General features: G+C 60.0%; 50 protein-coding genes and 2 pseudogenes (1 of these 52 running past the window's edge). 51 read left to right on the top strand and 1 reads right to left on the bottom strand.

Annotated elements, in window-relative coordinates; all coding sequences use genetic code 11:
* The 3 genes from ACSQ3I_RS24925 to ACSQ3I_RS24915 form a co-directional block, all read left to right on the top strand.
* On the top strand, positions 1-3,540 hold the 3' portion of the coding sequence (locus ACSQ3I_RS24925; RefSeq protein WP_062425014.1) for a strawberry notch family protein. 813 nt of this gene lie to the left of the window's left edge; only the last 3,540 of its 4,353 coding nucleotides appear in the window; the start codon falls outside the window, past its left edge; it ends in the stop codon at positions 3,538-3,540.
* Positions 3,541-4,578 (top strand): DUF7146 domain-containing protein, encoded by a 1,038-nt coding sequence (locus tag ACSQ3I_RS24920; protein ID WP_062425015.1) that lies wholly within the window; start codon positions 3,541-3,543, stop codon positions 4,576-4,578.
* Positions 4,579-4,902: 324 nt separating this feature from the next.
* On the top strand, positions 4,903-5,838 hold the full coding sequence (locus ACSQ3I_RS24915; RefSeq protein ID WP_062425060.1) for a DUF2493 domain-containing protein: 936 nt from the start codon (positions 4,903-4,905) through the stop codon (positions 5,836-5,838).
* A 60-nt stretch (positions 5,839-5,898) separates the two neighbouring features.
* Here ACSQ3I_RS24915 and ACSQ3I_RS24910 read toward each other — a convergent pair whose 3' ends face one another.
* Positions 5,899-6,510, bottom strand: a complete 612-nt coding sequence (locus tag ACSQ3I_RS24910) for a GNAT family N-acetyltransferase (RefSeq protein ID WP_062425061.1) — start codon at positions 6,508-6,510, stop codon at positions 5,899-5,901.
* Positions 6,511-6,884: 374 nt separating this feature from the next.
* Between ACSQ3I_RS24910 and ACSQ3I_RS24905 the strand changes: the two genes are divergently transcribed.
* From ACSQ3I_RS24905 to ACSQ3I_RS24670, 48 genes and pseudogenes are all read left to right on the top strand, one after another.
* Positions 6,885-7,301 carry a hypothetical protein gene (locus ACSQ3I_RS24905; protein WP_062425016.1) on the top strand — a complete coding sequence of 139 codons (417 nt, stop codon included), beginning with the start codon at positions 6,885-6,887 and terminating at the stop codon, positions 7,299-7,301.
* 690 nt (positions 7,302-7,991) lie between these two features.
* Positions 7,992-8,393, top strand: coding sequence for a single-stranded DNA-binding protein (locus tag ACSQ3I_RS24900; RefSeq protein ID WP_062425017.1), 402 nt, complete (start codon positions 7,992-7,994; stop codon positions 8,391-8,393).
* 204 nt (positions 8,394-8,597) lie between these two features.
* Positions 8,598-8,849, top strand: a complete 252-nt coding sequence (locus ACSQ3I_RS24895; RefSeq protein ID WP_062425018.1) for a helix-turn-helix domain-containing protein — start codon at positions 8,598-8,600, stop codon at positions 8,847-8,849.
* Between the two features lie 113 nt (positions 8,850-8,962).
* Positions 8,963-9,226, top strand: a complete 264-nt coding sequence (locus ACSQ3I_RS24890; protein ID WP_062425019.1) for a DNA -binding domain-containing protein — start codon at positions 8,963-8,965, stop codon at positions 9,224-9,226.
* Positions 9,227-9,341: 115 nt separating this feature from the next.
* On the top strand, positions 9,342-9,587 hold the full coding sequence (locus ACSQ3I_RS24885; RefSeq protein WP_225244829.1) for a transcriptional regulator domain-containing protein: 246 nt from the start codon (positions 9,342-9,344) through the stop codon (positions 9,585-9,587).
* Positions 9,588-9,627: 40 nt separating this feature from the next.
* The gene (locus ACSQ3I_RS24880; protein ID WP_225244830.1) at positions 9,628-10,110 is read left to right on the top strand and encodes a DUF2285 domain-containing protein; all 483 of its coding nucleotides are present in this window, start codon (positions 9,628-9,630) and stop codon (positions 10,108-10,110) included.
* 134 nt (positions 10,111-10,244) lie between these two features.
* On the top strand, positions 10,245-10,526 hold the full coding sequence (locus tag ACSQ3I_RS24875) for a helix-turn-helix transcriptional regulator (protein WP_062425021.1): 282 nt from the start codon (positions 10,245-10,247) through the stop codon (positions 10,524-10,526).
* A gap of 20 nt (positions 10,527-10,546) precedes the next feature.
* Positions 10,547-11,707 carry a replication initiator protein A gene (locus ACSQ3I_RS24870; protein WP_082546386.1) on the top strand — a complete coding sequence of 387 codons (1,161 nt, stop codon included), beginning with the start codon at positions 10,547-10,549 and terminating at the stop codon, positions 11,705-11,707.
* Complete coding sequence (gene parA, locus ACSQ3I_RS24865; protein ID WP_062425023.1) at positions 11,704-12,342, top strand: ParA family partition ATPase; 639 nt, start codon at positions 11,704-11,706, stop codon at positions 12,340-12,342. Before ACSQ3I_RS24870 ends, parA begins: the two co-directional genes overlap by 4 nt.
* Positions 12,339-12,593, top strand: coding sequence for a hypothetical protein (locus ACSQ3I_RS24860; protein WP_062425024.1), 255 nt, complete (start codon positions 12,339-12,341; stop codon positions 12,591-12,593). Before parA ends, ACSQ3I_RS24860 begins: the two co-directional genes overlap by 4 nt.
* A complete protein-coding gene (locus tag ACSQ3I_RS24855; RefSeq protein ID WP_062425025.1) occupies positions 12,590-13,111 on the top strand; it encodes a DUF2840 domain-containing protein in 522 nt (173 codons plus the stop codon). The genes ACSQ3I_RS24860 and ACSQ3I_RS24855 overlap by 4 nt, the downstream gene beginning before the upstream one ends.
* On the top strand, positions 13,108-13,653 hold the full coding sequence (locus tag ACSQ3I_RS24850; protein WP_062425026.1) for a S26 family signal peptidase: 546 nt from the start codon (positions 13,108-13,110) through the stop codon (positions 13,651-13,653). Before ACSQ3I_RS24855 ends, ACSQ3I_RS24850 begins: the two co-directional genes overlap by 4 nt.
* 68 nt (positions 13,654-13,721) lie before the next feature.
* On the top strand, positions 13,722-14,060 hold the full coding sequence (locus tag ACSQ3I_RS24845; RefSeq protein WP_062425027.1) for a DUF736 domain-containing protein: 339 nt from the start codon (positions 13,722-13,724) through the stop codon (positions 14,058-14,060).
* A gap of 3 nt (positions 14,061-14,063) precedes the next feature.
* Positions 14,064-14,849 carry a lytic transglycosylase domain-containing protein gene (locus ACSQ3I_RS24840; RefSeq protein ID WP_062425028.1) on the top strand — a complete coding sequence of 262 codons (786 nt, stop codon included), beginning with the start codon at positions 14,064-14,066 and terminating at the stop codon, positions 14,847-14,849.
* A gap of 247 nt (positions 14,850-15,096) precedes the next feature.
* Entirely contained in the window at positions 15,097-16,857 is a 1,761-nt protein-coding gene (locus ACSQ3I_RS24835; RefSeq protein WP_062425029.1) for a relaxase/mobilization nuclease domain-containing protein, read from the top strand.
* A 31-nt stretch (positions 16,858-16,888) separates the two neighbouring features.
* Positions 16,889-18,880: a conjugal transfer protein TraG gene (locus ACSQ3I_RS24830; protein WP_062425030.1), complete on the top strand. Its 1,992-nt coding sequence runs from the start codon at positions 16,889-16,891 to the stop codon at positions 18,878-18,880.
* A gap of 2 nt (positions 18,881-18,882) precedes the next feature.
* Entirely contained in the window at positions 18,883-19,299 is a 417-nt protein-coding gene (locus ACSQ3I_RS24825) for a ribbon-helix-helix protein, CopG family (RefSeq protein WP_062425031.1), read from the top strand.
* An 86-nt stretch (positions 19,300-19,385) separates the two neighbouring features.
* Positions 19,386-19,520 (top strand): annotated as a pseudogene (locus ACSQ3I_RS24820) (DUF930 domain-containing protein); the annotation flags it as partial.
* 367 nt (positions 19,521-19,887) lie between these two features.
* Positions 19,888-20,301 carry a MarR family winged helix-turn-helix transcriptional regulator gene (locus tag ACSQ3I_RS24815; protein WP_062425062.1) on the top strand — a complete coding sequence of 138 codons (414 nt, stop codon included), beginning with the start codon at positions 19,888-19,890 and terminating at the stop codon, positions 20,299-20,301.
* 76 nt (positions 20,302-20,377) lie between these two features.
* Positions 20,378-21,646 carry a beta-ketoacyl-ACP synthase II gene (fabF, locus tag ACSQ3I_RS24810; protein ID WP_062425032.1) on the top strand — a complete coding sequence of 423 codons (1,269 nt, stop codon included), beginning with the start codon at positions 20,378-20,380 and terminating at the stop codon, positions 21,644-21,646.
* A 154-nt stretch (positions 21,647-21,800) separates the two neighbouring features.
* Positions 21,801-22,493, top strand: a pseudogene (locus ACSQ3I_RS24805) (DMT family transporter); the annotation flags it as partial.
* 303 nt (positions 22,494-22,796) lie between these two features.
* Positions 22,797-23,783 carry a P-type conjugative transfer ATPase TrbB gene (gene trbB, locus ACSQ3I_RS24800; RefSeq protein ID WP_062425033.1) on the top strand — a complete coding sequence of 329 codons (987 nt, stop codon included), beginning with the start codon at positions 22,797-22,799 and terminating at the stop codon, positions 23,781-23,783.
* Positions 23,783-24,115 carry a TrbC/VirB2 family protein gene (locus tag ACSQ3I_RS24795; protein WP_062425034.1) on the top strand — a complete coding sequence of 111 codons (333 nt, stop codon included), beginning with the start codon at positions 23,783-23,785 and terminating at the stop codon, positions 24,113-24,115. Before trbB ends, ACSQ3I_RS24795 begins: the two co-directional genes overlap by 1 nt.
* Positions 24,115-24,396 (top strand): VirB3 family type IV secretion system protein, encoded by a 282-nt coding sequence (locus ACSQ3I_RS24790; protein WP_062425035.1) that lies wholly within the window; start codon positions 24,115-24,117, stop codon positions 24,394-24,396. The genes ACSQ3I_RS24795 and ACSQ3I_RS24790 overlap by 1 nt, the downstream gene beginning before the upstream one ends.
* A 14-nt stretch (positions 24,397-24,410) precedes the next feature.
* A complete protein-coding gene (trbE, locus tag ACSQ3I_RS24785) occupies positions 24,411-26,849 on the top strand; it encodes a conjugal transfer protein TrbE (RefSeq protein ID WP_062425036.1) in 2,439 nt (812 codons plus the stop codon).
* A complete protein-coding gene (trbJ, locus tag ACSQ3I_RS24780) occupies positions 26,846-27,607 on the top strand; it encodes a P-type conjugative transfer protein TrbJ (protein ID WP_062425037.1) in 762 nt (253 codons plus the stop codon). The genes trbE and trbJ overlap by 4 nt, the downstream gene beginning before the upstream one ends.
* An 18-nt stretch (positions 27,608-27,625) precedes the next feature.
* Complete coding sequence (gene trbK-alt, locus ACSQ3I_RS24775; protein WP_062425038.1) at positions 27,626-27,931, top strand: putative entry exclusion protein TrbK-alt; 306 nt, start codon at positions 27,626-27,628, stop codon at positions 27,929-27,931.
* 2 nt (positions 27,932-27,933) lie between these two features.
* Positions 27,934-29,286 carry a P-type conjugative transfer protein TrbL gene (gene trbL, locus ACSQ3I_RS24770; protein ID WP_062425039.1) on the top strand — a complete coding sequence of 451 codons (1,353 nt, stop codon included), beginning with the start codon at positions 27,934-27,936 and terminating at the stop codon, positions 29,284-29,286.
* Entirely contained in the window at positions 29,286-29,975 is a 690-nt protein-coding gene (gene trbF / locus ACSQ3I_RS24765; protein ID WP_062425040.1) for a conjugal transfer protein TrbF, read from the top strand. The genes trbL and trbF overlap by 1 nt, the downstream gene beginning before the upstream one ends.
* A 74-nt stretch (positions 29,976-30,049) precedes the next feature.
* On the top strand, positions 30,050-30,952 hold the full coding sequence (gene trbG / locus ACSQ3I_RS24760; RefSeq protein WP_370359676.1) for a P-type conjugative transfer protein TrbG: 903 nt from the start codon (positions 30,050-30,052) through the stop codon (positions 30,950-30,952).
* On the top strand, positions 30,949-32,157 hold the full coding sequence (locus tag ACSQ3I_RS24755; protein ID WP_062425042.1) for a TrbI/VirB10 family protein: 1,209 nt from the start codon (positions 30,949-30,951) through the stop codon (positions 32,155-32,157). Before trbG ends, ACSQ3I_RS24755 begins: the two co-directional genes overlap by 4 nt.
* Position 32,158: 1 nt before the next feature.
* A complete protein-coding gene (locus ACSQ3I_RS24750) occupies positions 32,159-32,398 on the top strand; it encodes a DUF2274 domain-containing protein (RefSeq protein WP_062425063.1) in 240 nt (79 codons plus the stop codon).
* A gap of 350 nt (positions 32,399-32,748) precedes the next feature.
* Entirely contained in the window at positions 32,749-35,142 is a 2,394-nt protein-coding gene (locus ACSQ3I_RS24745; protein WP_062425044.1) for a phosphoketolase family protein, read from the top strand.
* Between the two features lie 208 nt (positions 35,143-35,350).
* A complete protein-coding gene (locus tag ACSQ3I_RS24740) occupies positions 35,351-36,757 on the top strand; it encodes a bifunctional enoyl-CoA hydratase/phosphate acetyltransferase (protein ID WP_062425045.1) in 1,407 nt (468 codons plus the stop codon).
* Entirely contained in the window at positions 36,754-37,938 is a 1,185-nt protein-coding gene (locus ACSQ3I_RS24735; protein WP_062425046.1) for an acetate/propionate family kinase, read from the top strand. Before ACSQ3I_RS24740 ends, ACSQ3I_RS24735 begins: the two co-directional genes overlap by 4 nt.
* Positions 37,939-38,361: 423 nt before the next feature.
* The gene (locus ACSQ3I_RS24730) at positions 38,362-38,703 is read left to right on the top strand and encodes a DMT family transporter (protein ID WP_062425048.1); all 342 of its coding nucleotides are present in this window, start codon (positions 38,362-38,364) and stop codon (positions 38,701-38,703) included.
* 118 nt (positions 38,704-38,821) lie between these two features.
* Positions 38,822-39,328 carry a TetR/AcrR family transcriptional regulator gene (locus tag ACSQ3I_RS24725; protein WP_436003393.1) on the top strand — a complete coding sequence of 169 codons (507 nt, stop codon included), beginning with the start codon at positions 38,822-38,824 and terminating at the stop codon, positions 39,326-39,328.
* Between the two features lie 7 nt (positions 39,329-39,335).
* Positions 39,336-42,512, top strand: a complete 3,177-nt coding sequence (locus tag ACSQ3I_RS24720; RefSeq protein ID WP_062425050.1) for a bifunctional cytochrome P450/NADPH--P450 reductase — start codon at positions 39,336-39,338, stop codon at positions 42,510-42,512.
* A 151-nt stretch (positions 42,513-42,663) separates the two neighbouring features.
* A complete protein-coding gene (locus ACSQ3I_RS24715) occupies positions 42,664-43,758 on the top strand; it encodes an HlyD family secretion protein (protein WP_279851678.1) in 1,095 nt (364 codons plus the stop codon).
* Entirely contained in the window at positions 43,755-46,526 is a 2,772-nt protein-coding gene (gene rbbA / locus ACSQ3I_RS24710) for a ribosome-associated ATPase/putative transporter RbbA (protein ID WP_156379280.1), read from the top strand. The genes ACSQ3I_RS24715 and rbbA overlap by 4 nt, the downstream gene beginning before the upstream one ends.
* A gap of 4 nt (positions 46,527-46,530) precedes the next feature.
* Positions 46,531-47,649, top strand: a complete 1,119-nt coding sequence (locus tag ACSQ3I_RS24705; RefSeq protein WP_062425051.1) for an ABC transporter permease — start codon at positions 46,531-46,533, stop codon at positions 47,647-47,649.
* Positions 47,646-48,875, top strand: a complete 1,230-nt coding sequence (locus ACSQ3I_RS24700) for an alpha/beta hydrolase (protein WP_235972493.1) — start codon at positions 47,646-47,648, stop codon at positions 48,873-48,875. Before ACSQ3I_RS24705 ends, ACSQ3I_RS24700 begins: the two co-directional genes overlap by 4 nt.
* Positions 48,872-49,822 carry a LysR family transcriptional regulator gene (locus ACSQ3I_RS24695; RefSeq protein WP_062425052.1) on the top strand — a complete coding sequence of 317 codons (951 nt, stop codon included), beginning with the start codon at positions 48,872-48,874 and terminating at the stop codon, positions 49,820-49,822. The genes ACSQ3I_RS24700 and ACSQ3I_RS24695 overlap by 4 nt, the downstream gene beginning before the upstream one ends.
* Positions 49,823-50,345: 523 nt before the next feature.
* The gene (locus ACSQ3I_RS24690) at positions 50,346-51,461 is read left to right on the top strand and encodes an efflux RND transporter periplasmic adaptor subunit (protein ID WP_162248430.1); all 1,116 of its coding nucleotides are present in this window, start codon (positions 50,346-50,348) and stop codon (positions 51,459-51,461) included.
* Positions 51,462-51,472: 11 nt separating this feature from the next.
* Entirely contained in the window at positions 51,473-54,547 is a 3,075-nt protein-coding gene (locus ACSQ3I_RS24685; RefSeq protein WP_062425054.1) for an efflux RND transporter permease subunit, read from the top strand.
* Positions 54,548-54,690: 143 nt separating this feature from the next.
* Positions 54,691-55,227 (top strand): TetR/AcrR family transcriptional regulator, encoded by a 537-nt coding sequence (locus ACSQ3I_RS24680; protein ID WP_082546390.1) that lies wholly within the window; start codon positions 54,691-54,693, stop codon positions 55,225-55,227.
* 534 nt (positions 55,228-55,761) lie between these two features.
* The gene (locus ACSQ3I_RS24675; protein ID WP_062425056.1) at positions 55,762-55,947 is read left to right on the top strand and encodes a hypothetical protein; all 186 of its coding nucleotides are present in this window, start codon (positions 55,762-55,764) and stop codon (positions 55,945-55,947) included.
* A gap of 22 nt (positions 55,948-55,969) precedes the next feature.
* Positions 55,970-57,671 (top strand): recombinase family protein (locus ACSQ3I_RS24670; RefSeq protein ID WP_279851660.1); only part of this gene is annotated, 1,702 nt, incomplete at its 3' end.

The following is a 57,671-nucleotide window of genomic DNA, read 5'->3' as shown; positions in this document are numbered from 1 at the left end:
GAACACGGCCGCGTGGTGTTCACCGCCTCCATCGACGGCTCCGTCTATGCCAAGCATGGCACCACCATCGACACGCGCCTGACGGTCATCGACAAATTGCCCGCCGACGACCCGGCCGCGTTTCCGGCTTCGCCGGGGATCGCGCCCGATGTCGCCACACTGATCGGCTGGATCGCGGAGCATGTGCCCACGCGCCTGCCGTTTGATGCCTCCGTCGCCGTTCCTGCCGCCACAACCGCCGATGCACCGCGCTCGGTTCGCGGCTATCTGGCACGCGCAGCCGCTTCCAGCCCCGCTCGCAGCCTCTCCGAACCGGAAGGCGTCGAACTCGCCTACGAGACCCTCGACTGGACCGCTGCCGAGGACGGCCGGATCACCGATGCGATTTATGAAGAATACGGATTGCAGGCAATCCGTATTCCCGGATCTCAGGCCCATCCCACCAAACTGGTGCAGTCGGCGGCCATGTCCAGCGTCGCGCCGCCGAAGCCGAGCTATCGTCCACGCCTCCCGGCCAGCATCGCCGCCGATGGCATCCTGTCCGACGCCCAGCTCGAAACCGTCATCTATGCCGGCGAGGCCCATGCCGACTTCCTCGCCGGATCATGGACGCTGGACGAGACCTTCGATCTCGTCTCCGCAGCAGCCGAAGATGCCGCAAACGCCGTGCGCTTCCGTCGCGGTTTTATGCTTGGCGACGGCACCGGCGCCGGTAAAGGTCGACAATCGGCGGGGATCATCCTCGACAACTGGATGCAGGGCCGCCGCAAGGCCGTCTGGATCTCCAAGTCCGACAAGCTCCTGGAAGACGCGCAACGAGACTGGTCGGCGCTCGGCATGGAGCGCCTGCTGGTCACGCCTTTGTCACGCTTCCCGCAGGGCAAGAACATTCGGCTACCGGAAGGCATCCTGTTTACGACCTATGCCACGCTACGCTCCGACGAGCGCGGGGAGAAGGTTTCGCGCGTCCGGCAAATCGTCGAATGGTTGGGCTCCGACTTCGATGGAGTGATCATTTTCGACGAAAGCCACGCCATGCAGAACGCCGCAGGCGGCAAGGTAGAACGTGGTGATGTCGCCGCGTCGCAGCAGGGTCGCGCCGGGCTTCGCCTCCAGCACGCCCTGCCGAACGCGCGCGTCGTCTATGTCTCCGCGACCGGCGCGACCACCGTCCACAATCTCGCCTATGCCCAGCGGCTCGGCCTTTGGGGCGGCGAGGACTTCCCGTTCTCGACTAGGGCGGAATTCGTCGAGGCCATCGAAGCAGGCGGCGTTGCCGCCATGGAGGTTCTCGCCCGCGATCTTCGGGCGCTCGGTCTCTACACGGCCCGCTCGCTCTCCTACGATGGCGTCGAATACGAGCTGGTTGAGCACCAGCTCACGCCGGAACAGACCCGCATATACGACGCTTATGCTGGCGCCTTCGCCGTCATCCATAACAATCTCGACGCCGCGATGCAGGCCGCCAACATCACCGGCGGCGACAGCGGTTCCGGCACCCTGAACCGGCAGGCCAAGTCCGCCGCCCGCTCGGCCTTTGAATCCGCCAAGCAGCGGTTCTTCGGCCATCTGCTCACCAGCATGAAGACGCCGACGCTGATCCGTTCGATCGAACGCGATCTGGCGGACGGCCATGCCGCCGTGATCCAGATCGTGTCAACGGGCGAGGCCCTGATGGAACGCAGGCTGGCCGAGCTGCCGACCGAGGAGTGGAACGACGTCCGCGTGGACATCACTCCGAGGGAATACGTCCTGGACTACCTTGCCCATTCCTTCCCGGTGCAGCTCTACGAACCCTTCACCGACAGCGAGGGCAATATGTCGTCGCGTCCGGTCTTTCGCGATGGCCAGCCCGTCGAGAGCCGCGAAGCCGTCGCCCGCCGCGACCGGCTGATCGAGAAGCTGGCCTCCCTGCCTCCCGTCCCGGGCGCGCTCGACCAGATCGTCCAGCGCTTCGGAACCGACATCGTGGCCGAAGTGACGGGGCGTTCGCGGCGGATCGTCCGAAGGGCTAGCCCCGGCGGTGTCGATCGCCTCGCCGTCGAGAACCGTGCCGCATCCGCCAACCTGGCGGAAACCGCCGCTTTCATGGACGACCAGAAACACATCCTGATCTTCTCGGACGCGGGCGGCACAGGTCGAAGCTACCACGCCGATCTCAACGCGAGGAACCAGCGGCTGCGTGTCCATTATCTCCTCGAACCCGGCTGGAAGGCCGACGCCGCGATTCAGGGGTTGGGCCGCACCAACCGGACCAATCAGGCGCAACCGCCACTGTTCCGGCCGATCTCGACCGACGTGAAGGCGGAAAAGCGGTTCCTCTCGACGATCGCCCGCCGCCTCGACACGCTGGGCGCGATCACGCGCGGCCAGCGCCAGACCGGCGGTCAGGGCCTGTTCCGGCCCGAGGACAATCTGGAATCGCATTATGCCCGCGACGCTCTGCGCCAGCTCTATCTCCTGCTGGTGCGTGGCAAGGTCGAAGGCTGCTCGCTCCAGATGTTCGAGGACGCCACCGGCCTCAAGCTGATGGACGACACCGGCATCAAGGACGAGCTGCCGCCAATCACCACCTTCCTCAACCGCCTGCTGGCGCTGACCATCGACCTGCAGGGCGTCCTGTTCACGGCCTTCGAGCAATTGCTGAACGCCAAGATCGAGGGTGCCATCGCGTCCGGCAGCTATGATGTCGGGCTGGAAACGCTGCGGGCGGAAAGCTTCGTCGTCACCGACCGCCAGACCATCCATGTCCATCCCGGCACCGGCGCCGAGGCCCGCTTGCTCACCATCACGCAGCGCGAGCGCAACCGTCCGGTCACGCTCACCGAGGCGCTCGACCTGGCTGCCGATCCTCGGGCGAAGCTGCTGATCAATGAACGGTCGGGCCGCGCCGCCGTCCAGATCCCGACCACCAGCGTCATGCTGGACGACGGCGAGATTGAACGGCGCGTCCGGCTGATCCGGCCGATGGAGGCGCATAACATTCCGGTCAAGATGATGGGCGAGACCCATTGGATCGAGGTAGACCAGACCGTGTTCGCATCGGCCTGGAACGCCGAGATCGCGGAGGTTCCTGAGTTCGTCGACAGCACCATCCACGTCGTCAGCGGCCTCCTGCTGCCGATCTGGAAGCGCCTGCCGAATGACTCGACGCGGGTGTACCGGCTCCAGACCGATGACGGTGAGCGCATCGTCGGCCGCCGCGTCTCGCCCGCCTGGGTCGCGGGTGCCATGGCCACCGGTACATCGACACTGACGCCGGACGACGCCTTCGTGGCGCTGGTGGACGGCAAGACCATCCTAGATCTCACCGAGGGGCTTCAGCTTCGGCGCAGCCGCGTCATGGGCGCCAACCGCATCGAACTGTCGGGCTTCACCGACGTCATGCGCGACCGACTTCACGCCTATGGGCTGTTCCACGAGATCATCTCGTGGAAGCTGCGGATGTTCATCCCCACAGATGCATCCGGCCCGGCCATCCTCGCCAAGGTGCTGGAACGCTATCCCGTTCAGCGCATCGGCGAACGGGAGGCCGCATAGATGGCTCGCCATGACGCCTCCGAACTTGCACACCGCCTCGGCCGAGAGGCCGAGGCGGTGTGCAAACACTATCTGTCGAACGGCCATCGCGCCGGGCGATACTGGGTGGTCGGCAATGCGCAGAACAGTCCGGGCCGTTCGATGTTCGTGCGACTGACCGGTCCGGAATCGGGCAAGGGTGCCGCGGGCAAATACACTGACGCCGCAACCGGCGAACATGGCGATCTGCTCGACATCATCCGTGAGAGCTGCGGCCTCGTCGACTTCAAGGACGTTGCCGAAGAAGCCCGTTCCTTCCTTAGCCTGCCAAGGCACGAGCCTGATCCCGCTCCCAAACCCCGTTCGGGGACGGCACCGACCGGATCGCCGGAAGCAGCACGGCGTCTGTTTGCGATGGCACAGCCGATTTCCCGGACAGTCGTGGAAACGCACTTACGGAAACGTGCGATTACGGCTTTGCACGATACCGGAAGCCTCCGCTTCCACCCCCGCTGCTACTATCGGCCCGAAGGCGGCGGACCGACCGAGACATGGCCCGCGATGATCGCTGCCGTCACCGACCTTGGCGGCATCCAGACCGGCGCGCATCGCACCTGGCTCCTGCCCGATGGCAGCGAGAAAGCCCCTGTCGAAACACCTCGGCGGGCGATGGGCAATCTCTTGGGGCACGGCGTCCGCTTCGGTATGGCGCAGGACGTCCTGGCGGCCGGCGAAGGGATCGAAACCGTGCTATCGGCACGCTCAGGTCTTCCCAATATGCCGATGTTGGCGGCGCTCTCTGCCGCTCACCTTGCCGCCATCCTGTTCCCCACGACGCTGCGGAGGCTCTATATCGTGCGCGATTCCGATCCGGCAGGCGATGGCGCGCGAGACAGCCTGGTCGAACGGGCGAGAAGCGTCGGGATCGAGGCGGTTGTCCTGTCATCAATGCTCGGAGACTTCAATGAGGATTTGCGCCAGCTCGGCATCGATGCTCTGCGCGCGGCCTTGCGAGTTCAGGTCGCGCCTGAAGACGTCGACCGTTTTCTGGCAGCGTGAGAACGCGTCGGTGGTGCCGGGGTTAAGGCCTACGGCCGCCCGAAACCTGCCGTATCCGGTCAGGATGTCCGCTCAATGGTCGCAAGAGCCGCAGCCCACGGCCTTCTGAGAGGGCGATCGGCCGTCAAACGGGCCGGAAAGGCAATGGCGGCGCCCGGCTATTTTCCGCCGGCGGGCAAGCCCGCCTTTGCAGCGCGAAGCAAAATAGCCTGACTTTGCCATCAGGCCCATCGCTGCGCTCCGGGTGCCAGTCCGGCCCGCTCGACGGCTTTCGTCGCCACGAAGGCCGCGATGGGCGCGGTCGATCCGACAAGGGCGAACACCATGATGACCGACTACGATGACGCAGGCTTCGAGCCGCCGCACACCTCATCCCCTACCGATCACATCCTCACCGAACTCCAACTCTACGGCTACCGTCCGTTTCAGGATGAACCCGACCCAAGGCCGCTTCCCGAAGGCAATGCCGTCGCCGGCGCCGTCGCCGACATCTTCGACGCCCTGATCGTCACCCTCGGCGACACCCGCCTCGAACCCGACCTTGACGAGCTTCTCTGGTCGACCGTCAATCTCTTCCACCGCGCCACCGCCCGGATCGAACGCGAACTCGACGATAACGAGCAGGCACAACGTCGCGGCCAGAGGGAACAGGACGGCTCGGAGGTGAAATCGGTCGAGCTGGAGCGCTTGACGGCAGAGGGGCAGACCTTCCTTGAGCGGCGCAACAGCATGGAACTCTTCCGCGACGTCGCCGCCGAGCAATTCGAGCGCCACACCGGATCGGCCTGGCGGCCGCGCTCCGGATCGATGGTCAACCATCGCAACCTGACCTCAGCAATGATCGACAGCCGGGACTTCCTCGCCGCCAAGCGCCGGGCTGAAACCGAGGTGATGCTGCCAGCCGGTCCCAAGGTCGCCTTCACGGGCGGTCTCGACTTCAACGATCACCGCATGATTTGGGTCAAGCTCGATCAGGTCCACGCCAAGCACCCCGATATGGTGCTGCTGCACGGGGGATCACCGAAGGGCGCCGAGCTGATCGCGGCAAAATGGGCCGACAATCGCAAAGTTCCGCAGGTTGCCTTCAAGCCCGACTGGACGAAGCATGCGAAGGCTGCGCCATTCAAGCGCAACGACGCCATGCTCAACGTCCTGCCCGTGGGCGTCATGGTCTTTGCCGGTACGGGTATTCAGGAGAACCTCGCGGACAAGGCCCGCAAGCTTGGTATTCCGGTCATGAAGTTCGACGGCGGCGCGTAAAGCGCCGCCTGTCATCAAGCGCCTCGTTTGACCGCAACGCCGCCGGTCATCGAGGCCAGATTAGCCGACGGTCTTTATCATCGTCGTCGTAGACCGAAATCCGAATACAGGTTTCAGAGCGCTCATCGAAACGTGGGATCGCGCCTCGAAGCCTCGCGACTGATAGAGAACCCGCGCCCTGGGGTTCTCGTCGATCACGTCCAGGCGAACCTGCTTCAATCCGTTCGCCACGGCACGACGCTCTATCGCTTCGAGCAACGCCGACCCGACACCAAGGCTGCGAGCTTCCGGACGCACAAAGATTCCGTCCATCAACAGCGTGCCGGGCTCGCACTTTCGTTCCAGAATGCCAATCAGCCAGCCTCGAGCGACACTGCCGAGCCAGCCATAGACCTTGGCCATTTCCTCCAAACCACCACCGACAAAGGCGCCAGCCGGTGTCTTGAAGCCAGCAACGCCCAGAAAGGCACCGTCCCGTGAAACCGCACTGATGGCATGGTCGGCGTCGAAAACCCGTTCAAGAAAGACAAGGGCCTTGTTCTCTGGGCCTAGCGGATAGCGGAGTTTACGCGAGAAGGCCTCCCAGTAGCCCGCCGCGGCAATCGCTCGGTGCTCTGTCCGGAGGCCATCTCTGATGGTGTAGCTCGCGCCGGAATCGCCAGCATTGATCATCGCCTTCTCCATATCGCTACATCACAAAGATAAGCGCGCTTTTCGGCATTTCCATAAAAACGTCTTGGTGGATGTAACAAAGCGCTAGAATTATATTCTGTCGTCCTCTGATTTGCGGAAATCACGAATTGATAGCAGCCGGGCGCTTTCCGTTTCAGGCTCTGCGAGCCGCTCGAACGCCAAGTAAATACCCAAACTTCTCGGGTCAGACAGTCACCGACATTCCGGTGAAGCAAGCACTAGCACTTGACGGCGACCTACTGATCTGGCTCAACTAGCGACTTATTGAAGCAACGGTAATTGGCATAGTCGCAGGCGGAGCGTATCCTCGGGTAGCCTGTCGTGATCACTCAATCGATCATGTGGAGGTTTCCATGACGCTGATCCTGCTCGCCATCTCCCTCTCGATCGCGCTCTGCGTGATTGCCTTCAATTTTGCTATCTACGCCTTGCCATTTATGGTCGGGCTCACGGCATTTCAGCATGTCTATGGAACAGGAGGCGGTTTCCTGATGTCGGGCTTCGCAGCCACCGTCGCCGCGCTGCTCTCAATCGGATTAGTCATCGCCGTTCTGGCCTTCGCGAAAAATCCGGCCCTGCGGCTCGTCGCGCTTGCGATCTTCGCCGTCCCTGCCGCCATCGCTGGCTACGCGCTCGTTTACGGCATCACCAAGAATGCGATCGACTCGACCATCGCCCTCAACTTGCTTGGTGGCGCGGGCGGCCTGTTCATCGGTATTGCGGCCATGCTGAACCTCAATGCCATCGGGGAAAGCGCCCTTTCACGCTGATCTCCAACTTGAGCAGGCACAAGCTCTCCAGGGACCAGCCCCAACGGCAATGGCCGCCGGGCTCTCCGGCTCCCGTTCAAAGCCGAACCGCATAATTTTCCGTCGAAGCTGCCTGTCGCATCAGATGGTCTTCTCGGCCCGCAGACGACAACTCGGTCGACGCCAATCTGTGAGGCGACAGCATCGTCAGGCTGTTTGTCGCCATGTTCGTGGCGGGCTGCGGTGGCGATCCAGAACCTCTCCCGTTGCCCATATCCTCCGTGCAGCCGGTAGCGTCAATGATGCAGTCCTTCTGCCACACCAATGCCAGCCTCTGTCTCCGGGAACCATGCCCTCCGTAAGAAGAGACACGGCGCGAAAAGCATCGTGTGGAACTTCTCCCCAGTAACGCAGGTCAGATACTGGTCACGCCACCAGATTGCCGGGAAACACGAAGGTTCTGCACATTGCTCCGAGGCAAGCTTCGCCGAAGGACATATCCCTCCGACTGACTGATCCCCTAAGCCCGTTCTGTTTCCACCAGCAACCCCCGCAGCTCCGTACCGAGTTGGCGCAAAGCGCCTGCCCGCACCACTCCGGGCCTTGGGGGTCAAGTCTCCGCTGAAGCGTCGATGCCAGAGTCTCCCGACGGGACTTGGCCGGGTCTCGTCGGAGGGACGGTCCCTCGGACGGAAGCAACGGAGCACTAAAATGCAGAACATCGTCATTCTCGCCGGCAACATCGGTCAGACCCCAGAAACCCGCTCGACCCAGGGCGGCACCAAGATCACCCACTTCACCCTCGCCACCTCGCGTCCCCGCTACTCCGAAGGCAAGGTCGTCCGCGACGAAAACGGCCACCGGGTTCAGGACACCGAATGGCACCGCATCACCGCATTCAACGGCCTCGGCAAGACCATCGACGAACATTGCAGCACGGGAATGAAGGTTCTGGTCCGCGGCCGCATCCATTACACCAAATGGACCGACCAACAGGGCGTCGATCGCTACGGCTGCGAAATCATCGCCGAGACAGTAGACTTCCTTAGCCGGGTGAAGCAGACCGAAAACAGCGAAGGCAAGTTCATTGACGACGAGGACATCCCGTTCTGAGCGGGAGCCGGAGAGCCCGGCGGCAAGAGCCGCCGGGCTTCTTTTTTACCTCGTATTGCGCTGTTGCCGCGAACGAATCACTCCCTGCACATTCCCGGACTTTGCTGCGCAGAACAGCGATTTCAGGTCGCCTTTCTGGAAAACTACGACTATAATAGCCGTAGTTCTGGCGTGAAGGACTGAGCTGGTGGGAGGTGATCATGCATGATCACCGCCCGACAAACACGGGCCGCGCGCGCATTGCTCGGCTGGACGCAGGAGATGCTCGCGGACAAGGCCAAAGTATCGCTGACCGCGCTTAAGCGCATGGAGTCGGCGATAGGAATGCGCGTGTTCGAAAGCACCAGCGATCAGATACGCAGGGCGCTCGAAGCCGAAGGCATTGTCTTCATAAATTCGGGGCGCAACGAAGGAGTGATGATTGTCGATGGGCAGGAATCTGCGAAACGTGGCTAGCTTTGATTGCCGTCGTCTTACTGGCGCCGCAGAGACCTTTTTTTGCGTCACATTATCGTGATACCAATCCAATTCAAATATCAACCTAAATAAAGAGCACAGCAGCGCTCTCGATGACGAAACTCGATTATATCGATCAAGCCCCTGAAGGCCCAGCGCTCACCGAGTATGACCGCCAGCACATTAAACTCTATATGCGACTCCTCGATGCCGAGAACGACGGCGCCTCCTGGCAGGAAGCCGTCGAAATCCTCTTTCAAATCTGCCCTGACAGCGAACCCGAGCGGGCACGTCGTGTTCATGACAGCCACCTCGCTCGCGCTCACTGGATGACCCAGCACGGCTACCGCCAGTTACGCCGTGGGTTGCCGAATTAGCTGGGGCCGTTGCCGCAACGACAACACCTGTTGCTCTTTCCTGATCTATGCAGGCTCTCTAATCCCCGCAATCAATTCCGGCAGACGTGTATTCAGTCAGTACGGGAAGTTGTTAATGGTACCCGATACAAGAGAATGGCGGACATCAACGCAATATGACTTCATGGACGAGGTCGATGCCAACAATCTTGCATGGGAGTGCTTGCGCCGTAGCCCCCTCTATCAGAAGGACTTCCTAGCGTCTGTCGGTTCAGCAAAGCAACCTCATGAGGTTGCACGCATTTCTTCCGGGTGGGGGTTGCGATTTCCTTGCGCGGCCCAGCCTAACCGGTCTCCAACAAAACGTCTTCTGGACGGCTGAAACCAACACTAGCGCCCTGCATATTGGGCCATCGCCAGAGATGGTCCTTACCGATCCGCGTTTTTCGTCGGATCTGCATCCTTCAAGTTCACAGCCTGCTATCGACGGACTGCACTTGTCTTACGAAGCCGGCACAGGACACATACATCTGATCCTGCTTGATAGCCTTCAGCCCGGCCAACCGATCAGCGCCCACGTTCCCCTTGATGCCGTAGGCCTCGACAGGATCGACGCTCTGTCTCGACTATGGCGAAAGCTACACGGCCACAAGGTGCCACCCGACACCCGGATGACCGCTCAGCAGCGCCGCCGACTGAAAAACATGCTGCGCGCCGTCGATGGTCGCATGAACCACGCCGACTATCGCGAAATTGCCGAAGTCATTTTCGGAGTCGAACGGGTCGCGGCCGAACCTTGGAAAACATCCGCTTTACGCGACGCGGTCCTTGATCTGGTCAAGGATGGCTTCGCCATGATCAATGGCGGATATCGCAAGCTCTTACGCCACCGCCGCCGCAACTGACCTTTATCACGACCCGGGGTGTGCGATTTTGGCCACCTCAAGTTCGCACTCCCCCCAGCCAATTGTTCTCCGCCATCGTGGCCCTCGTCCACCGCCGAACACCGGCGGCTCCAGAGAACCCCACGGAGGCCACCATGAAATCCGATCTTGCGACACTCCCGCCCCGCTTCCTTCGCACCAAGGAAGCCGCCGAGTTTCTCAGTCTCTCAGCTCGCACGCTGGAAAAGCATCGCACCTACGGAACGGGGCCCTCCTATCGCAAGTTAGGCGGTCGCGTCGTTTACGCCATTGATGAGCTGCAGGCCTGGGCCGGGCGCGGTGCCGTCACGTCGACGTCCGATCCACGCGGCAGCGTCCTTCCGGCCAAGCGCCATGAGACCACGCCGGCAGTCCATGCCAGCCGTCACGCCCGCTGATCCACGCGGTTCCCCTCATCATGACGGCGCGACATCGCCCATCCCCGGAGCGCGGACAGCTCGATCTGTTTCACGCACTCCCCGGCGACTTCGCTCCAAGAGACGCGCAGGATCTCATGGCCTATCCGTTTTTCTCCCTCTCAAAATCTCACCGAATCGCGCCAATCGATTTCGTCGCCGGTAGCGTTTCGATCCGGGTCGAAGCCGTTCCCGATCATGGCATGGCCACGATCTGGGATGCGGACATCCTGATCTGGGCCGCGAGCCAGATCGTTGAAGCCCGCGACAAGGGCCTGCGCACCTCGCGCCTCATGGCGGCCACACCCTACGAAATCCTCAATTTTATCGGTCGTGGCGTCTCGCTTCGCGATTACCAGCGCCTGAAGGCAGCGCTGGATCGCTTGCAATCCACGACGGTCGCGACATCGATCCGCCAGCTGACCGAAGGGCGCCGCCATCGCTTCTCCTGGATCAACGAATGGCAGGAGCGCACCGACCGCTACGGCAAGCCCGCGGGCCTCGAACTGATCGTGCCTGACTGGTTCTATCGCGCAGTTCTCGACGACGCGCTCGTCCTCACGATCGACCGCACCTATTTCGATCTCACCGGCGGCCTTGACCGCTGGCTCTACCGCATCGTGCGCAAACATGGCGGGCATCAGCGCAATGGCTGGCGCTTCGACTTCCGACATCTCCATCAGAAGTCGGGCAGCCTGTCGCCATTCAAGCGCTTCGCCTTCGAGCTGCGCGACATCATCCGGCGCCAGCCATTGCCTGGCTACACGCTCTTCCTTGAGGCCGAAATCGGCGGTCGCAATCTGCTCGCCTTTGAGCCGTCACCGCCCTGTGGACAATCTGTGGATAGCCTCGTGCTATCAGGAACCCGACGTGTCGTGCTATCGGGAACCGGGGGCTCGTGCTATCGGGAACCCAAAACGGGCATAACCTACGACAATAAAACACAAAATCCGGCCCTTAACTTAGAGTCTAACCAAGAATCTAACTCTGAAGAGCGCGCGCGCGATGTGGAAAACATCGCTGACCGGCCTGAAAAAGCCAATAAATCAGTCCGAGAAAACTCCACCTCTGCTCCGGCTTTCCTTGAAGCCGGCCTTCTTGACCGGTCTTCTTCCGACAACCTGAAACTCTCCTTTGGCAAAGAGCCGGGAGGGGCGGAATGATTGTCGCGCTCCTCAATCAGAAAGGCGGCGTTGGAAAGACGACGCTCGCTCTACATCTCGCCGGTCAATGGGCGGCCAAAGGCAAGCGCGTCACCCTGATCGATGCCGATCCGCAGGGGTCGGCACTAGACTGGTCACAGCAGCGCTCACGCGAGGGCCTGCCACGCCTGTTTGGCATTGTAGGTCTTGCGCGTGACACGCTGCACCGGGAAGCGCCCGAGCTGGCCCGTGATGTCGATCATGTCATCATCGACGGTCCGCCCCGTGTCGCCGGGTTGATGCGCTCTGCTCTCCTCGCCGCCGATCTTGTGCTGATCCCGGTGCAACCATCGCCGCTCGACGGATGGGCTTCAGCCGAGATGCTGGCGCTTCTGAACGAGGCGCGCATCTATCGCCCGCAGCTGGTCGCCCGCTTCGTCCTCAACCGCTGCGGCGCCCGCACCGTCATCGCCCGTGAGACGGCCGAGACGCTTGCGGATCACGATCCGCCCTTGCTGACTTCGACCGTCGGCCAGCGTGTCGCCTTCGCCGACATGGCGCAGTCTGGCCGCCTGGTCATCGAAGCCAACCATGACAGCACGGCCGCCCGCGAGATCGCAGCCCTCGCCGCCGAAGTGCGGAGGTTGGCGCCATGACCGGCCAGCCCCGCAAGCGTAGCTTTGCAGCGCGTCCTGCTGATCCGGAAAGCTGGATCAAGTCGCTGGAAGCGACGCCGTCTCTACCGTCTCGCGACGCTGGCTTTACCGCCCGACTGACCATCGACATCACGCCCGAGCTGCGCGGGCGCATCAAGATCACCGCATTCGAGCGCGGTACAACCGTCACGGAAATGCTGCGCGATCTGCTCGCGCGCGAATTCCCGCCACCTTCAGGAGATCCTTCATGACCGGCACTGCGGCCTCCCGCATGCGCGGCAGCGCAGTGCCGTTGCCCGTATCACCAGACCACCTGACCCACGTCGAACTGACGTGGATCGAAAAGAAGATCGAATACTGGATCAGGTTCGGCCAGCATACGCGCGAAACAATCCTTGATCGTCGTCGTCGTATCCTTTCGTTTCAGCCAGACACGATCTTCGCGTTCGTCCGCTGGGCTTCGAACGACTTCGGCACGATCATTTCGCGCATCGACATCGTGCGCGCAATTGCACCCGGTGAGGCCTATCAGACACTGCCCTTCGTGCGTCCCGGCGGCGACATTCTGCTGAAGATCGAAGGCTGGCCAAAAGTCGAGACTGTGCTGCACCTGGTCGACGCCATCGAGGCGATGGGCATCGCCCCTGCCGATGCAGCGCCCGACTATTGGCGGCACGTCCACAACCGCCTGACCGCCGGCCATCAACCGCGCGCTTACAGCCACGACCAGCATCGGGCCTGGTTGAAGCGCCGGAGGATCGCTCCATGACCCGCTTCGGCTACGTCATGACGACGTATTTCTCCGTGCTCGCCGTTGCTGGGCTGTCGTTCGTATCCAACGGGCCGAAGCTAATTTGGAACGCATCCGCCAGCGCGCCGATCGGCTTCTATACCGTCGAACCGGCCGATGGCCTCGATGTGACCGAACTGGTTGCGGTCGATGCGCCCGAACCGCTCGCCACCTTCCTGACAGATGGCGGCTATCTGCCGCGCGGAACGCCACTCCTGAAGCGCGTTCTGGGCCTGCCCGGACAGACCGTGTGCCGCATGAATCTCCTCATCACGGTCGATGACGTGGAGATGGGAACGGCGCTCGAACACGACCGCATTGGCCGACCACTGCCCGTCTGGCAGGGCTGCCGCGTGATCGCGGACAGCGAGATTTTCCTGATGAACTGGGAGGTGCCCGACAGCCTCGACGGTCGGTATTTCGGCTCGATTCCTTCCAGTTCGATCATCGGTCGCGCGGTTCCGCTGTGGACCGACAATGACGGCGAAGGCCGCTTCGAATGGCGGACGCCAACGCGGTGAGCGTCACGCCTTCGGCGCGCGTAACGCCCGCCGATCCCATCCCCACCGCACGATGAAAGGACATCGCCATGCCGCAAATCGGCGAATTCACGCGCGAAGAATTTGGTTTCACGGGCCGCATTCATACGCTCACCCTCTACCGTGAAATCACCATTCTCCCTGTCGAACCCTCGGAAGTGGAGAACGCACCGAACTACCGGGTCCACCATGGCGCTGACGACAATGCGCCAGAGATCGGGGCGGCCTGGACGGAGACCAGCGAGAAGGCCGGCGAGTATCTATCGCTGCTCATCGATGATCCGACCTTCCCACAGCCGATCCGCGCGCGCCTGTTCCAGAACGGCGCGGATGCAACCTCATGGTCCCTACACTGGAACCGTCCGCAAAAGCGCGGCGAACGGGAATAGATCATGCGAATCCTTCGTCCGAACCCCGTACCACTGATGTTAGCCTGGCGGCCTCGCGCTGCCCGGCGCATCATCCCTCTTCTCCTTTCCGGCCTCTGCCTTTCTGCAACGCCGTCGGTCGAGGTGCAGGCGCAAAGCGCCCCGCACATCAGGTCCTCAGTCGCCGATCCGCATGCCGGTTTCGTTACCGAAGCTTCGCAGCGTTTCGGCATCCCCGAGCACTGGATACGCGCCGTTCGCCGCGTCGAAAGCGCCGGCGATGTGCGCGCAATATCGTCTGCGGGCGCGATGGGCCTGATGCAGGTCATGCCTGATACCTGGGCGGAGCTGCGTATCCGTTATGGCCTCGGCCGTGACCCATACGATCCCCGCGACAACATCCTCGCAGGCACCGCTTATCTGCGCGAAATGCACGATCGCTACGGTTCGCCGGGATTTCTGGCGGCCTATAATGCCGGTCCCGGACGCTACGATGAATACCTCGCAGGCCGTCGCCTTCCGGCGGAAACCCGCGCCTATGTCGCGACCCTCGCGCCCCTTGTCGGTGGCGGTGAACTTGCACCGGCGACGCGAGGAAAAACCGTCGTCGCCACCTCCAATCCGAACGCATGGCGCCAAGCACCGCTCTTCGTCACGCCGTCTTTCAGCACTTCGGATGCAAGGCAACCGTCGCAAGCCGAGCACTCCAACGGCATGGCCGCTGCGCAGGCCGGGCACGCTGACCCCGCCGATGCACTGCAATCTGGCGACCTGTTTGTCGCTCGGCCCGGTGATGGAGACCGGCCATGAAGAGTCTCGTGGTCTGGCGCAGCGTGGCGTGGTCTGGAGAGGGCTGTGTGGAATTGGGGGGAGAGCAGGAAGGAACGACAGAAGGACGGCGAGATAAAAGGCCATGCCCGAAACTCTGTAAGTCTCTGACGAGACTGGCGTTTTTTCGTGCATGGCGGTCGGTCGCGTGCATGCTGCACGGTTTTTTCAAGCAATTTCAAGACCCCTTTATGCACGCCTCCTGCTTTTGGCTTGCGAGAGCTGCGTCATGAGCGAGGGCGACAGCGAATTCCGCGTCCGTCCTGGGCGCATCAAGAGCCCCCGTGCCGGCAAGCCAAAGAGCTTCATCAACCAGGTGCTGCGCGCCGCGAAGAAGTCTGGGCATGTCGCTTCGCCGTCGGCCTCCGGCAAGCGCGCTTCCGGTTATGGCCGCTCGACTTTCGGCCGCGGCCGCGGCAGCTTCAGCCGCAACCGTCTGTTCAGCTCTTCCCGCCGTGTCGTAGTGAAGGCCCGCGTCGTCCGCCATCAAGGCAAGTCGTTTCGCTCGGCGCCCCTGTCAGCCCACCTCTCCTACCTCAAGCGCGAGGGCGTGAGCCGGGACGGAGAGAAAGGCGTGATGTTTGACGCCGAGAACGAGCGCGCTGACGATCTCGCCTTCTCTGATCGGTGCAAAGACGACCGGCACCATTTCCGCTTCATCATCTCGCCTGAAGACGCGGCCGACATGACCGATCTGCGCGAGTTCACCCGTGACCTTGCGCGGCAGATGGAATCCGACCTCGGCACCAAACTCGACTGGGCGGCCGTCGATCACTGGAACACCGACAATCCCCACGTCCATCTTATCGTGCGCGGTGTCGACCAGACCGGCGCCGATCTGGTGATCTCACGCGATTATATCAGCCGCGGCCTGCGCTCCCGCGCCGAGGATCTGGTCTCCATCGAACTCGGCCCCAAACCCGAGCACGAGATCCGCAGCGCGCTGGAAAAGGAAGTCACGGCAGAACGCTGGACCCGCCTCGATGTCGAGATCCGCCTCGCCGCCGACGAAACCGGCTTGATCGATCTGCGGCCGGAGGCGCCCGGCGTGTCCGATCCATCGTTACGCCGTCTCATGGTCGGGCGACTTCAGCATCTGGAGAAGATGGGCCTCGCCGCGCCCGCCAGTCCCGGCGAATGGATGGTAGGCCTCGAGGCGGAAAAATCCCTGCGCGATCTCGGCATGCGCGGCGACATCATCAAAACCATGCACCGTGCCTTCACAGAGCGCGGACAGGATCGCGGTTTCACCGACTATGTGATCGATGGCACGGCAGGCTCGCCCGTCATGGGCCGGCTCGTGGATCGCGGCCTGCACGACGAACTCACCGGCGAAGCCTACGCCGTCATCGATGCCACCGACGGCCGCGCCCATCATGTACGCTTCCGCGGCATCGAGGCCTTCGAGCATTCCCCTGCCATCGGCGGCATCGTGGAAGTCAGGCGCTTCGGCGGCCCCGATGATGACCGCCCGACACTTGTGCTCGCCAACAGATCCGATCTCGACCTCAACCGGCAAATCACCGCGCCCGGCGCCACCTGGCTCGATCATCGCCTGGTCGAACGCGAGCCAATGCCCATGTCCGCCGGCGGCTTCGGAAGCGAGGTCCGCGAGGCGATGCAGGCACGCGCTGAGCATCTGGCCGAGGAAGGCCTCGCCCGCCGCCAAGATCAGCGTATCATCCTGCAGCGCGATCTTCTCAATACCCTGCGCCAGCGCGAGCTAGATGCCGTTGGGGCAAAGTTGGCCACCGAAACCGGGCTCGCCTTCCAGAAAGCGCAGGCCGGCGAGCACGTCACCGGCATCTACCGCCAGCGGCTCGCCCTCTCCTCCGGCCGCTTCGCCATGATCGACAACGGACTTGGCTTCCAGCTCGTCCCCTGGACCCCGCCGCTGGAAAAGAAACTCGGCCAGCACATCGTCGGCGTCGCCAAAAGCGGCGGAGGGATCGACTGGAGCCTCGGCCGCCAGCGCGCGCTTGGCCTGTGACCCTCAACCCCAACAGACAAGGACCACGATAATGTCCGCAACCAAAATCCTCTGGGGCCAAATACTCATCGTCTTCCTGATCGTGCTGTTCACCACCTGGGGAGCCACACAATATGTTGCCTGGCAGCTCGGGTTTCAGGCGCAGCTTGGGACACCCTGGTTCGCGTTCGGCGATATGCCCTTCTATTATCCGCCCGCCATCTTCTGGTGGTGGTACTTCTTCGACGCCTACGCCCCAGATATCTTCGCCAAAGGTGGCATGATCGCAGCATCCGGCGGCTTCATCGCTATCGCTGTCGCCATCGGCATGTCGGTATGGCGTGCCCGTGAAGCCAAGAACATCGAGACCTATGGTTCGGCACGATGGGCAAACCCACAGGAGATCAAGGCTGCGGGTTTGCTCAGCCCGGATGGCGTAGTGCTCGGCAAGCTCGACCGCGACTACATCCGCCACGATGGTCCGGAGCATGTGTTGTGCTTTGCGCCGACGCGATCCGGCAAGGGCGTCGGACTCGTCGTCCCGACCCTCCTGACCTGGCCGGGCTCAGTTGTCGTTCACGACATCAAGGGCGAGAACTGGCAGCTCACCGCCGGCTTCCGCTCAAAGCACGGCCGCGTGCTTCTGTTTGATCCGACCAACGTCAAATCAGCCGCCTACAATCCCCTGCTCGAGGTGCGCCGCGGCGAATGGGAAGTGCGCGACGTACAGAACGTCGCCGACGTGTTGGTCGATCCGGAAGGTTCGCTGGAAAAACGCAACCACTGGGAGAAGACAAGCCACTCGCTGCTGGTTGGTGCGATCCTCCACGTCCTCTATGCCGAGAAGGACAAGACGCTCGCCGGTGTCGCGGGATTCCTGTCCGACCCTAAGCGCCCGATCGAGACGACACTGGCGGCGATGATGACCACGCCGCATCTCCGCGAAAAAGGCCCGCATCCGGTCATCGCATCCACGGCGCGCGAGTTGCTCAACAAATCCGACAATGAACGTTCCGGCGTGTTGTCCACCGCCATGTCGTTCCTCGGCCTCTATCGCGATCCTGTTGTCGCCGAGGTGACAAGCCGCTGCGACTGGCGCATCGCGGACCTCATCGAGGACGACCGACCGGCCACGCTTTACCTAGTCGTGCCACCATCTGACATTTCGCGGACCAAGCCGCTCATCCGCCTTGTCCTTAACCAGATCGGGCGGCGCCTGACGGAAGACCTTCACACCAAGGAGCGTCGGCATCGCGTGCTGATGATGCTGGACGAATTTCCGGCCCTCGGCCGTCTCGACTTCTTCGAGAGCGCTCTGGCCTTCATGGCAGGCTATGGGCTCAAGGCATTCCTCATCGCCCAGTCGCTGAACCAAATCGAAAAGGCTTACGGCGCCAACAACTCGATCCTCGACAACTGCCATGTGCGTGTCTCCTTCGCCACCAACGACGAACGGACGGCGAAGCGCGTCTCCGATGCGCTCGGCACCGCCACCGAGATGAAGGCGATGAAGAACTATGCCGGGCATCGCCTATCGCCCTGGCTCGGGCATCTGATGGTCTCGCGCTCGGAAACCGCGCGCCAGCTCCTCACTCCTGGCGAGATCATGCAGCTCCCGCCCGACGATGAAATCGTCATGCTGGCGGCAACGCCGCCCGTTCGGGCGAAGAAGGCCCGATACTACGAGGACAGACGCTTCAACGAGCGCGTATTGCCCCCACCCGATCCGGCCAAGACCCGACGAACCACCCGTAAAGACGCCTGGACGGAATTGAAACCGCAAGCGCCGGATGCTCGTCTGCTCGCTGAAATCCAGAAGACGGAAAAGGATGCCGCCAACAGCGGACTGCGCCGCGAGCCGGAACTGCCGGATCACGTCGCCATCGTCAAAGAGACGAGAGATCCGAACCCGTCCGAGGAATTTTCTGTCCTACTAGATGACGAACCGGAAGACGCCGCCCGCCAGCGCCAGGTTCTGCGCCGGCAGATGACCGGCATCGCCCGGCAGGTGTCGATGAACCCCAACGACAATATGGATCTGTGACCATGCGTGACCGCCTTAACCTCACCTTGCCTGTAGAGATGATCGAGCAGATCAGAGACCTGTCTGAGCGCAAGAGCATCTCGCGCTCAGCGATCGTCGAAGCGGCCGTTGCGTCCTTTCTTTCACCCGACAACGCCGACCGGCGCGAGGCCGCTTTCGCGCGCCGCATGGACAGACTTTCCAGGCAGGTCCAGCGGATCGAACGCGACCTTGGCGTCACCGCCGAAACCGTGGCGCTGTTCGTTCGCTTCTGGCTGACCATCACACCGCCCTTGCCAAGCGATGCGCACGCTGCCGCTCAGGCCAAAGGCCGGGAACGCTACGAGGGCTTCATCGAGACCCTCGGCGTGCGCCTTCAGAAGGGACAGAGCTTTCTGCGTGAAATTCCCGATGATGTTGCCGGTGATGTCCCTGAATGACAGAAGCTAACTCAGCATTCGTGGGAAAGCCGTCCCGCAAGTTGTCAGAGAAGGTCCTTGCTGGCCCGTGAGGCCGAAAGGCGAAGAAGGAGCTTCGGCCGGATCGCGCCGTAGCCTATGCAATGGCGGACCCTAAAGTGGCGAGGAACGCCTTTTCGGCGGGGAGCGCGGCGTTGCACAGAAGGCGGGATTGGTTCGAGCTAAAACTAGATGCGAACTGACCCCAGAATGGTTGACCACAGCCTTCCCGATGAGGGCGCATCGCTCGATTGAGTTTCTGGTGTCGCAGGTTTTGGGATTTTCGCGACAGATTCCAAGATGATGGCGCTACGTCGCTGATGTTCTAGAAAATATCGTTGTCTGCACACTGTTTAGGTGCGCCACGAATGGTACCCCATTTTTGCCCCCCATAGCGCCGCTGGTCCCATCAAACCATTGGTGTTGCTCGGTTTCTATAGGAACTATTGTCTAAAAATACCTTGTTTTTGGCTGATTTTAGATAGAGTAGCGGATGCCTACATGCGAACATCGAGACGCCATCATCGACACCGATTGACTTAGCCAGCGCGGGTTATGGTAACGTTCGGCATGACTTTACCTAACGACCTCTCGAAGTGCCTCGTTCTGAACACCATCGCAGCCGCCCGCACGTTGCTGCGGCGGTATGATGCGAAGCTGAAACCGTTCGGCGTCACGGCTCAGCAATTCTGGCTACTCGCAGCGATCCGCTTCTATCCGGGCGAGCCGGTCGCGACGCTGGCGCAGCGGGTGTTTTTGGATCGCACGAGCCTGACACGGAACCTCGATCTTCTTGAACGCAAGGGGCTTGTGCGGCGTGTCTCGGGTGCGGTCGGCAACGCTCGCCTTTGTGAACTGACAGAGTCGGGAGACACGGTGCTGGATCGCCTTCTGCCGGAATGGCAGCAAGCCCAGTCCGAACTCATGGAAGGTCTCTCGGATCAGGATGCCGAGACCTACCTTCGAGTCGCCAAACACCTATAGGCGGCGCGAGAACCTACGGGATTGCCTAAACCCACTCATGTGCTATATGGTGTGTATATACACATGAGGGCGTTCGATGCATGAACCTATTGTCATAACCGGGCTTGGCGCGGTGTCTCCCCTCGGGGCCGGCGTCGCCACGAACTGGAAAAGGCTTATCGCGGGACAATCCGGCGTCAGGACGAACACGCGCTTTGAGACGGATGGATGGAAATGCCGGATCGCGGGCCTTGTGCCCAGCCAGGCGGAAGACGCCGAAGGCTTTGACCCGGAAACGGTAATGGACCCACGGGATTTGCGCCGAACCGATCTGTTCATTCACTATGCGATGGCTGCCGCACGAGAAGCATTGGATCAGGCGGGCTGGCATCCAGAAAGCGCCGAGGACAGGATACGCACAGCCACGGTCATCGGAACCGGGGTGGGCGGTGTTCCGGCGATCACGGGTGCGGCCGAGACCATCCGCACCGAAGGGGTGCGCCGCCTTTCTCCGTTCGTGGTGCCGTCGTTTCTGCCGAACCTCGCAACCGGGCAAATCGCCATCCGTTTTGGCTTTCACGGACCTGCTGGTGCGCCGGTTACGGCCTGCGCCGCATCCGCGCAGGCGATTGGCGATGCCCTCCGGCTGATCCGCACCGGCGAGGCCGACATCGCTTTGTGTGGCGGCACGGAGGCGTGCGTCGATCCTGTTGCTATTGGCGGGTTCACCGCTGCAAAGGCGCTCTCCTTCAACTTCAACGACGAACCTCATCGGGCTTCACGACCCTTCGATGCCGACCACGATGGCTTTGTGCTCTCTGAAGGAGCCGCCATGCTGGTTATCGAACGCTTTAGCCACGCGGCGCGGCGCGGCGCGCGTCCGCTGGCAATCTTGTCAGGATACGGCACCACAACCGACGCCCATCATGTCACGGCCGGATGGCCCGATGGGCGTGAGGCGGCAAGGGCGATGGAAATCGCACTCGCGATGGCTGGAATCGATAGCGATGCCATCGGCTATGTCAACGCTCATGCAACCTCCACGCCGGTTGGCGATGCTGCTGAACTGGCCGCGTTGGAAAAGGTCTTTGGAGCAGGCAAGAGGAACACGCCCGTTGGATCGACCAAATCAGCGACCGGGCACATGCTCGGGGCCGCAGGCGCGATAGAGGCGGTCTATTCGGTTCTCGCAATTCAGAACCAGATACTTCCGGCAAGCCTCAATATCGACAAACCAATGCCGGACGCGGAAGGATTTGATCTGCTTTCCTATGGCGCACGCCCGGCCAAGGTCGATCATGTTCTGTCCAACGCTTTCGGGTTCGGCGGCGTCAACGCGGCGCTGGTGTTCAGCCGTTACGGGTGAGGCTCCATATCGGGCTAGGCACAACCCCATGCGGCGCAGACGAAACAGCAGAGAGTCGGAAGCCACACCCGCGCCTTTGCTTTTACGTGGCCGCATCAGCATCCCCATGACCGCATTGGTTCAGACACTTGCGGTTGCCGAGTATCTCAGCTTTTCCGCTCACTCCATCGTCTTCATCGGCTTGTTGCCGCTGGCGACGGCGATTTTCGGGGTTCTGCGAGGCGGCGAGCGTCCACGCCCTGCCTTCTGGCTTTTCTCCTGTCTCGGCAGCGCCCTCGTCGCAGGATTCGCCTTGTCGCAAGGAATTACCGGCTCTCCCACTGACAACCTGCTCATGCTGGCCGCGATCATCGTATGCGGCCTTGGCTATGCTGAAGGTGCTAAGCTGTCGCGTCAGCTTGGCGGCTGGCAGGTGATTTCCTGGGCGCCCGTCCTGTCCTTGCCGATTATGCTGATCCTGACGGTATTCACCATGCCGCCATCGCTTGCGAGCATCAGCGGTGCGGCCTGGGCCTCACTCGCCTATGTATCGCTGTTCAGCATGTTGATTGGCTTCGTGTTCTGGTATCGCGGACTGGCGCAGGGTGGCATAGCTGCCGTGGGACAACTACAATTGCTCCAACCCTTTTTCGGCCTCGCCCTAGCCGCAAGCCTGCTGCAGGAAAAGGAAAGCGTTATCCTGCCCGTCTTGATACCGTCGAGAAACCGGCTCTTGAACAGCATGGCGTTCCCTATATTGGTCGCGATAATCCCGAAACTGACATTTCAAGCCACCTTCCGGCTGATGAACCGCCGCTTTCCTTGCCAACCTCAAGAACACCATTACCGGCCTGAGATGCTTCGGTGATCGCATCAGCCGATTTCGGCATGGTATACTCGCTATTGACGGCAAACTTCCGGCTGTCGCCTTAATGCTGTGCATTGCCAGAAGTTATGTACGACATGAATAAGGATCCTCCATCGTTGCATGATTCGCGCAATACCCGGACGTTATTGCTACCTCGGCAAAAGGAGCATCCCGCCTTTCTCCTGTATTTGCACGCTACACTACTACGACACCAAACACTTGTTGAATCAGCCTAATTTCTGGCTCTTTTAATCGTCCCCGATCCAGGGCTTGCCGAACGGTCCCTGAACGCAAGGGGACGACATGGCGGAAAATCACCGGAAATCTGAGGCGATCACGCGGGGCGCGCGCATGCTGCGCACCGCCCTCGGCCCCGCCATCGCCCGGTTTCTGGAAGACCCGTCGATCGTCGAGGTGATGCTCAATCCTGACGGCCGGCTCTGGATCGACCGGCTTTCCGAAGGCCTCGCCGATACCGGTGAGCGCCTGTCACCTGCGGATGGCGAACGGATCGTCCGTCTGGTGGCGCACCATGTCGGCGCCGAAGTGCATTCCGGCGCTCCTCGTGTCTCAGCCGAACTCCCCGAAACGGGAGAGCGGTTCGAAGGCCTTCTACCCCCTGTTGTCGCTGCCCCGAGCTTTGCGATCCGCAAACCCGCCGTCGCCGTTTTCACCCTCGACGATTATGTCGCCGCCGGGATCATGGATGCCGACCAGGCCGAGATGCTGCGGCAGGCCGTCGCCTCTCGCGCCAATATTCTTGTCGCGGGCGGCACCTCGACTGGCAAAACCACCCTCACAAATGCGCTGCTCGCCGAAGTCGCCAAGACTTCGGACCGGGTCGTCATCATCGAGGACACCCGTGAGCTGCAATGCGCCGCGCCGAACCTTGTGGCCATGCGGACGAAGGATGGCGTGGCATCGCTCTCCGATCTCGTCCGGTCATCCCTACGTCTGCGGCCCGATCGTATTCCGATCGGCGAAGTGCGCGGCCCTGAAGCTCTTGATCTCCTGAAGGCCTGGGGAACCGGCCACCCCGGCGGGATCGGCACCATCCATGCCAGCACCGGCATCGGCGCGCTGCGGCGCCTCGAGCAACTAATTCAGGAAGCCGTCATCACGGTGCCCCGCGCACTGATCGCAGAGACCATCGATCTTGTCGCCGTGCTGTCGGGCCGCGGATCCCTGCGCCGCCTTTCCGAGCTCGCCCGCGTCCATGGCCTCGGCACCGACGGCGATTACCGCGTCAGCCCCGCAGCCCATTCCTCAAGTCCAACAGGAGAATTATAATGATCCGCCGCTCATTGCGTATCCGCCGCCACATCGCGACGGCCGCCGCTGTTACCTACGCGACCTTGCTCTTGGCGCCTGCAGCCCATGCCTCCGGCTCATCCATGCCGTGGGAAGCACCGCTGCAATCCATCCTTCAATCCATCGAAGGCCCGGTCGCCAAGATCATCGCAGTGATCATCATCATTGTCACCGGCCTGACGCTCGCCTTTGGCGACAGTTCTGGGGGCGCCCGGAAGCTGATCCAGATCGTCTTCGGTCTCTCTATAGCATTTGCTGCCAGCTCATTCTTCCTGAGCTTCTTCAGCTTTGGCGGCGGAGTACTCGTCTGATGGCTGGCTCATTTGAAAACCTGGCCGATGTGCCGGGCTTCGTCGTGCCGGTCCACCGGGCGCTGACCGAGCACATTCTGCTCGGCGGCGCTCCGCGCTCAATCGCGATCGTCAACGGAACGCTTGCCGCCGCTCTCGGCCTCGGCCTGCGACTTTGGTTGGTCGGCATCGCGCTCGGGCTGCTCGGGCACCTCGCTGCCGTTTGGGCAGCTAAACGCGATCCGATGTTCGTCGATGTGGTGCGCCGCCATCTGCGCATCCCCGGTCACCTCGGCGTTTGAGGAGTCCTACCATCATGATGAACCTCGCAGAATATCGCCGCACCTCGACCCGCCTCGCCGACTTTCTGCCATGGGCAGCATTGGCCCACGACGGTGTGGTGCTGAACAAGGACGGCTCCTTCCAGAGAACCGCGCGATTTCGTGGACCGGATCTCGACAGCGCCGTTCCCGCCGAACTGGTGGCCGTAGCAAGTCGCCTCAACAACGCCTTCCGCCGCCTTGGTTCAGGCTGGGCAATCTTCGTTGAGGCGCAGCGACACACCGCAGCGATCTATCCATCGAGCCGCTTTCCGGATGCCGCATCGGCCCTGATCGATGCAGAACGCAAAGCAGGCTTCGAAGAAGATGGCACACATTTCGAGTCCAGCTACTTCCTGACCTTCCTATACCTGCCGCCGGCTGAAGATGCGGCGCGTGCCGAAAGCTGGCTCTATGAGGGTCGAGAGCAAACCGGCGTCGATGCGGGCGAAATTCTGCGCGGCTTCATCGACCGCACTGACCGCGTGATCCAACTCGTCGACGGCTTCATGCCGGAATGCGAGTGGCTCGGTGATGCCGAGACCTTGACATATCTGCACGGCTGCATCTCGACCAAACGTCACCGCGTTCGCGTGCCAGAAACGCCGATGTATCTGGACGCACTCCTGGCCGATCAGCCTCTGACTGGCGGATTGGAACCGCGTTTGGGCGCTTCCCATCTGCGCGTCCTCACCATTGTCGGTTTTCCGACTGCGACAACGCCCGGAATTCTAGACGAACTCAACCGGCTTGCCTTTCCCTATCGCTGGTCGACGCGGGCGGTAATGCTAGACAAGACCGACGCCACCAAGTTGCTGGTCAAGATCCGACGGCAATGGTTCGCCAAGCGCAAGTCGATCGCATCGATCCTCAAGGAGATCATGACCAACGAGGCATCGGCTCTCGTTGACACCGATGCGTCGAACAAGGCCGCTGATGCCGATCTGGCGCTTCAAGAGCTCGGCGCGGATTTTGCCGGACAAGCGTACGTCACCGCGACCGTGACAGTCTGGGACGACGACCCCAGGATCGCCGCCGAAAAACTCCGACTCGTCGAAAAGGTCATCCAGGGTCGCGACTTCACGGCGATGGCAGAAGGAATCAACGCTGTGGACGCTTGGCTCGGCTCCTTGCCCGGGCATGTCTATGCCAATGTCCGCCAGCCTCCGATTTCCACGCTCAATCTCGCCCATATGATCCCGCTCTCAGCGGTGTGGGCGGGGCCGGAACGGGACGAGCATTTTGCAGCGCCCCCACTGCTCTTCGGCAAGACCGAAGGCTCGACCCCGTTCCGGCTTTCCCTTCACGTCGGCGACGTCGGCCACACCCTGATTGTCGGCCCAACGGGCGCGGGCAAGTCCGTCCTACTCGCCCTGATGGCCCTGCAGTTCCGCCGGTATCTGGGCGCTCAGGTTTTCGCCTTCGATTTCGGCGGCTCGATCCGTGCGGCGGCGCTCGCGATGGGCGGGGACTGGCACGATCTTGGCGGCGGTCTGAGCGGGGACGCTGACGACAGCGTTTCCCTTCAACCGCTCGCCGGCATTCACGATGTCCCTGAGCGCGCCTGGGCAGCCGACTGGATCGTCACGATCCTTACCCGCGAAGGCGTGACCATCACGCCGGAGGTGAAGGAATACATCTGGACGGCGCTGACCTCGCTGGCCTCCGCCCCGGTGAACGAGCGCACCATCACCGGCCTCGCCGTCCTGCTGCAATCCAACGATCTGAAGCAGGCGCTGCGGCCCTATTGTGTCGGCGGTCCCTATGGCCGGTTGCTCGACGCCGAGGCCGAGCATCTCGGCGCGGCAACCGTGCAGGCCTTCGAGACCGAGGGGCTGATCGGTACGGGGGCTGCGCCCGCCGTTCTCTCCTATCTCTTTCATCGCATCGAGGATCGACTCGACGGTTCGCCGACCATGCTGATCATCGACGAAGGCTGGCTGGCGCTCGACGATGACGGCTTTGCGGGCCAGCTTCGCGAGTGGCTGAAGACCCTGCGCAAAAAGAATGCATCCGTCGTCTTCGCCACCCAATCGCTCTCGGACATCGACGGCTCGGCCATCGCCCCCGCCATTATCGAAAGCTGCCAGACCCGACTGCTGTTGCCGAATGAGCGGGCGATCGAGCCACAGATCACGGCGATCTACAGACGCTTTGGTCTGAACGACCGGCAGATCGAGATCCTCGCGCGCGCCACGCCCAAGCGGGATTATTACTGCCAGTCCCGCCGCGGCAATCGGCTGTTCGAGCTCGGCCTGTCCGACGTGGCACTGGCGCTCTGCGCCGCCTCCTCCAAAACCGACCAGGCCGAGATCCAGCGCTTGGTCGCTGAACACGGCCGCGAGGGCTTCCTTGCCGCCTGGCTGCGCCATCGTGATGTGGCCTGGGCCATCGACCTCGTCCCCACCCTAACCCTACAGGAGAATTTACGATGATTATCCGTCGCTCGCGCTCGGTCCTTGTCGCGGCCACCCTTCTCGCAGCGCCCCTGATGATATCGCTTGTTGTGATCAGGCCTGCGCATGCATGGCGTATCGTCTACGATCCGACCAACTACAGCCAGAATGTGCTGACGGCGGCGCGCACGCTCCAACAGATCAATCAGCAGATCACCCAGCTTCAGAACGAAGCACAGATGCTGATCAACCAAGCCCGCAATCTGGCGAGCCTTCCCTATACCTCGCTCAAGCAACTCCAGCAGTCCGTCCAGAAAACGCAGCAGCTTCTCAGCCAGGCGCAGAACATCGCCTTCGACGTTCAGAAGATCGATCAGGCCTTTCAAACCCAATATGGCAATGCGTCGATGTCGGCGTCTGATCAGGCGCTTGTCGCCGGCGCCCGCGAACGCTGGCAGAACACGGTCGGCGGTCTTCAGGACGCCATGCGCGTGCAGGCCGGTGTGGTCAGCAACATCGACACCAACCGCGCCGAGATGTCGGCGCTAGTCGGCCAGAGCCAGGGGGCCACCGGCGCGCTTCAGGCAACGCAAGCCGGAAACCAACTCCTTGCGCTTCAGGCCCAGCAACTTTCCGATCTGACCGCGTTGCTGGCCGCAAACGGCCGTGCCGACGCTCTCACCACTGCCGAACAAGCCGCGGCCGCCGAACAAGGCCGCGAGCAGCGGCGCCGCTTCCTGACGCCCGGCTCCGGCTACCAGCCGGGCAATGCGCAGATGTTCAACAACGGCAACTGAGCCCGGAAGGGAAATACAATGGACGGCAAGATGCTGGCCCGCCTGGGCGCCATCATATTCGTCGCGATCGCTATCACGGCGACCGCTATCGAGATGACCCGAGAGGAGGAGGTGCCCGGAGAGCCGTCTACCCGGCATGTTCAGCCGTCCAGTATCGATTCGCTGCGCGCCAGGCAGCGACGATGCCAGCTTCTGGGTGAAGCCGCGACCCGCGATACGGAATGCCTGGGCGTCTGGGCCGAGAGCCGCGACCGCTTCCTCGGCATCCCTTCACCACTAGCTCCCGTACTGCCGACCGCGCCACATCAGAACGAAGGACAATAACAATGGGCGGCACCGGCGTCATCGACCGATTCCTCCAGGTCTTCACCAGCTACATCGACAGCGGCTTTGGCCTGCTCGGCGGCGAAGTCGCCTTCATCGCCACCACACTGATCGTCATCGACGTTACGCTGGCCGCACTATTCTGGTCCTGGGGCGCTGACGACGACATAATCGCACGCCTCGTCAAAAAAACTCTGTTCGTTGGCGCGTTCGCCTACATTATCAGCAACTGGAACAATCTGGCGAAGATTGTGTTCGACAGTTTCGTCGGACTTGGCCTCAAAGGCTCAGGCACCAGCTTTACGACCGCCGAATTGTTGCGCCCCGGTAAAGTCGCCCAGACCGGCCTCGATGCGGGTCGACCGCTTCTCGAATCCATCTCCGGCCTGATGGGCTACTGGTCCTTCTTCGAGAACTTCATCCAGATCGCCTGCCTGTTGTTCGCCTGGGCCCTCGTCCTGCTCGCTTTCTTCATTCTCGCCGTCCAGCTCTTCGTCACGCTGATCGAGTTCAAGCTGACGACATTGGCCGGCTTCGTGCTCATTCCCTTCGGCCTGTTCGGCAAATCCGCCTTCATGGCCGAGAAGGTGCTGGGCAATGTAGTTTCCTCGGGCATCAAGGTGCTGGTGCTCGCCGTCATCATCGGCATCGGATCGACACTCTTCGGCCAGTTTACCGCCGGCTTCGGGGGAGCGGCGCCGAGCATCGACGACGCCATGGCGATCGTGCTGGCGGCGCTGTCCCTTCTCGGTCTCGGCATCTTCGGCCCAGGGATTGCCAATGGCCTCGTGTCAGGCGGCCCCCAGCTTGGCGCTGGGGCTGCCGTCGGCACCGGGCTTGCGGTTGGCGGTGCGATGATGGCTGGCGCTGGTGCTGCAGGCCTCGCGGCCAGAGGTGGCGCTGCTGCCCTGTCTGGCGGGGCTGCCGCCGTTCGTGGCGCCGCCGCGGCTGCTGGCGGCGCATCCACCGCCTACAGTCTTGCTTCCGCTGGCCAGTTCGGTGGCGGCAGTGTGTCCTCCGGTCTCGGTGGCGTTGCGAAAGCTGCTGGCAGCGCCACCGTCTCGCCCCTCAAGCGCGCTGCGTCCACAGCCAGCGAGAGCGTCAAAACCAGCTTCTCCGAGGGAGCCAAATCAGCCTTCGAGACCACTGGCGGCTCCTCCTCGATGGGCACCATCGGCGGGGAATCCGCTCAGGTTGCATCTCCCGCCGCATCCGGCGGCGAGCCCGCCTGGGCAAAGCGCATGAAGCGCTCGCAGTCGATGTCACACGGCGTCTCGGCCGCCGCTCATGCGGTGCGCTCCGGCGACGCCCATGGCGGTGGCTCTTCCATCAATCTTTCTGAAAGTGACCGCTGATGAACATCTTCAAACGCCCCGCTACCCACTATGGTAAATCGCCCGAACCCGAAACGCCCTACCAGAAAGCCTCTCAGGTATGGGATGACCGTATCGGCTCCGCGCGCATTCAGGCGAAGAACTGGCGCTACATGGCCTTCGGCTCGCTGATGCTATCGGCCGGTCTCGCTTCAGCTTTAGTCTGGCAGTCGGCACGCGGCACTGTCGTTCCATGGGTCGTACAAGTTGACAATCTCGGTCAATCGCAGGCCGTCGCCCCTGCTGCCAGCGATTACCGTCCAACCGATCCGCAGGTGGCCTGGCATCTGGGACGGTTCATCGAGCAGGTACGCTCGATCCCTGCAGACGCGATCATCGTTCGCCAAAACTGGCTGCGCGCCTATGAGTTTACGACCGATCGCGGCGCAACTGCGCTCAACGACTACGCCCGCGCCAATGATCCCTTCACGAAGGTCGGCCGGAACCAAGTCACCGTCGAGGTATCGAGCGTCATCCGGGCATCGCCCGACAGCTTCCGCGTGGCCTGGACAGAACGCCACTACGAGAACGGCCAACTCTCCAGCACGCAGCGTTGGACCGCGATCCTCACGATTGTCGTGCAGCCTCCGCGTAACGCCGAACGGCTGAAGTCCAACCCACTAGGCATCTATGTCAATGCGATCTCCTGGTCGCGGGAGATGAGCCAATGAGCGTTATCGTCAGCGCATCGGACCGACCCGCAAGAAAAAAAGCTGCCCCTTTCGCTGTTCTCTTCGCCGCAACCATGCTCGCTGGCTGCGCAACAATGCAGAAGCCGCCGGAAATAAGCTACGATTCCGATGTTCCGCCGCTGCCAGCCGTTCAGGCCGTCGTGACAGAACAGGCGCCCCGGCCCTTGCATGTGCCCCCTGGCTGGACTGCGAGCCGGGGCGGGACTGCGGCAGGAACGCCCAGCGGACGTATCGAGAGCGCCAACGTCGCAGCCCGCGTGGAGCCGAGGCGCGAGGGATACTACAATGCCATCCAGATCTACCCCTGGAGCGAAGGGGCGCTTTATCAGGTCTACGCCGCGGTCGGCCAGATCACCACGATCGCACTTGAACCCGGTGAAAACCTGACTGGCGCAGGTCCGATCGCAGCCGGTGACACCGCACGCTGGATCATCGGCGATACTGAAAGCGGCGCTGGCCTGACCCGGCGTGTGCAAGTGCTGGTTAAACCGACGCGTCCCCACATCTCCACTAACCTCATCATCACCACCGATCGCCGGACATACATGATCGAGCTTCGTGCCCGCGAAACCCTCTACATGCCGGCGGTCGCATGGGCCTATCCCGCACAGCCGGGATCGAGGCAGTCCGTACCCACCACACCCATCATTCCGGCCGCCACTGCCCGGAACTACCGCTATGGCCTCACTGGGGGCAATCCACCCTGGAAGCCCGTGTCTGTTTATGACGACGGTCGCCGTGTCTATGTCGAATTCCCCCGTGGCATCGTCCAGGGCGAGATGCCTCCTCTCTTCGTCATTGGTCCTGAAGGCGAAGCGCAAATCGTCAACAGTCGCATCCACCAACATATCCTGATCGTGGATCGCATGTTCGGCGCCGCCGAGTTGCGTCTTGGCAGCGGCGATCGCCAGCAAGTCGTCAGGATCGTTCGCACCGACGGAAGGCCCGCATCATGAGCGAAATCGATAACAGCCGAAACGAGCTAACCGAACCCGACGACGATTCCGCCGTCTCGCTGACCGGTGCGACAGGTGATGCCGCGCCGGCAATGCGCCTGCGCGCCGAGGCCCCACGGGTCACCCGGCTGTCGCGTAAGGTTCTGGCCGGACTTGGCGTTATCTCCGCGCTCGGCGTTGGTGGTGCGCTGATTTACGCGCTTCAGACCCGCGGAGCAGGTCCTGGCGGCGAGGAACTCTATTCCATCGACAACCGCAGCACCGCAGATGGCTTAGCGGGCCTGCCACGTGACTACACCGGCCCGGTTCTCGGCCCACCCCTTCCCGGCGATCTTGGCGGTCCGATACTCGACGCCCGGAACCGGGGGCAGCCCGTCATTCCACCGACAATGGCTGGCGCTCCAGGAATAGATCAAGAGGAGCAGCGCCGCCTCGCGGAAGAGGAAGCCGCCCGCACCAGCCGGATGTTCTTCCAGACCGAAGCCCGACCCGGCGTTGTGCCAGGCAGCACCACTTCGGGGTTCGCAGGCATGGCTCCCGGAGGTCAGGGCAGCCCACAAACGGGACAGGATCGCCAGTTGGCATTCATCAATGCCCCAGTCGATCGGCGCACCGTGTCGGCGGATCGCGTCGCGGCCCCGGCATCGCCCTATATCCTTCAGGCTGGAGCGGTAATCTCTGCCGCGCTCATCACCGGTATTCGCTCCGACCTTCCCGGCCAAATCACCGCGCAGGTCACGGAAAACATCTATGACAGCCCGACCGGCCGCATCCTGCTCTTGCCGCAGGGTAGCCGCATCATCGGTGAATATGACAATGGCGTCGGGTTTGGGCAACGCCGCGTGCTGCTGGTTTGGAACCGGCTGATCATGCCCAATGGCCGGTCGATCGTTCTGGAACGCCAGCCGGGCGCGGACAGTCAGGGCTACGCTGGTCTGGAAGATGGCGTGGACTATCACTGGTGGGATCTCGCCAAGGCGGCCGGTCTCTCAACCCTATTGTCCATTGGCGCCGAGCTCGCCGTTGACGACCAGGACCGGCTGCTCCGAGCGATCCGAGATGGAGGCCAAGACACCATCAACGATGCTGGTCAGCAGATAGTGCGCCGCCAGCTCAACGTCCAGCCAACCCTTACCATCCGCCCGGGCTTCCCGGTGCGTATAGTTGTCACCCGCGACCTCGTGCTGGAACCATATGGAGGCTGACATGACCAAACTCAAACTTGGCCCACTCACTGAAGAGAAGCCTGTACGGATCACAATAGATCTTCCGGGTCGACTGCATCGGGACTTGATCGAATACGCGGAAGCATTGGGTCGCGAGAGCGGTCGAGCCTCAACGGATCCGAAGAAGCTGATTGTACCCATGCTGGAACGGTTCATTGCGTCAGACAGAGGCTTCTCAGCAGCGCGCCGGGGATCAAAACAACCGGGTAAGCCGGTTTAGAACAACTAGCTGACCCAAATAGTGACAGTAGAAATTCAAAGACCCCTCTCTTTCTCCATTTTTTCTCGAATGCCGCGAATTTCGATCAATCAGTCAGAGTACGCGATCCGCAGGGGCCACACGCTTTACAAAACCATCCAGATGGTATCTTATCGTGCCAAAGTTGGATATTGGGAGCGCTGGGAGACGACGCTGCGTATTCAGTTTGCCCAAGCCAAATTCAGGGCAAGCAGAAAAGGCAGCAAGGTCGGCGTGGCAAGGTTGATCGAGGAACTGTCTCTCAGGTCTTCGCGGAAATGAATAACGCAAGTTGCAAACGCGATTGACGGTTGTTTTGAGAGGGATGAGAGATGGAGCTACTTGAACGAGTTGCAGTATCAAACACGCCGCCATTGGACATACGGCTTCTAGACCGCTATTGGCGCGCCGCGAACTATATTTCGATTGGGCAGATCTATCTTCTCGACAACCCCCTGCTGCGAGAGCCGCTCAAATCCGGGCACATCAAACCGCGACTCCTGGGCCACTGGGGTACGACCCCCGGCCTCAATTTCATCTATACGCATCTCAACCGGGTGATCAAAAACCGCGACCTCGACATGATTTATATCTGCGGGCCGGGCCATGGCGGACCGGGCATGGTCGCAAACACCTGGATGGAAGGGACTTATAGCGAGGTCTATCCGGACGTTCCAGAAAACGCGGACGGCATGCGCAAGCTGTTCCGGCAGTTCTCTTTTCCCGGCGGCGTACCGAGCCATGTGGCCCCCGAAACCCCCGGCTCAATCCATGAGGGCGGCGAACTGGGTTATGCACTGGTGCATGCCTTTGGTGCAGCCTTCGACAACCCGGACCTGATCGTTGCCTGCGTCGTCGGCGACGGTGAAGCCGAAACCGGACCACTGGCCGCAAGCTGGCAGTCGAACAAGTTCCTGAACCCGGCACGCGACGGCGCGGTTCTGCCGATCCTGCACTTGAACGGCTACAAGATCGCCAACCCCACGGTCCTTTCACGCATTCCGCACGATGACCTGAGGAAGCTGTTCGAGGGTCACGGTTATGCGCCGATCTTCGTCGAGGGTCACGAGCCGGAGGCGATGCACCGGCTGATGGCGGATGCGATGGATCTGGCAACGGACATGATCCGCGCGATCCAGGAAAAGGCTCGCTCGGGAGCTGCTTCCACGCAGGCACCGCGCTGGCCGATGATCATCCTGCGCAGCCCGAAAGGATGGACCGGACCGAAAGAGGTCGACGGCAAGAAGGTCGAGGATTTCTGGCGCGCACACCAGGTTCCGGTTGCCAACTGCCGTGAAAACGACAGCCACCGCAAGGTTCTCGAAGACTGGATGCGAAGCTATAATCCGGAAGACCTGTTCAACGCAGACGGAAGCCTGAAGGCGGAGTTGAAAGCTCTTGCACCGACCGGCAATCGCCGTATGGGCGCAAACCCGCATACCAATGGCGGCATCCTTCGCAAGGAACTGAAATGCCCGCCGATTTCCGACTATGCCGTCGATGTGACCTTGCCGGGCGAAAAGATCGTCCAAACAACGGAAGTGCTCGGCAAATACCTGCGCGATGTGCTGAAGCTCAACGACCAGGAGAAGAATTTTCGTATATTCGGACCCGACGAAACGGATTCTAACCGGCTGGGTGCGGTATTCGAAGTTACCGACCGCGTCTGGATGGAAAAGATCGAACCTTATGATGTGCATCTCTCGCCCGATGGGCGGGTGATGGAAGTGCTCTCCGAACACCTTTGCCAAGGGTGGCTGGAAGGCTATTTGCTCACAGGCAGGCACGGATTCTTCTCCTGCTACGAAGCCTTCATCCACATCATCGACAGCATGTTCAACCAGCACGCCAAATGGCTGAAGGTGACGCGCGATCTCGAGTGGAGAAAGCCGATAAGCTCGCTTAACTACCTGCTGACCTCACATGTATGGCGACAGGACCATAACGGCTTCTCCCACCAGGATCCGGGGTTCGTAGATCTGGTTGCCAACAAGAAGGCTGACGTGGTGCGAATCTACCTTCCGCCGGATGCCAACACGCTTCTATGGGTGGCCGACCATTGCCTTAACACCTGGGACCGTATCAACGTGATCGTGGCTGGTAAGCAGCCGGAACCGCAATGGCTTTCGATCGAAGATGCGGCCAGACATTGCGAGGCCGGTATCGGGGCATGGGACTGGGCCAGCAATGAGGATGACGCGATTGCGCCGGATGTGGTGATGGCCTGCGCGGGCGACGTGCCGACGATGGAAACGCTGGCGGCCGTGATGATACTGCGCGAGGCGATCCCGGAACTGAAGATCCGTGTGGTCAACGTTGTCGACTTGATGACGCTTCAGTCAAAAGAGCACCATCCGCATGGGATTTCTGACGATACATTTGACAGGCTCTTCACCACCGAGCGGCCTGTCATCTTCGCCTATCACGGTTATCCTTACCTCATCCACCGGCTGACCTATAAGCGCAACAACCACCGCAACATGCATGTTCGCGGCTTCGTTGAGGAAGGCACGACCACAACGCCTTTCGACATGACGGTGCTGAACCAGCTCGACCGCTATCATTTGGCGCTCGAAGCTATCGAGCGGGTGCCGGGGCTGAAGGAAAAGGTTCCGCATGTAATCGACATGCTGATCGGCAAACTTGCGCTGCACAATGCCCATGTTCGTGAATACGGCGAAGACATGCCAGAAATCCGCGACTGGAAATGGTCTGCGTCCCGCTGATCCGAAAACGCGCCCGCATTGCGTGGATGTCGCGATAGTCGTGGTGCATTCCAGAGAGCTGGCCCTAGTTCGGGCGCAGCAGGCTCATGTCCAGCTTTGCGACCTGACAGTAGGCCAGACCGTCAACCTCGGAAGGACGCTCGCAGCGACGTAGCGTCGAAGCTCGAAAAGGTAACGGTTTCTCTATCTTTTCGACACAGGAAACGAGATGAACAAGAGTTTTCTAAAAAACCGCACGTTCGACGAAATCCAGATCGGTGAGACCGCAACGTTAACAAGGGTCGCGGGTCAGGATGACACCGACCTTCTCACCGTGATGGTGGGAAGCGGCAACTCAACTGCGGCCGGCTCAGTGGAGGAAGCTGCAAAGCTCTTCGACAATGTCGTCACAAACGGCATATGGACCGGTGCCCTCGTCTCTGCCGCGATTGGGTCCAAGCTACCGGGACCCGGAACCGTCTATTTGGGACAAGACTTCCGCTTCCTCAGGCATGTCAAAACCGGAGACAGCATTACAGCCGTTGTCCGGGTTACAAGGAAGTTACCAGAGCAGCGAGCAGTCATTCTCGACACCACCTGCACTAGCCAAGACGGGGAAGTCGTTTTGACGGGAACGGCGACTGTGCTGGCGCCCTACAAAACGATGGAGTGCATTGCTGATCGGCCAATTCCTGTACCGATACGAACAGAAAACTCCTTCAAGGCAATCATAAAAGAGGCGCGAAATCTCCCCAGGATCCGGGCAGCTATCGTCCATCCCTGTTCGCCGGAATCTCTGCTGGCTGCCATAGAAGTTCGTGATCAAGGTCTGTTCGATCCGGTGCTGGTCGGGCCGGAAGATAAGATCCGCACCGCCGCCAAGGCCGCGCGGGTATCGCTAGACGACATTGAGATAGTAGCCGTACCGCACAGTCACGCAGCAGCCGCTCGAGCCGTAGACATGGCGGTATCCGGAAAAATCTCCGTGCTGGTCAAGGGTAGCCTCCACACCGACGAACTGCTTGCCGCAGTTGTCGCTCCAGAATCCGGCCTGAAAACCGAACGGCGCATCAGTCACGTTTTTGCTCTCGACGTGCCGGCCTATGATAGGCCGTTGATCGTCACCGATGCAGCGATCAATATTCAGCCTACGCTCGAACAAAAGCGCGACATCTGCCAGAATGCGATCGATCTTTTGCATACGCTTGGCGTGAAAATACCTCATGTCGCCGTTTTGGCCGCCGTAGAAACCGTCAATCCTAAAATGCCGACAACGCTCGATGCCGCAGCACTCACAGTGATGGCAGCGCGCGGGCAGATCACTGGCGCGAAGGTAGACGGGCCGCTCGCTTTCGACAACGCCATCAGTATCGATGCGGCGCGAACTAAGGGCATCATCTCATCGGTCGCGGGCACAGCGGACATCTTGCTGGTACCGGATCTGGAGGCAGGCAACATGCTTGCCAAACAACTCATCTATTTTGCTGGCGCGACCGCAGCCGGCGTAGTCCTTGGCGCACGTGTTCCAATCGTACTCACCAGCCGAGCCGATCCACTTTCTGCCCGCATTGCATCCGCTGCGCTCGCCAGACTTATGGTTGCCCGCAGTCAACCGGCGGCAGGACGATTCGCATGAATGATAAGCTGCTGCTCACATTCAACGCCGGCTCCTCTACGATCAAGATCGGTCTGTTTACCGTGGAAGATGGGTCTCTACGTCAAACCGGTAGGGGGAAAATAGATTTTCGTGAGACGCCGCTGCGTCTGGAATTGTCAGATGGTCCGGATCGGTTGGATATCATTCTCGAAGCCGAGCAGGACGAAGAACTGGACACAGTCATCAGCGAGACCTTCAGCCGCCTGGCCCGGCATTATGATCTTTCCAACGTGGTCGCGATTGGTCACCGCGTCGTACATGGCGGTGACATCTTTGACGGACCGGTCTTTGTCGATGATAAGACGATCATCCAAATGCAGGCACTTGTGCCACTTGCACCGCTGCATCAGTCTCAGGCCATGCATCTGATCCACGCCATCAGGCGCCTCCGGCCGAACATTCCCCAGACAGCTTCTTTCGACACCGCCTTCCACCGTACCAACGCCGACATCGTTCGACGTTTTGCGCTTCCGCGAGCGCTGCACGACAAGGGGATCAAACGCTATGGCTTCCATGGCCTTTCGTACAAGTTTATCGCTGGCGCCCTAACGCGGGAATGGCCCATGGAGGCGGCAGGTAAAGTCGTGGTCGCTCATATGGGTTCTGGTGTCAGCCTCTGCGCCCTCGATAGCTGCGTCAGCCGCGATACCAGCATGGGTTTTTCGACGCTTGACGGCGTACCTATGGCGACACGCTGCGGAACGCTCGACGCTGGCGTTGTGCTGCATCTTGCTCGAAACGGCGAGAGCGTTGGGCAACTTGAGACCTTGTTGTATCACAAATCCGGTCTCCTTGGTGTTTCCGGGATCAGCGGTGATACACGGGTTTTGCTTGACAGCGAGAAAGAGGAAGCGCGGGAGGCGCTCGAACTGTTCACCCTTCGCATCGCCGGCGAAATCGCCCGGCTCGCTAATACTCTCGGCGGCCTTGACACTCTGGTGTTCACCGGTGGCATCGGCGAGAACCAACCTGCCGTCAGGGCCGAGATCTGCACGCGGTTGATGTGGCTTGGAATCGACCTCGATCCTAAGGCAAATGAAGGATCCCAATCCGTCATCACAAGCCAGGCAAGTCGGATCACCGTTCTGGTAATCCCTACTGATGAGGAGCGAGTGATAGCCGACGAATCCTTGCACGTGCTGAGAAGCACTCCTTCCTGAGCGCCGTCGTTTGCTTTCCGGGAGACGCGGGTGTGATTGGTGTCGTCGAATTATAATTGCGTTGAAAGCGGTTGCGCGGCCGCGGCCAACACGGCCTCACCGCTTGGATGAAGCAATTTCAGCTAGCTCCCTTCGCTGAGAGAGCGCCATTTTCTGGTTATTCCTGAGCCGGATAAGTGAGGCCAAAACAATCCTCCCACAACCGACTTTGAGCGCCAGCGAATACAACACGAACCTGCGGGCAATATAGTTACTATCTTCAAGCTGCCTGCGTTCTGTCGACATAAGCCCTCACCAGCCGAAGGGGCGAAACCATTCTTTACAGGCAACCATCCAGATGGTATGTTTGTGTAATTGGGTGGCGTTCTCGCTTCCCTGGCATCATGTGCCTTATCTGGCAGATCGAAGGATGGAAGCCTGAACATGTCTCTATTTACAACTTACATTGCCCTTGGCATCGCGATCGCGTTGGAAGTCGTCGGTACTTCGGCCTTGCAGGCATCACAGCAGTTTACCCGCACTGTCCCGACAATCGTCATGGCCGTGAGTTATCTCAGCGCCTTTTACTTTCTGTCCCTGGCGCTGCGCACCATTCCCGTTGGAATCGCTTATGCGATCTGGAGCGGATTGGGGATCGTGCTCATCTCGATCGTCGGCCTTGTCGTCTTCAAGCAGAAGCTTGATCTCCCGGCTGTGCTGGGGCTGGCGATGATCGTGGGTGGTGTCGTCGTGGTGAATGTGTTCTCCAAGGCTGTGACCCACTGACAATGCCAGGGCCAGCCCCAAATCCGTCAGAACGGCAGCTCGCCCCCTCAAAGGATACCATTCGAAAATGACGACAGGATATCACCGCAAGAAGCAGCCCGAACTTGTGCGACAGCAATTGCTCGACGTCACGGCGCAAGTATTGGCCGACAAGGGTACGGCGCATCTGACGCTCGATCTGCTTGCTCGCGAGGCAGGCGTTACCAAAGGCGGGCTGTTGCATCATTTCCCCAACAAGAATGCTCTGCTGGAGGCTTTGTGCGACGAACTTTTGCGGCAGATGAATGACCATATCGCCGAGGTCATGGCGAATGATCCTGAACCGACGGGGCGGTTTTCCCGCGCTTACCTGGATGTTTTTTCGCGCAAGGCTTCCGAAGCGGGCGGCACCAACACGCTCTACGCCGCGCTTTTTGCCGAGGCCAACATGCGCGATCGGTGGCGTGACTGGCTCGAACAGCGCTATCGTCAGCATGAAGATACCGACTCTGCGCTCCTGGCCGTGATCGTCCGTCTTGCCGCGGACGGACTATGGTTCGTCGAGTTGATAGACGGCCCAAAACAATTGCAGGACCGTCGCCAGGAACTCCTCGCTGAACTGAACGCAATGACGCGTCGCAAGTGAGGTAGCCGTGACCTCTTCTGCCAGCATTCCTCAGCCACCAACCAGACCCATTGTCGGCAATCTGTTTGACATGGATGTCAATGCTCCTGTGCAGAGCATGATGAAGCTGGCCGAGACCTATGGTCCGTTTTTCCGGCTACGCGTTTTCGATCAGGTATTTCATCTCGTCAGTTCACAGGAACTCGTTGATGAGTTGAGCGACGAGAGCCGCTTCACCAAGCGCGTCGATGTTTCCCTTGAGCAATTGCGCCCCATCGCTCGCGATGGCTTGTTCACCGCCTATACCGAAGAGCCGAATTGGGGAAAGGCGCACCGCATCCTCATGCCGGCTCTCGGCCCGATCGGGGTGCGCTCGATGTTCGGCGAAATGCAGGACATCGCCAATCAGATGTTTCTCCGCTGGGAGCGTTTCGGACCCGAGGTCGGCATCGACGTCGCCGACAACATGACGCGTCTGACCCTCGACACGATTGCGCTGTGCGGATTCAACTATCGTTTCAACAGTTTCTATCAGAACGAATTGCATCCTTTCGTGGGCGCAATGACGGGCGCTCTGACCGAGGCTGGCCAAAGAGCCATGCGTCCCGAATTCCTGACCGCTCTGATGTTCAGCAAGTCGCGGCAATTTCGCAAGGACGCCGAGACACTGCATTCCGTCGCCCAGAAAATCGTGGCCGACCGTAAGGCCGACCCCGATGCGGCTGAACGGAACGACCTTCTCAGCCGCATGCTGAACATGGCGGATCCCGAGACCGGCGATAGGCTCTCGGAGGAGAACATCGCCTATCAGATGGTGACCCTCCTCGTCGCCGGTCATGAAACGACCAGCGGGCTCCTGTCCTTCGCGACCTATCTTCTGCTGCGTAACCCCGAAGGGCTTCAGAAGGCTCGCGCTATCGTCGATGACGTTCTGGGCGACGAGATGCCCCGCATCGAGCATCTTGCCCAGCTCCGCTATATCGAACAGTTGCTGATGGAAAGTCTGCGGCTTTGGCCGACAGCCGCCGCCTATTCCGTCAAGCCTTTGAAGGACACCACCCTTGGGGGGCGCTATCCGGTGACGACAGACGACACGGTGATGGTCCTCGGGCCGTCGCTACACCGGGATCCAAAGGCATGGGACGAACCTGAAGCGTTCCGCCCGGAACGCTTCGCTCCGGAAAACGCCGACAAGCTGTTGGCCAATGCCTGGAAGCCATTCGGCAATGGCCAACGTGCCTGCATCGGCCGATCGTTTGCGATGCAGGAAGCACAGCTCGTCCTGTCGATGATGCTGCAGAGGTTCGATTTTAGTTTCGAAGACCCTTCCTACAAACTCAAGATCCATGAAAGCCTGACGCTCAAGCCGGAAAATCTCAGGATCAAGGCGCGCATTCGACGTCCTGCCGACCAACTCGTGCGCGCGACGATCGTCGCGACGAGCTCTGGCGCCACAACGTCGGAATGCTCACCTGCAATTGCCGACGATGAAAGCCTGACGCAGCTCAAGGTTCTCTATGGCAGCAATGCGGGCTCAGCCGAGGCTTTGGCGAACAGGATTGCCGCTGAAGCGCGCGCGCATGGATTCGCGCCGACCCTGGCCCCCATGGATCGTTTCGCCGATGACATTCCTCGCAATGGAGCAGTGATTGTCGTCACAGCTTCATATGAAGGTCAGCCGCCGGACAATGCGCGTCAGTTCGTACCCGCAATCGAAAGCTGCCCCACAGACAGCCTGCGGGACTTGCGTTTTGCCGTGTTCGGTTGCGGCAACAAGCAATGGGCCCGCACTTGGCAGGCCATTCCGAAGCGTGTCGATGCCGCGCTGGAAAAAGCAGGGGCACAGCGTGTGTGGGAACGGGGTGAAGGCGATTCCGGCGGGGATTTCTTCGGAAGCTTCGATGAATGGTCCGCCGGAATGTGGTCTGCGCTTGCGGTAGCGTTCGGCAAGGAAGCAATTGCACTCGAGACCGCTTCGCCTCTTGAGCTGGAGTTTATAAAGGGCAGGCGTGAGGCACTGCTTCGACTTGTGGACCTGCGGCAAGGGATTGTTGTCGAAAACCGGGAATTGGTGAGCTTGCATTCACCGGATGCGCGGTCGAAGCGCCATATTGAGCTCAAGCTGCCGGTGGGAGTGACGTACCGGGCGGGCGATTATCTGGCTGTTCTCCCACGCAATTCCGATGACCTTGTCGACAGGGCGCTGCGGCGGTTCGGTCTTGCATCCGATGTGATGGTGACAATCAGCAGCCAAGCCGCGTCACGAGGGCTGCCTGCTGGACACCCGATCAGTTGCGGCGATCTCCTGTCCAACTATGTCGAACTGTCAACGCCTGCAACAAAAGCGCAGGTCCGCACGCTTGCGATATCGACCAAATGCCCACCGGAGCAGGCCGAGCTTCAGTTGCTGGCGGCGGTGCGCTACGACGAGGAGGTTCTCCCACGGCGATTGAGTGTGCTGGATCTGCTGGACCGTTTCGCCTCGTGCGCGCTTGGCTTTGCGGAATGGTTGCAGATGCTGCCACCCATGACGATACGGCAATATTCGATTTCGTCATCGCCGCTCTGGAACCCTCAGCACGTCACACTTACCATCTCAGTCGTGGACGCGCCGGCACTGTCCGGTATGGGTCGTCATCGGGGCGTGGCCTCCAGCTACATGGCGTCTCGCGCGCCAGGCGACCGGGTTTCCATCGCCGTGCGTCCGTCAAACTCCCGTTTCCATCCCCCCACAGACACATCTAAGCCCATCGTGTTGATCTGCGCGGGATCCGGGATAGCGCCGTTTCGGGGCTTTCTTCAGGAGCGGTCGATACAGAAGTCCAATGGAAGGAAGGTTGGCCCCGCGCTCCTGTTCTTCGGCGTCGATCACCCGGATGTGGATTTTCTCTATCGCGACGAACTGGCCGCCTGGGAACGCGATGGCGTCGTCACCGTACTGCCTGCCTTCTCGGCTCGGCCTGAGGGCGACGTATCGTTCGTCCAGCATCGGGTGTGGTCCGAGCGTGCCCGCATCGCAAAACTGTTTCAGGAAGGGGCGACCGTCTTCGTCTGCGGAGACGGCAAGCAAATGGCTCCTGCCGTACGCGATACGCTCATCAAGACCTATCGCGAAGCCTCGGGGGCGAGCGAGGACGAGGCGCACGTCTGGGCCGACGTGATCGAGCGGGAACAGGGGCGATACGTCTCCGACGTCTTTTCCTGAGAGCTCGCGCATGCAAGGGGAGCCGTTTTTGTGCGGCGCGCCGATGCAGGTTGATGACGCACTCGAAAGCCTTCCGACGAATTGGGCGGCAGTCTGGGGCAAGAATAATGACACTTACACTGTGGGAACCTCAAGCAGGTCCCACAGACAGATGAGAAAAGCCTTGGAGGGCGATATTTTGAATTTCATGCGGAACGGGCTTCTTATTATCGCCGGCATTTCTGTTGTTGCCGCCGGTTACTATGCATGGACAATATATGGCAGCTCCGGGCTTCCAGATGGCATAGCGAGAGGTAACGGTCGCATTGAAGCGACCGAGGTTGATGTGTCGGCCAAAGCAGGGGGCCGCATCAAGGAAATCCTTGTCAACGAAGGCGACTACGTCACCGAAGGACATGTGCTCGCCAACATGGACACGCTTCAGCTTCAGGCAAGACGCCGGCAAGCTGAAGCGGCCTTGCAGCGGGCCGTTATAAGTATAGACACAGCGAAAAGCACCCTTGACCAAAGGGAGGCTGAGAAAAAAGCGGCATTAGCCGTCGTTTCTCAACGTGAATCCGAGCTTGGCGCGGCGGAAGGGCGGCTCGCTCGCAGCGAGCAGTTGATGCGAACCAACACAACGTCGCAACAGGTCCTTGATGACGATCGCGCCAGGGCGCAAAACGCCCGCGCCGCAGTTGCTGCAGCCGAGGCGTCTGTCGGAGCCTCGAACGCCGCTATCAGTGCAGCCAGAGCAATGATTGTCGATGCCAGCGCTGCTGTTGATGCGGCGCGGGCGGAGATTGAGAGTATCGAAGCGGATATCGACGACGGCACCCTCAGATCGCCTCGCGACGGACGCATCCAGTATCGCATCGCACAGCCCGGAGAAATCCTGTCTCCTGGTGGCAAGGTCATCAATCTTGTCGATCTCGGCGATGTCTACATGACTTTCTTCCTGCCGACCGTCCCGGCAGGCCGTATCGCCATCGGATCGGATGTTCTGCTGGTTCTGGATGCCGCGCCTGAATACACCATACCTGCCACGGTCAGCTTCATCGCGGACGTCGCCCAATTTACACCAAAAACCGTCGAGACGACGGAGGAACGTCAGAAACTGATGTTCCGCATCAAGGCGAAAGTCTCGCAGGAACTGCTTCGCCGATATGTTCAGCACGTCAAAACCGGCCTTCCCGGCGTAGCCTACATCCGCACTGATCCTGCGACCGCCTGGCCGGAAAACTTGAGCCGGAACCTCGTTAAATGAATAGCCCTTCACCCTTGATCTCGGGTGCCTGGGAACCTGCCGGCACGGTTGCCAGCTTGAGTGACGTCAGCTTGCGCTATGGCAAGACGCTTGCCCTCGACAGCATTACACTCGACGTCCCCGCAGGCGGGATGATCGGTCTGATAGGTCCTGACGGCGTCGGCAAGTCCAGCCTGCTTTCGCTGATATCGGGTGCGCGCGCCGTCCAGGATGGGACCGTTGAGGTGCTGGGTGGCGATATGCGTAGCAAGCACCACCGTAACGCAGTGTGCCCGCGCATTGCCTATATGCCTCAGGGATTGGGCAAGAACCTTTATCCCACGCTTTCGGTCGAGGAGAACTTGCAATTTTTTGCAAGGCTTTTTGGCCACAACGCCGCTGAACGACGCCGACGCATTGATAATCTCACCCGCAGTACGGGACTGGACGGATTCCTGTCGCGCCCTGCCGGAAAGCTTTCGGGGGGCATGAAGCAGAAACTCGGTCTGTGCTGCGCATTGATCCATGACCCCGACCTGTTGATCCTTGACGAACCGACCACGGGAGTCGATCCGTTAGCGCGGGCCCAGTTCTGGGACCTGATCGGGCGCATCCGTCTGGATCGTTCCGATATGAGCGTGATTGTGGCCACCGCCTACATGGACGAAGCTCAACGCTTCGACTGGCTCGTGACCATGGATGCTGGTCGGGTGCTCGCGACCGGCACACCGATCGAATTGCTGGAACGCACACATAGCCAAAATCTGGAACAGGCGTTCATCGCAATGCTTCCGGACGAGAAAAAGAGCGGGTATGCGCCGGTGGAGATCCCGCCGCTCCACGCCAGCGATGACGACATAGCAATTGAAGCTGAAGGCCTGACCATGCGTTTCGGCGACTTCGTCGCTGTCGACCATGTCTCATTTCGTATTCGTCGGGGCGAGATCTTCGGTTTCCTTGGATCCAACGGTTGCGGCAAGTCCACCACGATGAAGATGCTGACCGGCCTTCTGCCCGCCAGCGAAGGACGGATTTCATTGTTCGGCAAACCGGTCGATCCGAGCAATATCGATATCCGGCGACAGGTTGGCTACATGTCGCAGGCGTTCTCGCTCTACCGCGAATTGACGGTGCAGCAGAACCTGGTTCTGCATGCGCGGCTTTTCCATGTGCCTGAAGCCGAAATTCCATCCCGATGCCAGGAGATGGCAGAACGCTTTAGTTTGCAGGAAGCGCTCGACAGTCTGCCTGACAGCCTTCCTCTCGGGATCCGCCAGCGCCTGTCGCTGGCTGTCGCCATGGTGCATAGGCCCGAGTTGCTGATCCTCGACGAGCCGACATCCGGCGTCGATCCTGTAGCACGCGACAATTTCTGGCGGCTGCTGATCGAACTGTCGCGGCGCGACAAGGTTACGATATTCATCTCGACACATTTCATGAATGAAGCCGAGCGTTGCGACCGTATGTCGATGATGCACGCCGGCAAGGTGCTCGATAGCGACGTACCGGCGAAACTGGTCGAAAAACGTCAGGCGCAAAACCTTGAAGATGCTTTCATCGGCTATCTGATCGAAGCGGGCGGCGGCGCGGCTGAGCCGGGACCGGGCACCCCTCAGACGCCCGATACGTCGCAGCAGCGGATGGAACATGCACCGGTGCAACGGTTCTTCAGCTTTCAACGCATGGCCAGCTATATGTGGCGTGAGGCGCTGGAACTGCGCCGCGATCCAATCCGCGCAACGATGGCACTTGCGGGCTCGCTGCTGCTGATGTTTGTCATCGGATACGGGATCAGTCTTGATGTTGAGAAGCTCCGTTACGCGGTTCTCGATCGCGATCAGACCACGCTCAGTCAGAATTATAGCCTGAACCTGACTGGCTCGCGTTACTTCAAAGAGCAACCACCCATCATTGACTACGACGATCTCGACGCGCGCATGCGCAGCGGTGAATTGACCTTGGCAATAGAGATTCCACCAGGCTTTGCGCGCGACGTCATGCGTGGGCGAAACGTGCAGATCGGCGCCTGGATCGACGGGGCAATGCCGATGCGCGCCGAAACCGTGCAGGGCTATGTTCAGGGAATCCATTTCCAATGGCTGGCTCAGCAGATAACCGATCGCACGGGCACCGCCCCAAAAGGCAATGCAGTCATTGAGACGCGCTTCCGGTACAATCCCGACGTCCGCAGCCTGCCCGCAATGGTTCCGGTCGTCGTCCCCCTCCTGCTCCTGATGCTGCCGGCAATGCTGACCGCACTGGCTGTCGTGCGTGAAAAGGAGATGGGGTCAATTATCAATCTTTATGTCACCCCCGTAACCCGCACCGAGTTCATGCTCGGCAAGCAAATGCCCTATGTCGTGCTGGCGCTGATCAACTTCTTTCTTATGACATTGCTCGCGGTGACTGTCTTTGATGTTCAGATGACCGGTAGTTTTTGGCCTCTCCTGCTGGCAGCACTTGTCTTCAGCATCAGCGCGACCGGGATGGGCCTCCTGGCCTCAGCGATCACAAAGAGCCAGGTCGCAGCGATGTTCATCACGATGATTGGCACGCTGATACCCGCCATGCGCTATGCCGGCCTTCTCGACCCCGTGTCATCGCTGGAAGGCTCGGGCCGCCTGTTTGGTGAGATCTATCCAGCCACCCACATGTTCACCATCAGTCGCGGCGTGTTCAGCAAGGGCCTGGCGATGCCGGATTTGTATGACACCCTGCTGCCACTATTGCTCTCAGCACCGGTGATCGTTGGCGTAGCGATTGCACTTCTGAAGAAACAGGAGCGCTGAGACGATGAAGCGCCGCCTCGCCAACATTTTCCGTCTCGGTGTCAAGGAGCTCTGGAGCCTCTGGCGCGACCCGCTGATGCTCCTGCTGATCGTCTACACCTTCACATCCCTGGTGCACACCACCGCAACCTCGATGCCGGAAACGCTCCAGAACGCTCCCATCGCAATCGTCGATGAGGATGGCTCGCCGTTATCTCAGCGCATCGTGTCGGCCTTCTACCCCCCAAACTTCAGTCCGCCACAGCTGATTTCACTCGAGGAAATGGACAAGGGGATGGACAAGGGCCGCTTCACGTTTGTGCTCGACATTCCACCCAATTTTCAAAGCGATGTGCTGGCCGGTCGCTCGCCCCAGATCCAACTCAACGTCGATGCGACCCGCATGACGCAGGCGTTCAGCGGCAACGGCTACGTACAACAGATCGTCATGAATGAGATTGACACCTTCGTGCAGCGATATGGCACCAAGGATACCCTACCCGTCGATCTCGCTTTGCGTACGCGGTTCAACCCCTCCCTTGAGAAATCATGGTTCGGTGGATTGATGGAAATGATGGACAGCGTCATTTTGCTGTCGATCGTCCTGACCGGGGCTGCGCTGATCCGTGAGCAAGAGCACGGCACCATCGAGCATTTGCTCGTAATGCCGGTCACCCCATCCGAGATCATGCTGGCGAAAATCTGGTCGATGGGCGCGGTCGTGCTCGTCGCCGTGACGTTCTGTTTGACCTTCGTCGTGCACGGTGTTTTGCACATGCCGGTGCAGGGCTCAGTCCCATTGTTCCTCGTGGGCACGGCAGTCTATCTGTTTGCGACGACTGCCGTGGGCATATTCATGGCCACTGTTGCGCGCAGCATGCCGCAGTTCGGCATGCTTCTTGTGCTGGTACTGGTCCCGCTGCAAATGCTCTCGGGCAGCATGACGCCGCGGGAAAGCATGCCAGAGTTCGTGCAAACCATCATGCTGGCGGCACCCACCACACACTTCGTCGAAGTAGGCGCAGCAATCCTTTTTCGGGGCGCCGGATTTGACGTGGTCTGGAAGCCGTTTCTGGCGCTTCTCGTGATCGGCACCGTGCTGTTCATCCTGGCGTTCCATCGCTTCAGGCAGTTCCTGCGATGAGTTTCACCCTGCCGTTTCCTGTTCGGATAAGGAGCTTCGACCGCGGACCAGCACTCCGGGCTTGTTACGCATTTGCCAATTGCGTTTCGAGAAGACGGATATCTCTCGGCGCATCGCACGCACATATCGCCTTCGTGTTCGCGCTCGTGATGATTTTGACGGGCTGTGCCGGAAAGCCGGGGCCAGAATTGCTGCTCAACACTGTTAATAGTGTCGAAGGTGCCCGGATCGTGACGGTCTATGTCGCCACCACCAGGGAACGGGACGAAACCGGTGCCTTCACATCTGGCCGATCCCGTCAGGTCAGCTATCTCCGATACAAGATATCGATTCCTCCCGGCCACAAGGCCGGGAATGTCGAATGGCCGAAATCACGACCCAATCCGAAAACCGATTTCGTGACGGTAGAACAACAGCTTCTCGACCCCGTTGCTTTCGAAAATGAGATTTCCCGCAAGCGCAACGGCAAACCGCCGACCGTCGGCCTTTTCATTCACGGCTTCAACACCAACTTCACCCAATCCGTCTTCAGAACGGCCCAGGTGGCTTTCGATGCAGACCCGGACGCAACTCCGGTTCTGTTCGCCTGGCCATCGGAGGCAACGGTGGATGGCTACGTCACCGACAAGGATGCAGCCACCTATTCGCGCGACCAATTGACTCAACTCATGACCAGCCTTGCTCGCACCCGCACGGCTGGACCGATTACGGTGATGGGCCACAGCATGGGGGCATGGCTAACCGTCGAGGCTCTGCGTCAGCTTCGCATCAGTGGGAACAATGCCACAATACGTCGTCTCCAGGTAATCCTCGCGGCACCAGACATTGATGTAGATGTGTTCACAGCACAGATAACCGCAATCGGACAACTTTCACCGCCGATGACGATCCTCGTGTCACGCGATGACGTCGCCCTTCGGGTCTCTGAGTTTCTATCCAGCGAGCGACACCGGGTGGGCCGGATGGATGTTAACGCACCTGATGTTCAGGCAGCGGTTCGGGCGGCCGGCATACAGGTTGTCGATATCACTGACCTGCCGACAGACGACGCCTTCAAACACGGCGGACTGTTTGCCATCGTCGCCCGCTATCGGGGATTTTCTGACGCCGACGCGTACCGGGCAGATCCCGGTCTCAGACATACCGGAGCGTTCGTATTCAACGCCGTCGGGGCGACGCTATCCAGCCCATTCGTTCTGGCAGGACAGATCATCGGAGGAAAGTGATCATCTCACAATCAAACGCCTCTTTATTGAAATTCGAGTTGCGGCATTTGCGTTATGTCATCGCCGCAGCAGATCATCATAGTTTTCGCCGTGCGGCCCAGATCCTTGCAGTGGAGCCGTCAACGGTCAGCCGGCGCATTCGAGATTTAGAGGACTCCATCGGAACAGCTCTGTTTATCCGCGGAAAGCAACGGCTCACCCTTACCCATGCTGGAGAACGTTTCCTGCAACGGGCACGAAACGCTGTGAACCAACTCACCCAGGCCACCCTGGATGTTGGAACGATTGGCCAAGGCCAGTCCGGCGTCGTGCGAATTGGTCTGATATCCTCAATGGCATCGGGTTTCATTTCCGAGTTGCTGAGAGCCTACGCCGCCGAGCATATAGGGGTGAGAATTGAATATGTCGAAGGAGATACGAACGCGCATGTTTCGGCAATCAAGCAGCACCAAATCGACTTAGCATTCCTGGTCGGCGGTTCCCATACTGAGGACTGTGATGAGGTGCATCTCTGGAACGAGCAGGTCTATGTGGCAATGTCAGCGAACCATCAGCTGACCAAAGAAGACAAACTGCGATGGGGCGATCTTTTACACCAAAGTTTCGTCATCAGTGAGGCCCAGTCGGGCTCTAAAATTCAAGAGTATCTTGTAAAGAATCTCGCTGAACAGGGATACAGTCCGAACATCGAGCGCCACGCCGTTTATCGAGACACTCTAATGCAAGTCGTGGCCAGCGCCGAAAGCCTTACAATAACCACCGAAGCGATGGTCGCAGCACACTTCCCCGGTGTCGTGTTCCGTCCGCTTATTGGAGAGAAATTTTCCTTCTACGCTGTCTGGTCGCCCAGCAACGATAATCCTGCCCTTCGTCGAATGCTCAGTTTGGCAAAGATTCTGTCGGATAGCAGTCGAGCGAACGACGCTATAAGCGCGGTTACTGAGTAGCGAAAAATACGATTTCACAACGATAATCATCGAACAATAGTAGATATTTTTATCCATCCCCACTCCTCTTCGGCCTTATAGGCACTCCGCGAGCCGGAGCCACGCGAGCTAATATACGCTGCAAGGGCGGACTTAAGGCGGGACACTGTCTTTCCACTCTACACGGCGTCACTGCCCCGTCGGCACGTATCTTGAACGCTCTACGTGTGGATACAAAACTACTACTGAAACATGCTGAATGACCGCGAGAGATGTTGCCGCGGTATCTCCAACAGCGCCCCGCCAAGCGATGTTTGTGGTTTCTCTTGCCATCAGCACACGGCACGTCACCACCTATTGCCATCAAACCATCCAGATGGTATCTTCTGGAAATGCGTATCGAGAATGGTGGTTCTCGACGGCTCACTGCGACTGACGCTTCGGGGCTTCCGGTCCCCACTGAACGCTTCTGGCGCCGTGCGTGAACTGACCCGAGACGTTCAAGGTTTTGAGGTTTTAATCTTTGTTGATGAATGGGAATCTCATGCGATCTACGACGTCTTCCGGGCACGCTGACATAGCGAAATCGAAGGTTCGGATCCTATTATCGGGCATCACCGTGGCGCTGGCAGTGACACTTGCTGGGTGCAAAGGTGAAGAAAAATCCACCACTGGCACCGGCGGGTCCGCATTCGTATCTGCCGCGGTCGCCAGCAAGGATCTTGGCACATCTGAAGTGATTACCGGCGTCGTAGAGTCGAAGGAGCCGCTGCAGGCCAGCGCCGCCCAAGGCGGCCGCATCGTCCAGCTCAATGGCAATGTCGGTGATGCGGTAGACGCGGGTCACATACTCGCCATGATCGATGACACCTCCGCGAAACTGAGGATCCGACAGGCTGAGGAAGAACTACGGAGGGTGGAGGCGCTCTCCATTGACCGAGCGGCGGCTGCACAGCGGATCAGCACTCTGGCTGCCAAGGGCTCCGCTTCAGAGGCAGGGCGTTCTGCCGCTGTCGCTGAGGCCACTGCAACTCAAGCCGCTCTGGATTCCGCACGAGCGGCGGTCTCCTTTGCCAAGAACGAAGCCGACCTTTTTATTGTTCGAGCGTCAAGCGCCGGCCGGATTTCGACACGCACGGCTGAGGTCGGTGCGGTTGTCGCTCCGGGGCAGGTACTGTTCTCAATCGAAAATGAAAGCGGCCGGGTCATCGCAGCCACTGCACCGCAGGCACTGGCGGCCCAACTCAAGTCGGGTCAGAGCGCCCGTTACACGGCTGGCTCCACCGAGGGTGAAGCGGTCATTCTTTCGGTTTCGCCGAAAGTGGAGAGCGGCGGCGTCGTGCGGGTCAGACTGGAAGTGAAGACCGGCGGCGTTTTGCCCGGCGCTATCGTGCAGGTCAGTATTGCCGGTGATGTGGGCGATCAAACCATCAAGCGAGTACCTGCTACGGCGATAAACCTCGATGGCGGCGGCTCAAGTTATGTCTACCTCATCAAAGACGGCGGCCAGATCGAACGTACTGCCGTTAGGCTTCGCGGCCTGGAGGGAGCTGACGCTCGTATATCGGCTCCATTTCCTGTCGGTGCGTCCGTCGTAGCAGCCGGCGGCGCGTTCCTTCGAGATGGGCAATCCGTCAAGATTGTCACTCCCGGTTTGTGAGGCACGCCGACATGAAATCACTTCCATTTTCTTTGACCGGCGCTGCTTTTTCACGTCCGCGCTTTGTTCTGGTCACAGCCGTTCTGGCTTGCATAGTCGGCTTCATCGCACTCCTTGATTTTCCTGCAACGGAAGAACCAACCGTCACCCTCCGGGTCGCGACCGTCGAAGCATATCTGCCCGGCGAAACGGCTGATCGCCTCGAAAGCAGCCTCGCACGTCCAATTGAAGAAGCGATCCGAGGACAGAGCGAGGTACGCCTGATCGAGACCCAGATTCGTCCGGGCAGTGTGCTTATCTATGTTTTCCTGCACGAAAATGTCGCGGCCGAGGTTGTACCCGAGATCTGGCAACAGGTCCGGGCGCGCCTCGCTGACGCGCAAGGAGAACTGCCCGCAGGCACGACCGGGCTGCGTCTTAACGGCGATTTTGGCCGGGTCGCGGTCAGGACACTTGCATTGACTGGCGAAGGTTACACCACAGGCCAGTTGGAGATATGGGCAAAGCACATCCGCAATCAGTTGCAAAGCGTGAAAGGTGTTGCAACCGTTTCCCTTCACGGAGTGAGACGCGATATCGCCTATATCGATCTCGATCCAGCCCGCCTTCGTGACGCCGGCATTGGCGTCGCCAATGTCACGCGCGCCCTTGCCAGTCGCGATCAGCGATTGCTAACCGGCGAGATATCGCAAGGCGGGATGTCGATCGCTGTCCAGTCTGGCGACCACCCCATCAGAGTAAGCGAGCTGGCGTCCTTCCCAATCTCAACAGGGAATGGATCCACCGTGTTGCTTGGCTCGATCGCAACAATCCGACAGACCCCTCAGGATCCACCACAAGGCGGAGCATTCTTCAACGGCCAGCCGTCTGTGGTTCTCGGCATTTCGATGCTGAATGGCCTCAACGTGATAAGCTTTTCCGAAGGCTTGGACGAGAAATTGAACGAAGTCCGTTCGTCGCTACCGGCCGGATTGGAAGTTAGTGCAATTACCAATCAGGCTGAAGTCGTCTCGGATGAACTCCAGAAGGTTGGGAAAGTCTTCCTCGAAACTGTCGTGGTGGTTCTGGGCGTCGTCGTGCTGTTCCTGGGATGGCGCAGCGGCCTTGTAACAGGCGCTATCGTTCCGATGACGGTTCTTGTCACTCTCCTCATCATGCAAGCAATCGGGATCGAACTGCATCAGATCTCCATCGCCGCCATCATCATTGCTCTCGGCATCTTTGTCGACAACGGCATCGTCGTCGTTGAGGACTATGAAAGGCGCGTCGCCGAAGGCGAACCGCGTTTTGAAGCGGCCCGCATGGCCGGTGAGACTATGTTCGTCCCTCTTCTGGTATCGTCGCTCGCTATTATTTTCGCATTCATACCGTTGGTAGCCGGGCAGACCGAGACCGGGGAATACATGCGTAGCCTGGCGATTGTCCTTGCGATAACACTCATCGTTTCGTTGGTGCTCGGTGTTACAGTCATTCCGTTGCTTGCGCCGCGCTTCATCAAAAAAACGCACGGGCATGAGAGTGAAGGTGCGATTATGAGCCGCATCAACCGCGGCTATCATTGGATAGTTACCAAGATTGTTGTTTGGCCATGGCTTGTTGTTACAACAATGGTCACGCTGCTGGTGATAGCCGGGGTTGTTTCCCAATCTATTCCGCCCGAACTTTTTCCGTTTTCTCAGCGTAAGCAGATCCAGGTTCCGATTGAGTTCTCCCCTGGAATCGGAACTGCTCAAACGATGCAAACGGCGCAGCGTCTGTCACAAACTTTGGCCGATAAAAACGAGTTTCCGCAAGTCACTAGCCATGTCGTTTATGTCGCTGACGGTGGACCTCGGTTTATCCTCGGCCTCAACCCTCCAAAGCCTGCGCCAAATAGAGCCTATGCAGTCGTCAACATTGCGGATCACGCCGACCCTGATGCTCTTGTCGCCCAAATAAAAAGTAGTTTGAAGGAGCATTTCCCCGAGGGAAAGTTTGATCCAAAACGTTTTTCTCTCGGCGCTACGGAGGCGGGAACAGCTGTGTTTCGTCTCGAAGGGGCTGATCGAACCGCGCTGCAGAATGCCGCACAAAAGCTTTCAGAACAGCTTCACCAGATAGCCGGGATGGCCCGTGTTGATACCAACATGGAAGCCCCCCAACTACGCCTGTCAATTAGCGTTGATCAACAACGTGTCGCTGCTGCCGGCCTATCCAATAACGAGGTCTTTGAAGCCGTCAACGGTGCCCAGAGCGGGGTCTACGCGACGACAATCCGTGAAGGCAACTCAAACATACCCGTTTTCGTGCGCGGCGATCAGGGAGATCGTCTTTCGATTGATCGACTGGCCTCCCTCCCGGTTGGGGGCAGCAAGGCTGGTATTCCCCTAGGGGCAGTGGCAACAATTGACCTAAGCCATCAGCAGTCAGTGGTCAGCCGGCGCGATTTGTTGCCGACGATCGAGGTCTCTGCGCGGCACGAGACTATGAATGCATCGGCCTTGATGGCCGCTGCCCAACCGATATTGGCCGAACTCCATCTCCCCCCGGGCCACAAAGTCGCGTTCGGAGGGGAAATCGAGGAAAATCAAAAGACCAATGCAGGGCTCTATGGATATGCTCCTCTGGCATTGATCGCCATGTTTCTATTGTTCCTTTGGCAGTTCGGCAGCACAAGGAAGGCGCTGATTGTAATCGCATCCATGCCGTTTGTTTTAATTGGCGGCACCCTTGGTGTTTTGATATCCGGCGAGCCGATGAGCTATACGGCGACGATTGGTTTCCTCGCCCTCATGGGCATCATCGTCAACAATGCAGTGCTGATGCTCGACAGGATAGCCGAAGAACGCAGATCCGGGCGCGAGCTGCTGGATGCGGTGGGCCATGCCGCAGAAGTTCGGCTCCGTCCGATCCTGATGACCAAGATGGTCTGTATCGCCGGTCTAATACCCCTCTTCATGTTCGGCGGGCCTCTATGGCGGCCGATGGCGGCCGTCATGATGGGCGGCTTGGCGCTCGGGACATTGATCACCCTGTTTTTGATACCCGCGCTCTATGCTTTGGCATTCAGGAGGAAGAGCGACGACTACCATGCACCTCAGAATTAAAGCCAAAGAATTGAGACAATTCCGATCGTTAATGAGAAGCCGACGTTCTCCGGCTGTACTGGAGACGCAAGCTTCATCAGTTGATCACTTGTAGTGATCCGAGTGACAAACTGGAGAGTAATGTGGGCCGGCATCGTAGAATCATGAGGGATGAGATTCTCGATGCAGCCGAGTGTGTACTGGTGGAACTAGGTACCGCCGGCTTGTCAATATCTGCGGTAGCCCAGAAGGCCGGAGTGAGCAAATCCACCGTACTTTATGATCACAAGTCGAAGACCGCTCTTCTTGAAGCGCTGATCGATCGCCGGATCAACCAGAAATTCGAGCGGCAGGCTCTGGAGATAATGGCAGCTGGTTCTGCGCCCAATCCAGAACTGTTTGGGCGGATCAGGGATGCGGAAAAAATCGATGAAGAGGCCAGGCACGCCATGGCGATGGTGATGAGAGTATCCGTTTCCCGTAGCGGCAAATTAGGGAAGAAGATTCAAGATGTGATGCTCTCTGATCTCCAGAAGATGGCATCGGGAGCGCGCCCACGTTCCGCTCTTATGGCATACCTCGCATTATCAGGCTTCTATTTCACTGAAATAATTGGATTCTATAGCTGGGATCCAGAGGAACGAGCCAAAATATTCGAAGGAGTTCGAGCGATATACGAATCGTATCCCGAGACGGACTAGCTTCGGTGAGGAGTTTCTAGCAGAGCATCTGAAGAAGGTTATGCGCTTACGCAACCCACGCCGCCCATGCTGTCGCTCACGGTGTTAATCCGTGAAAGCTTATATCGTCCGGACCGCCCCATCCGGACGGTTGGCCCCATCCCGTCCCGCCCCCGGAACGGGATGGGGCGTCTCCTAACGCACTCATCATACTCGTCAGTTGCGCAACTCTCGTTCGATGCGCCGAAACATCCAGCACAAAAGAGTGCGACACGCTAAACGTCAATCAGGCCTTGAGAAACTGGCTACTCCCAGCTACAATTGGCAACAAAGATATGGCTGGAGCGTCGTCGTGTGCACGATGACGCTCATTATCCCTGTGAGCCTATAGCTGCACTTTTTCGCGCCAGTATTTGCGCGACGCTATGCTTCGCAGGATTACGCCATTGCCCGATTTATCAACCGTTTCAAGGTCATTTTCCGCCGTCTACTTCTCTGTAAACAGAGAGATTTTCGCGCCATTGTCGTTCTGCGACCCACAGGATGAGCGCGAATATGGCACGGGATACAAAGACCAAGCGGAAGGAGCAGAAGGAGTTCGGGCAACCCGAGCTCACTCTCCTACGCATGGGCGCTGGCCCAGATCCGCGCCTGGTCGATATGGTTCGCCTTCTCGCACGTCGTGCTGCGACCGAGCTCTACGAGCAGGAGCGGGAGAAGCGCCACACAGCGCGCTCCTGATCAAATCTCAGGAGGTTGCATCGTGAAAGTCGCTGTCTACGCTCGCTATTCATCGGACAACCAGCGGGACGCATCCATCGCCGACCAGCTGCGCGTATGTCGCCTCCATGCTGAAAAGCATGGTTGGCATATTGTCGAGGAATATACCGATCACGCAGTGTCCGGCGCCTCCCTGCTCCGCCCCGGCATCCAGGGACTGATCACCGATGCCAATCGTGGCCGGTTCGATATCATCCTTGCCGAGGCAATGGACCGGCTGTCTCGCGATCAAGAGGACATTGCGGGCATCTTCAAGCGCATGACCTATTCCGACGTGAAAATCGTCACCCTTTCCGAGGGAGAGATCACTCATTTGCATGTCGGCCTCAAGGGCACGATGAATGCGCTGTTCCTCAAAGACCTTGCCGACAAAACGCGCCGCGGACAGCGCGGCCGTGTAGAAGCCGGTAAGTCCGGTGGAGGAAACTGCTACGGTTACGATGTCGTCAAGAAGCTGGACGGCAACGGCGAGCCAGTACGCGGGGACCGGACCATCAACGAGATTGAAGCCGACGTCATCCGTCGCATCTTCAGGGACTACAACACCGGCAAGTCGCCAAAGCGCATTGCTGTCGAGTTGAACAAGGACGCCATCGCTGCGCCGGGTGGTGGAGATTGGGGCTTCAGCACCATCAATGGCAATGCCAAGCGCGGCAACGGCATTCTCAACAACGAGATGTACATTGGCAAACTGGTCTGGAACCGTCAGCGGTTTATCAAGGACCCGGACACTGGCAAGCGCCAAGCGCGGCCAAACCCCGAATCCGAATGGATTATTCAAGAAGTGCCCGAACTCCGCATCCTCGACGAGGACCTGTGGAACGCGGCAAAGAGCCGCCAAGCCGCCATTAAGCACACGAGAGGCGATGGCGGGGCAGTCGAGAACCATTTCCGTGAACGCCGGCGACCGAAATACCTCTTTTCCGGCCTAACGAAATGTGCCCGCTGCGGTGGCGGCTACTCGATGATCTCAGCGGATCTGGTCGGCTGCTCGACAGCGAGGAACAAGGGAACCTGCGACAATCGCAAGAACATTCGCCGTGACCGGCTCGAGGCCCGCGTGCTCAGCTCCCTTCGCCACCATTTGATGGACCCGGCCCTATTTAAGGAATTTTGTGACGAGTTCACCCGCGAGATGAACCGGCTGCGCATGGAGGGACGTGCATCGATCGATTCGGCCGAAGCAGAAATCAAAAAGATCGACCGGGAACTGGACACCCTTCTGAACCTGATCCTAAAGGGCGGAGCCGCCGATCGGCTCAATGAGAAGATGGTGAGCCTTGAGCGCCGAAAAAAGGAAATGGAGCAGTTTCTAGCAGAAGCGGATGAACCTCCGCCCCTCCTGCATCCAAACATGGCAACCTACTATCGCCTTCAGGTCGCGGACCTGTACGACGCCTTGCAAGAGGATTCGGAGGCCAAGCGGATGACAGCGTCCGACATTATCCGGTCGCTGGTGCAAGAGATCATTCTAACGCCCGTCGAAGACGAGCTTCTGATCGACGTTCGTGGGGACCTCGCTGGCATATTGGCCATATCCCTGAACACGAAAAAGCCCGCCACAAGGGCGGGCTCTTCGCAATTAGAGATGGTTGCGGGGACCTGCTCTGGTCAGAACTTGCAAACGCAAAAAAACCGCCCGGTTGGGGCGGCTGATGTGCGCGATGCTAGATCGCAATTAGAGA

The organism is Rhizobium sp. LjRoot30, assembly GCF_964253915.1.
Taxonomy (GTDB): domain Bacteria; phylum Pseudomonadota; class Alphaproteobacteria; order Rhizobiales; family Rhizobiaceae; genus Metarhizobium.
This window is presented reverse-complemented; position numbering and strand designations above follow the sequence as displayed.

Excerpts from the sequence above, each read along its gene's own strand:
- fabF (WP_062425032.1), top strand. The coding sequence starts at position 20,378 with ATGCATGAACCTATTGTCATAACCGGGCTTGGCGCGGTGTCTCCCCTC.
- ACSQ3I_RS24905 (WP_062425016.1), top strand. The coding sequence starts at position 6,885 with ATGACGCTGATCCTGCTCGCCATCTCCCTCTCGATCGCGCTCTGCGTG.
- ACSQ3I_RS24755 (WP_062425042.1), top strand. The coding sequence starts at position 30,949 with ATGAGCGAAATCGATAACAGCCGAAACGAGCTAACCGAACCCGACGAC.
- ACSQ3I_RS24715 (WP_279851678.1), top strand. The coding sequence starts at position 42,664 with ATGAGAAAAGCCTTGGAGGGCGATATTTTGAATTTCATGCGGAACGGG.
- trbF (WP_062425040.1), top strand. The coding sequence starts at position 29,286 with ATGAACATCTTCAAACGCCCCGCTACCCACTATGGTAAATCGCCCGAA.
- ACSQ3I_RS24850 (WP_062425026.1), top strand. The coding sequence starts at position 13,108 with ATGACCCGCTTCGGCTACGTCATGACGACGTATTTCTCCGTGCTCGCC.
- ACSQ3I_RS24790 (WP_062425035.1), top strand. The coding sequence starts at position 24,115 with ATGGCTGGCTCATTTGAAAACCTGGCCGATGTGCCGGGCTTCGTCGTG.
- ACSQ3I_RS24835 (WP_062425029.1), top strand. The coding sequence starts at position 15,097 with ATGAGCGAGGGCGACAGCGAATTCCGCGTCCGTCCTGGGCGCATCAAG.
- ACSQ3I_RS24690 (WP_162248430.1), top strand. The coding sequence starts at position 50,346 with ATGCGATCTACGACGTCTTCCGGGCACGCTGACATAGCGAAATCGAAG.
- ACSQ3I_RS24730 (WP_062425048.1), top strand. The coding sequence starts at position 38,362 with ATGTCTCTATTTACAACTTACATTGCCCTTGGCATCGCGATCGCGTTG.
- ACSQ3I_RS24840 (WP_062425028.1), top strand. The coding sequence starts at position 14,064 with ATGCGAATCCTTCGTCCGAACCCCGTACCACTGATGTTAGCCTGGCGG.
- ACSQ3I_RS24900 (WP_062425017.1), top strand. The coding sequence starts at position 7,992 with ATGCAGAACATCGTCATTCTCGCCGGCAACATCGGTCAGACCCCAGAA.
- trbG (WP_370359676.1), top strand. The coding sequence starts at position 30,050 with ATGCTCGCTGGCTGCGCAACAATGCAGAAGCCGCCGGAAATAAGCTAC.
- rbbA (WP_156379280.1), top strand. The coding sequence starts at position 43,755 with ATGAATAGCCCTTCACCCTTGATCTCGGGTGCCTGGGAACCTGCCGGC.
- ACSQ3I_RS24890 (WP_062425019.1), top strand. The coding sequence starts at position 8,963 with ATGACGAAACTCGATTATATCGATCAAGCCCCTGAAGGCCCAGCGCTC.
- ACSQ3I_RS24675 (WP_062425056.1), top strand. The coding sequence starts at position 55,762 with ATGGCACGGGATACAAAGACCAAGCGGAAGGAGCAGAAGGAGTTCGGG.
- ACSQ3I_RS24700 (WP_235972493.1), top strand. The coding sequence starts at position 47,646 with ATGAGTTTCACCCTGCCGTTTCCTGTTCGGATAAGGAGCTTCGACCGC.
- ACSQ3I_RS24815 (WP_062425062.1), top strand. The coding sequence starts at position 19,888 with ATGACTTTACCTAACGACCTCTCGAAGTGCCTCGTTCTGAACACCATC.
- ACSQ3I_RS24920 (WP_062425015.1), top strand. The coding sequence starts at position 3,541 with ATGGCTCGCCATGACGCCTCCGAACTTGCACACCGCCTCGGCCGAGAG.
- ACSQ3I_RS24825 (WP_062425031.1), top strand. The coding sequence starts at position 18,883 with ATGCGTGACCGCCTTAACCTCACCTTGCCTGTAGAGATGATCGAGCAG.
- ACSQ3I_RS24735 (WP_062425046.1), top strand. The coding sequence starts at position 36,754 with ATGAATGATAAGCTGCTGCTCACATTCAACGCCGGCTCCTCTACGATC.
- ACSQ3I_RS24915 (WP_062425060.1), top strand. The coding sequence starts at position 4,903 with ATGATGACCGACTACGATGACGCAGGCTTCGAGCCGCCGCACACCTCA.
- parA (WP_062425023.1), top strand. The coding sequence starts at position 11,704 with ATGATTGTCGCGCTCCTCAATCAGAAAGGCGGCGTTGGAAAGACGACG.
- ACSQ3I_RS24685 (WP_062425054.1), top strand. The coding sequence starts at position 51,473 with ATGAAATCACTTCCATTTTCTTTGACCGGCGCTGCTTTTTCACGTCCG.
- ACSQ3I_RS24855 (WP_062425025.1), top strand. The coding sequence starts at position 12,590 with ATGACCGGCACTGCGGCCTCCCGCATGCGCGGCAGCGCAGTGCCGTTG.
- ACSQ3I_RS24880 (WP_225244830.1), top strand. The coding sequence starts at position 9,628 with ATGGTCCTTACCGATCCGCGTTTTTCGTCGGATCTGCATCCTTCAAGT.
- ACSQ3I_RS24795 (WP_062425034.1), top strand. The coding sequence starts at position 23,783 with ATGATCCGCCGCTCATTGCGTATCCGCCGCCACATCGCGACGGCCGCC.
- trbL (WP_062425039.1), top strand. The coding sequence starts at position 27,934 with ATGGGCGGCACCGGCGTCATCGACCGATTCCTCCAGGTCTTCACCAGC.
- ACSQ3I_RS24830 (WP_062425030.1), top strand. The coding sequence starts at position 16,889 with ATGTCCGCAACCAAAATCCTCTGGGGCCAAATACTCATCGTCTTCCTG.
- ACSQ3I_RS24860 (WP_062425024.1), top strand. The coding sequence starts at position 12,339 with ATGACCGGCCAGCCCCGCAAGCGTAGCTTTGCAGCGCGTCCTGCTGAT.
- trbE (WP_062425036.1), top strand. The coding sequence starts at position 24,411 with ATGATGAACCTCGCAGAATATCGCCGCACCTCGACCCGCCTCGCCGAC.
- ACSQ3I_RS24910 (WP_062425061.1), bottom strand. The coding sequence starts at position 6,510 with ATGATCAATGCTGGCGATTCCGGCGCGAGCTACACCATCAGAGATGGC.
- ACSQ3I_RS24705 (WP_062425051.1), top strand. The coding sequence starts at position 46,531 with ATGAAGCGCCGCCTCGCCAACATTTTCCGTCTCGGTGTCAAGGAGCTC.
- ACSQ3I_RS24895 (WP_062425018.1), top strand. The coding sequence starts at position 8,598 with ATGATCACCGCCCGACAAACACGGGCCGCGCGCGCATTGCTCGGCTGG.
- ACSQ3I_RS24875 (WP_062425021.1), top strand. The coding sequence starts at position 10,245 with ATGAAATCCGATCTTGCGACACTCCCGCCCCGCTTCCTTCGCACCAAG.
- ACSQ3I_RS24680 (WP_082546390.1), top strand. The coding sequence starts at position 54,691 with ATGAGGGATGAGATTCTCGATGCAGCCGAGTGTGTACTGGTGGAACTA.
- trbJ (WP_062425037.1), top strand. The coding sequence starts at position 26,846 with ATGATTATCCGTCGCTCGCGCTCGGTCCTTGTCGCGGCCACCCTTCTC.
- trbK-alt (WP_062425038.1), top strand. The coding sequence starts at position 27,626 with ATGGACGGCAAGATGCTGGCCCGCCTGGGCGCCATCATATTCGTCGCG.
- ACSQ3I_RS24750 (WP_062425063.1), top strand. The coding sequence starts at position 32,159 with ATGACCAAACTCAAACTTGGCCCACTCACTGAAGAGAAGCCTGTACGG.
- ACSQ3I_RS24740 (WP_062425045.1), top strand. The coding sequence starts at position 35,351 with ATGAACAAGAGTTTTCTAAAAAACCGCACGTTCGACGAAATCCAGATC.
- ACSQ3I_RS24845 (WP_062425027.1), top strand. The coding sequence starts at position 13,722 with ATGCCGCAAATCGGCGAATTCACGCGCGAAGAATTTGGTTTCACGGGC.
- ACSQ3I_RS24745 (WP_062425044.1), top strand. The coding sequence starts at position 32,749 with ATGGAGCTACTTGAACGAGTTGCAGTATCAAACACGCCGCCATTGGAC.
- ACSQ3I_RS24870 (WP_082546386.1), top strand. The coding sequence starts at position 10,547 with ATGACGGCGCGACATCGCCCATCCCCGGAGCGCGGACAGCTCGATCTG.
- ACSQ3I_RS24885 (WP_225244829.1), top strand. The coding sequence starts at position 9,342 with ATGGTACCCGATACAAGAGAATGGCGGACATCAACGCAATATGACTTC.
- trbB (WP_062425033.1), top strand. The coding sequence starts at position 22,797 with ATGGCGGAAAATCACCGGAAATCTGAGGCGATCACGCGGGGCGCGCGC.